General features: G+C 67.1%; 50 protein-coding genes, 1 tRNA gene and 1 pseudogene (2 of these 52 running past the window's edge). 28 read left to right on the top strand and 24 right to left on the bottom strand.

The window, feature by feature from the left end:
* Positions 1 to 755: the 5' portion of a bifunctional hydroxymethylpyrimidine kinase/phosphomethylpyrimidine kinase gene (thiD, locus tag J2W36_RS05075; protein ID WP_307688592.1), read on the bottom strand. Its footprint begins 106 nt before the window's first position; 755 of the gene's 861 nt are visible here — the first part of the coding sequence; the start codon lies at positions 753 to 755; the stop codon falls past the left edge of the window.
* A gap of 77 nt (positions 756 to 832) precedes the next feature.
* Between thiD and J2W36_RS05070 the strand changes: the two genes are divergently transcribed.
* The 6 genes from J2W36_RS05070 to J2W36_RS05045 all read left to right on the top strand — a co-directional run bounded on the left by J2W36_RS05070 (position 833) and on the right by J2W36_RS05045 (position 6,207).
* Complete coding sequence (locus J2W36_RS05070) at positions 833 to 1,912, top strand: FAD-dependent oxidoreductase (protein ID WP_307688591.1); 1,080 nt, start codon at positions 833 to 835, stop codon at positions 1,910 to 1,912.
* Positions 1,909 to 2,106, top strand: a complete 198-nt coding sequence (gene thiS / locus J2W36_RS05065; protein WP_307688590.1) for a sulfur carrier protein ThiS — start codon at positions 1,909 to 1,911, stop codon at positions 2,104 to 2,106. Before J2W36_RS05070 ends, thiS begins: the two co-directional genes overlap by 4 nt.
* Positions 2,107 to 2,116: 10 nt before the next feature.
* On the top strand, positions 2,117 to 2,944 hold the full coding sequence (locus J2W36_RS05060; RefSeq protein WP_307688589.1) for a thiazole synthase: 828 nt from the start codon (positions 2,117 to 2,119) through the stop codon (positions 2,942 to 2,944).
* Positions 2,941 to 3,897 carry a thiamine phosphate synthase gene (thiE, locus tag J2W36_RS05055; RefSeq protein ID WP_307688588.1) on the top strand — a complete coding sequence of 319 codons (957 nt, stop codon included), beginning with the start codon at positions 2,941 to 2,943 and terminating at the stop codon, positions 3,895 to 3,897. The genes J2W36_RS05060 and thiE overlap by 4 nt, the downstream gene beginning before the upstream one ends.
* Before the next feature lie 6 nt (positions 3,898 to 3,903).
* Positions 3,904 to 6,072: a TonB-dependent siderophore receptor gene (locus J2W36_RS05050; protein ID WP_307688587.1), complete on the top strand. Its 2,169-nt coding sequence runs from the start codon at positions 3,904 to 3,906 to the stop codon at positions 6,070 to 6,072.
* A 59-nt stretch (positions 6,073 to 6,131) separates the two neighbouring features.
* A tRNA-Asn gene (locus J2W36_RS05045) sits at positions 6,132 to 6,207 on the top strand.
* A 173-nt stretch (positions 6,208 to 6,380) separates the two neighbouring features.
* On the opposite strand, the gene J2W36_RS05040 is transcribed toward J2W36_RS05045, so the two are convergent.
* From J2W36_RS05040 to J2W36_RS04990, 11 genes are all read right to left on the bottom strand, one after another.
* Positions 6,381 to 7,247 carry a VOC family protein gene (locus J2W36_RS05040; RefSeq protein ID WP_307688822.1) on the bottom strand — a complete coding sequence of 289 codons (867 nt, stop codon included), beginning with the start codon at positions 7,245 to 7,247 and terminating at the stop codon, positions 6,381 to 6,383.
* Between the two features lie 56 nt (positions 7,248 to 7,303).
* Positions 7,304 to 7,591 carry a LysR family transcriptional regulator gene (locus tag J2W36_RS05035; RefSeq protein ID WP_307688586.1) on the bottom strand — a complete coding sequence of 96 codons (288 nt, stop codon included), beginning with the start codon at positions 7,589 to 7,591 and terminating at the stop codon, positions 7,304 to 7,306.
* 1 nt (position 7,592) lies between these two features.
* The gene (locus J2W36_RS05030) at positions 7,593 to 8,201 is read right to left on the bottom strand and encodes an alkylhydroperoxidase domain protein (RefSeq protein WP_307688585.1); all 609 of its coding nucleotides are present in this window, start codon (positions 8,199 to 8,201) and stop codon (positions 7,593 to 7,595) included.
* Between the two features lie 12 nt (positions 8,202 to 8,213).
* Positions 8,214 to 8,855 carry a CMD domain protein gene (locus J2W36_RS05025; protein WP_307688584.1) on the bottom strand — a complete coding sequence of 214 codons (642 nt, stop codon included), beginning with the start codon at positions 8,853 to 8,855 and terminating at the stop codon, positions 8,214 to 8,216.
* Complete coding sequence (locus J2W36_RS05020; RefSeq protein ID WP_307688583.1) at positions 8,852 to 9,637, bottom strand: LLM class oxidoreductase; 786 nt, start codon at positions 9,635 to 9,637, stop codon at positions 8,852 to 8,854. Before J2W36_RS05020 ends, J2W36_RS05025 begins: the two co-directional genes overlap by 4 nt.
* The gene (locus tag J2W36_RS05015; protein ID WP_307688582.1) at positions 9,594 to 11,306 is read right to left on the bottom strand and encodes a dipeptide ABC transporter ATP-binding protein; all 1,713 of its coding nucleotides are present in this window, start codon (positions 11,304 to 11,306) and stop codon (positions 9,594 to 9,596) included. The genes J2W36_RS05020 and J2W36_RS05015 overlap by 44 nt, the downstream gene beginning before the upstream one ends.
* Positions 11,303 to 12,205, bottom strand: coding sequence for an ABC transporter permease (locus J2W36_RS05010; RefSeq protein ID WP_307688581.1), 903 nt, complete (start codon positions 12,203 to 12,205; stop codon positions 11,303 to 11,305). Before J2W36_RS05010 ends, J2W36_RS05015 begins: the two co-directional genes overlap by 4 nt.
* A gap of 2 nt (positions 12,206 to 12,207) precedes the next feature.
* Positions 12,208 to 13,146: an ABC transporter permease gene (locus tag J2W36_RS05005; RefSeq protein ID WP_307688580.1), complete on the bottom strand. Its 939-nt coding sequence runs from the start codon at positions 13,144 to 13,146 to the stop codon at positions 12,208 to 12,210.
* A gap of 7 nt (positions 13,147 to 13,153) precedes the next feature.
* Positions 13,154 to 14,785 (bottom strand): TIGR04028 family ABC transporter substrate-binding protein, encoded by a 1,632-nt coding sequence (locus tag J2W36_RS05000; RefSeq protein WP_370869273.1) that lies wholly within the window; start codon positions 14,783 to 14,785, stop codon positions 13,154 to 13,156.
* 67 nt (positions 14,786 to 14,852) lie between these two features.
* Complete coding sequence (locus tag J2W36_RS04995; RefSeq protein WP_307688821.1) at positions 14,853 to 16,466, bottom strand: TIGR04028 family ABC transporter substrate-binding protein; 1,614 nt, start codon at positions 16,464 to 16,466, stop codon at positions 14,853 to 14,855.
* A gap of 265 nt (positions 16,467 to 16,731) precedes the next feature.
* Positions 16,732 to 17,292, bottom strand: a complete 561-nt coding sequence (locus J2W36_RS04990; protein ID WP_307688578.1) for an OsmC family protein — start codon at positions 17,290 to 17,292, stop codon at positions 16,732 to 16,734.
* Between the two features lie 288 nt (positions 17,293 to 17,580).
* Between J2W36_RS04990 and J2W36_RS04985 the strand changes: the two genes are divergently transcribed.
* The 6 genes and pseudogenes from J2W36_RS04985 to J2W36_RS04960 all read left to right on the top strand — a co-directional run bounded on the left by J2W36_RS04985 (position 17,581) and on the right by J2W36_RS04960 (position 24,041).
* Positions 17,581 to 18,408: a MetQ/NlpA family ABC transporter substrate-binding protein gene (locus J2W36_RS04985; protein WP_307688577.1), complete on the top strand. Its 828-nt coding sequence runs from the start codon at positions 17,581 to 17,583 to the stop codon at positions 18,406 to 18,408.
* 28 nt (positions 18,409 to 18,436) lie between these two features.
* On the top strand, positions 18,437 to 19,789 hold the full coding sequence (locus J2W36_RS04980) for an LLM class flavin-dependent oxidoreductase (protein WP_307688576.1): 1,353 nt from the start codon (positions 18,437 to 18,439) through the stop codon (positions 19,787 to 19,789).
* 153 nt (positions 19,790 to 19,942) lie between these two features.
* Positions 19,943 to 21,406, top strand: coding sequence for a SidA/IucD/PvdA family monooxygenase (locus J2W36_RS04975; protein WP_307688575.1), 1,464 nt, complete (start codon positions 19,943 to 19,945; stop codon positions 21,404 to 21,406).
* A gap of 180 nt (positions 21,407 to 21,586) precedes the next feature.
* Positions 21,587 to 22,235: pseudogene (locus tag J2W36_RS04970) on the top strand (Bug family tripartite tricarboxylate transporter substrate binding protein); the annotation flags it as partial.
* Positions 22,236 to 22,632: 397 nt separating this feature from the next.
* A complete protein-coding gene (locus J2W36_RS04965; protein ID WP_307688574.1) occupies positions 22,633 to 23,790 on the top strand; it encodes an acyl-CoA dehydrogenase family protein in 1,158 nt (385 codons plus the stop codon).
* Between the two features lie 44 nt (positions 23,791 to 23,834).
* Positions 23,835 to 24,041 carry a dodecin gene (locus tag J2W36_RS04960; RefSeq protein WP_307688573.1) on the top strand — a complete coding sequence of 69 codons (207 nt, stop codon included), beginning with the start codon at positions 23,835 to 23,837 and terminating at the stop codon, positions 24,039 to 24,041.
* A 175-nt stretch (positions 24,042 to 24,216) separates the two neighbouring features.
* Here J2W36_RS04960 and J2W36_RS04955 read toward each other — a convergent pair whose 3' ends face one another.
* The gene (locus J2W36_RS04955; protein ID WP_307688572.1) at positions 24,217 to 25,839 is read right to left on the bottom strand and encodes a thiamine pyrophosphate-binding protein; all 1,623 of its coding nucleotides are present in this window, start codon (positions 25,837 to 25,839) and stop codon (positions 24,217 to 24,219) included.
* A gap of 540 nt (positions 25,840 to 26,379) precedes the next feature.
* On the opposite strand from J2W36_RS04955, the gene J2W36_RS04950 reads away from it, so the two are divergent.
* From J2W36_RS04950 to J2W36_RS04895, 12 genes are all read left to right on the top strand, one after another.
* On the top strand, positions 26,380 to 28,023 hold the full coding sequence (locus J2W36_RS04950; protein WP_307688571.1) for an ABC transporter substrate-binding protein: 1,644 nt from the start codon (positions 26,380 to 26,382) through the stop codon (positions 28,021 to 28,023).
* A complete protein-coding gene (locus tag J2W36_RS04945; RefSeq protein ID WP_307688570.1) occupies positions 28,020 to 28,949 on the top strand; it encodes an ABC transporter permease in 930 nt (309 codons plus the stop codon). The genes J2W36_RS04950 and J2W36_RS04945 overlap by 4 nt, the downstream gene beginning before the upstream one ends.
* Positions 28,946 to 29,875 carry an ABC transporter permease gene (locus J2W36_RS04940; RefSeq protein WP_307688569.1) on the top strand — a complete coding sequence of 310 codons (930 nt, stop codon included), beginning with the start codon at positions 28,946 to 28,948 and terminating at the stop codon, positions 29,873 to 29,875. The genes J2W36_RS04945 and J2W36_RS04940 overlap by 4 nt, the downstream gene beginning before the upstream one ends.
* On the top strand, positions 29,872 to 31,635 hold the full coding sequence (locus tag J2W36_RS04935; RefSeq protein WP_307688568.1) for a dipeptide ABC transporter ATP-binding protein: 1,764 nt from the start codon (positions 29,872 to 29,874) through the stop codon (positions 31,633 to 31,635). The genes J2W36_RS04940 and J2W36_RS04935 overlap by 4 nt, the downstream gene beginning before the upstream one ends.
* A 280-nt stretch (positions 31,636 to 31,915) precedes the next feature.
* A complete protein-coding gene (locus J2W36_RS04930; RefSeq protein ID WP_307688567.1) occupies positions 31,916 to 33,535 on the top strand; it encodes an FAD-dependent oxidoreductase in 1,620 nt (539 codons plus the stop codon).
* Positions 33,532 to 33,861, top strand: a complete 330-nt coding sequence (locus J2W36_RS04925; protein ID WP_307688566.1) for a 4Fe-4S dicluster domain-containing protein — start codon at positions 33,532 to 33,534, stop codon at positions 33,859 to 33,861. The genes J2W36_RS04930 and J2W36_RS04925 overlap by 4 nt, the downstream gene beginning before the upstream one ends.
* 28 nt (positions 33,862 to 33,889) lie before the next feature.
* Positions 33,890 to 34,885, top strand: a complete 996-nt coding sequence (locus J2W36_RS04920; RefSeq protein ID WP_307688565.1) for an ABC transporter substrate-binding protein — start codon at positions 33,890 to 33,892, stop codon at positions 34,883 to 34,885.
* Between the two features lie 133 nt (positions 34,886 to 35,018).
* Entirely contained in the window at positions 35,019 to 36,533 is a 1,515-nt protein-coding gene (locus J2W36_RS04915; protein ID WP_307688564.1) for an amidohydrolase family protein, read from the top strand.
* 37 nt (positions 36,534 to 36,570) lie between these two features.
* Positions 36,571 to 37,683, top strand: a complete 1,113-nt coding sequence (locus J2W36_RS04910) for an ABC transporter substrate-binding protein (RefSeq protein WP_307688563.1) — start codon at positions 36,571 to 36,573, stop codon at positions 37,681 to 37,683.
* 7 nt (positions 37,684 to 37,690) lie between these two features.
* The gene (locus J2W36_RS04905) at positions 37,691 to 38,539 is read left to right on the top strand and encodes an ABC transporter permease (RefSeq protein WP_307688562.1); all 849 of its coding nucleotides are present in this window, start codon (positions 37,691 to 37,693) and stop codon (positions 38,537 to 38,539) included.
* A complete protein-coding gene (locus J2W36_RS04900; RefSeq protein ID WP_307688561.1) occupies positions 38,536 to 39,357 on the top strand; it encodes an ABC transporter permease in 822 nt (273 codons plus the stop codon). The genes J2W36_RS04905 and J2W36_RS04900 overlap by 4 nt, the downstream gene beginning before the upstream one ends.
* Positions 39,358 to 39,391: 34 nt before the next feature.
* Positions 39,392 to 40,276, top strand: a complete 885-nt coding sequence (locus tag J2W36_RS04895; protein ID WP_307688560.1) for an ABC transporter ATP-binding protein — start codon at positions 39,392 to 39,394, stop codon at positions 40,274 to 40,276.
* A 61-nt stretch (positions 40,277 to 40,337) separates the two neighbouring features.
* Here the strand turns inward: J2W36_RS04895 and J2W36_RS04890 are convergent, their stop codons facing one another.
* From J2W36_RS04890 to ssuD, 11 genes are all read right to left on the bottom strand, one after another.
* A complete protein-coding gene (locus J2W36_RS04890) occupies positions 40,338 to 41,579 on the bottom strand; it encodes an acyl-CoA dehydrogenase family protein (RefSeq protein WP_307688559.1) in 1,242 nt (413 codons plus the stop codon).
* 29 nt (positions 41,580 to 41,608) lie between these two features.
* On the bottom strand, positions 41,609 to 42,388 hold the full coding sequence (locus J2W36_RS04885) for an ABC transporter ATP-binding protein (RefSeq protein WP_307688558.1): 780 nt from the start codon (positions 42,386 to 42,388) through the stop codon (positions 41,609 to 41,611).
* Between the two features lies 1 nt (position 42,389).
* Positions 42,390 to 43,649 (bottom strand): SfnB family sulfur acquisition oxidoreductase, encoded by a 1,260-nt coding sequence (locus J2W36_RS04880; protein ID WP_307688557.1) that lies wholly within the window; start codon positions 43,647 to 43,649, stop codon positions 42,390 to 42,392.
* Positions 43,650 to 43,681: 32 nt separating this feature from the next.
* Positions 43,682 to 45,016, bottom strand: a complete 1,335-nt coding sequence (locus J2W36_RS04875; RefSeq protein ID WP_307688556.1) for an ABC transporter substrate-binding protein — start codon at positions 45,014 to 45,016, stop codon at positions 43,682 to 43,684.
* Between the two features lie 37 nt (positions 45,017 to 45,053).
* Positions 45,054 to 46,067, bottom strand: a complete 1,014-nt coding sequence (locus J2W36_RS04870; protein WP_307688555.1) for a branched-chain amino acid ABC transporter permease — start codon at positions 46,065 to 46,067, stop codon at positions 45,054 to 45,056.
* Between the two features lie 3 nt (positions 46,068 to 46,070).
* Positions 46,071 to 46,952, bottom strand: a complete 882-nt coding sequence (locus J2W36_RS04865) for a branched-chain amino acid ABC transporter permease (RefSeq protein WP_307688820.1) — start codon at positions 46,950 to 46,952, stop codon at positions 46,071 to 46,073.
* Between the two features lie 14 nt (positions 46,953 to 46,966).
* Positions 46,967 to 47,854: an ABC transporter ATP-binding protein gene (locus J2W36_RS04860; RefSeq protein WP_370869272.1), complete on the bottom strand. Its 888-nt coding sequence runs from the start codon at positions 47,852 to 47,854 to the stop codon at positions 46,967 to 46,969.
* A gap of 8 nt (positions 47,855 to 47,862) precedes the next feature.
* Positions 47,863 to 48,999, bottom strand: a complete 1,137-nt coding sequence (sfnG, locus tag J2W36_RS04855) for a dimethylsulfone monooxygenase SfnG (protein ID WP_307688553.1) — start codon at positions 48,997 to 48,999, stop codon at positions 47,863 to 47,865.
* 32 nt (positions 49,000 to 49,031) lie between these two features.
* The gene (gene msuE / locus J2W36_RS04850) at positions 49,032 to 49,634 is read right to left on the bottom strand and encodes an FMN reductase (protein ID WP_307688552.1); all 603 of its coding nucleotides are present in this window, start codon (positions 49,632 to 49,634) and stop codon (positions 49,032 to 49,034) included.
* 338 nt (positions 49,635 to 49,972) lie between these two features.
* Positions 49,973 to 51,163, bottom strand: coding sequence for an acyl-CoA dehydrogenase family protein (locus J2W36_RS04845; protein ID WP_307688551.1), 1,191 nt, complete (start codon positions 51,161 to 51,163; stop codon positions 49,973 to 49,975).
* A complete protein-coding gene (gene ssuD / locus J2W36_RS04840) occupies positions 51,160 to 52,332 on the bottom strand; it encodes an FMNH2-dependent alkanesulfonate monooxygenase (RefSeq protein ID WP_307688550.1) in 1,173 nt (390 codons plus the stop codon). The genes J2W36_RS04845 and ssuD overlap by 4 nt, the downstream gene beginning before the upstream one ends.
* A 318-nt stretch (positions 52,333 to 52,650) precedes the next feature.
* Here ssuD and J2W36_RS04835 point away from each other — a divergent pair, with 318 nt between their 5' ends.
* From J2W36_RS04835 to J2W36_RS04820, 4 genes are all read left to right on the top strand, one after another.
* Complete coding sequence (locus J2W36_RS04835; protein WP_307688549.1) at positions 52,651 to 53,778, top strand: acyl-CoA dehydrogenase family protein; 1,128 nt, start codon at positions 52,651 to 52,653, stop codon at positions 53,776 to 53,778.
* Positions 53,775 to 54,899, top strand: coding sequence for a sigma-54 interaction domain-containing protein (locus J2W36_RS04830; RefSeq protein ID WP_307688548.1), 1,125 nt, complete (start codon positions 53,775 to 53,777; stop codon positions 54,897 to 54,899). Before J2W36_RS04835 ends, J2W36_RS04830 begins: the two co-directional genes overlap by 4 nt.
* A gap of 146 nt (positions 54,900 to 55,045) precedes the next feature.
* Positions 55,046 to 56,428, top strand: coding sequence for an LLM class flavin-dependent oxidoreductase (locus J2W36_RS04825; RefSeq protein WP_307688547.1), 1,383 nt, complete (start codon positions 55,046 to 55,048; stop codon positions 56,426 to 56,428).
* Positions 56,394 to 56,669 carry the beginning of an ABC transporter substrate-binding protein gene (locus J2W36_RS04820; RefSeq protein WP_307688546.1) on the top strand. Its footprint extends 801 nt past the window's final position, so 276 of the gene's 1,077 nt are visible here — the first part of the coding sequence; its start codon is at positions 56,394 to 56,396; its stop codon lies beyond the right edge, outside the window. Before J2W36_RS04825 ends, J2W36_RS04820 begins: the two co-directional genes overlap by 35 nt.

Below are 56,669 nucleotides of genomic sequence, written 5' to 3'. Positions count from 1 at the left end.
GCGTCGAGCACGTAGGCATGTGCCAGCGCGACGGCCTCGGGCAGCGCGTGGCCGAGCGCCAGGTGAGCGGCAATGGCCGACGACAGCGTGCAGCCCGTGCCGTGCGCGTTGCGCGTGGCGATGCGCTGTGCGCCATAGCGATGCCGTCGATGTTGCGCACCGTCGCGTGTCAGCAGCACGTCTGCAACCGTGTCGCCGGGCAGGTGCCCGCCCTTGAGCAGCACACCGCGCGCGCCCAGCGCCAGCAGGGCGTCGGCTGCGGCGTCGAGCGCCTCGATGCCGTCGATGGCATGGCCGATCAGCAAGGCCGCCTCGTCCAGGTTCGGCGTGACCACCGTGGCGCGCGGGAACAGTTCGCGCACCAGCACGGCCACGGTGTCCGCTGCGATCAGGCGGTCGCCGCTGGTGGCCACCATGACCGGGTCGAGCACGACGTTCTGGAGCCGGTAGTGGTCGATGGCCCAGGCGACCACCTCGACCACTTCCGGGCCGTGCAGCATGCCCAGCTTGACGGCATCGACGCCGATGTCTTCGACCACTGCCTGGATCTGCGCCTTCAGGAAGGCCGGCGGCACCGCGTGGATGCCGGAGACGCCGCGCGTGTTCTGCGCAGTGAGCGCCGCAATCGCCGTCATGCCGTAGCAGCCCAGCGCCGCAAAGGTCTTGAGGTCGGCCTGGATGCCGGCGCCGCCACCGCTGTCGGAACCGGCGATGGAGAGCACGCGTGCGTAACGCTGGGTGGGGTTGGAGGTCATGCCGAAGTTTATCGGCGACGGTTGCGCTCGGGCCTTCGATTGCCCTTGCTTTTGGCAACCCATGGAGTCGCCAGGCCATGAGATTGCCTTTTGAATCGGTGACCGTTCTGGGCGCCGGCCTGATGGGCCGGCTGATGGCCGTGCAGCTCGCGCAGGCCGGCTGCAGCGTCGACCTGCACGAAGCCGGCAGCGCCGAGGCCGAGGGTGCGGCAGCGCGCGTCGCGGCGGCCATGCTCGCACCGCTGGCCGAATCGGCCGTGGCCCCGACCAGTGTGGTGCGCATGGGCCACCACGCGCTCTCGCGCTGGCCGGAACTGCTCGCCACGCTGGCAGCGCCTGTGTTCTTCCAGCGCCAGGGCACCCTGGTGCTCTGGCATCGTCAGGACGCGGCCGAGGCCGCACGCCTGGCGCGGGTGCTGGCCCGTACGGCCGAGGCCGTGCCGGCCCTGCCCGCGATGCAGCGCCTCGACGGCAGCGCCATTGCCGCGCTGGAGCCCGCGCTGGGCCAGCGCTTCGCGCAGGGCCTGTGGCTGCCCGAAGAGGGTCAGCTCGACAACCGCGGCCTTCTTGCGGCATTGCTGCACACCCTGGAGCAGCATCCCGAGGTCCGCATTCACTGGCACAGCGCACGCACGCCGGACGACTTCGAGCCGGGTGCCAGCGCCTGCGTGATCGACTGCCGCGGCCTGGGTGCGCGCGCGGACTGGCCGGGCCTGCGCGGCGTGCGCGGCGAGGTCGTGCGCGTGCATGCGCCCGAAGTCGCGCTCACCCGGCCGACGCGCCTGGTGCACCCGCGCTACCCGATCTACATCGCGCCCAAGCCGGACGGCATCTTCGTGATCGGCGCGACCGAGATCGAGTCCGACGACATGTCGCCGGCCAGCGTGCGCTCGACGCTCGAACTGCTGAGCGCCGCCTACGCCGTGCACAGCGGCTTCGCCGAGGCACGCATCGTGGAGATCGCCACGCAATGCCGGCCGACGCTCGCAAGCAATCTGCCTGCCATCCGCCAGCCGCGCCCGCGCGTGCTGCAGATCAACGGCCTGTACCGCCACGGTTTCATGATCGCGCCCGCGCTGCTCGACGTGGCCATGGAGCTGCTGCAAACCGGCGCATCGCCGCTCGCGCAGCGCTTCGGACTGGAGACTGGCCCATGAACGTGCTCATCAATGACACCCCCTACACGCTGGCCGAAGACGCCCTGCTGACCGACGCGTTGCAGGCCATCGACGCCACGCCACCGTTCGCGGTCGCCATCAACCGTGCCTTCGTGCCGCGCTCGGCCTATGCCACGCGGGTGCTGGCCGCCGACGACCGCATCGAAGTGATCCGCCCCGTGACGGGCGGCTGAAGGAGACCCCATGAAAACGACGCCCCTTGCCGACCACGACCCGCTGGTGCTCTATGGCCAGACCTTCCGCAGCCGCCTGTTGCTGGGCACCGCCCGCTACCCTTCGCCCGACGTGCTCGAAGCGGCCGTGACGCGCGCGCGCCCGGCCATGCTCACCGCCTCGCTGCGCCGCCAGACCGCCGCGCCGGGCGGCCCTGCCGGGCACAGCGACAACGGCTTCTGGGCGCTGCTGCGCCAGCTCGGTGTGCCCGTGCTGCCGAACACCGCCGGTTGCCACGGCGTGGAAGAAGTGATCGCGACCGCACAGATGGCGCGCGAGCTGTTCGACACACCTTGGATCAAGCTGGAGCTCATCGGCGACGACTACACGCTGCAGCCCGACACATTGAACCTGGTCGACGCCGCATCGCGGCTCATCCGCGATGGCTTCCATGTGCTGCCCTACTGCACCGAGGACCTGGTGCTGTGCCAGCGCCTGGTCGACGTCGGCTGCCAGGCCGTGATGCCCTGGGCGGCACCCATCGGCACCGGCAAGGGGCCGATGAACCCCTACGCGCTGCAACTGCTGCGCGAACGGCTCGACGTGCCCTTGCTGGTCGACGCCGGTCTCGGGCTGCCCTCGCACGCCTGCCAGGTCATGGAATGGGGCTACGACGGCGTGCTGCTGAACACGGCCGTTGCACTCGCCACCGACCCGGTTGCCATGGCCGGCGCCTTCGCCGACGCCGTGCATGCCGGCCGCACTGCCTGGCGCGCCGGCGCCATGGCCGCGCAGGACGCCGCGCAGCCGAGCACGCCCGTGCTGGGCACACCCTTCTGGCACCACGACGCACCATGACCGACCTTTCGCCTCTTTCGCTTGCCGCTGCCATCGTCGACGCACACCGGGCGCACTTCGGTGCACCGGCCCCCACGCCGACGCCGACGCCAACACCAGCCCCGACCGCCTTCACCTCCGATGCGTCGGTCTACCGCGCCGCCAAGGCGGCCTGCGCCGCGCTCGGCTTCATCGACATCGATGCCGAATGCCTGGCGCGCGCGTGGCAGGCGCAGACAGCGCGCACCGGCGCGTTCGATGCGCGGGCATGGCCCGACGCGCCCATCGATTTCGGCCTGCGCGCTTTTCCACCCGCCGAACGCGCCGACGCGTTCGCCCCCTGCCCCGAACGCCTCGGCCTCTACGCCGTGCTGCCCGATGCCGACTGGGTCGGGCGCATGGCCCGGTCCGGCGTCCCGACCGTGCAGTTGCGCTTCAAGTCCAGCGACACGCAGGCCATCGCGCGCGAAGTGCAGGCGGCGGTCGATGCGGTGCGCGGCACTCCAGCGCTGCTCTTCATCAACGACCACTGGCAGGCCGCGATCGAGGCGCAGGCTTACGGCGTGCATCTCGGCCAGGAAGACCTCGACGCGCTGGGCGCGCACGACGTGCAGCGCCTACGCGCAGCCGGTCTGCGCCTGGGCGTGAGCACGCATGGCTATGCCGAGATGGTGCGCGCCGATGCGGTCAGCCCGAGCTACATCGCCATGGGCGCCGTCTATCCGACCACGCTCAAGCGCATGGCGACAGCGCCGCAAGGCGTGGCGCGACTAGCCGCCTATGCGCGGCTGCTGCGCGGCTACCCGCAGGTGGCCATCGGCGGCATCGACGCCGCGCGCATGCCCGAGGTGCTCGCCACCGGCGTCGGCTCGGTCGCCGTGGTGCGCGCGCTGATCGCCGCAGACGACCCGCCAGCAAAAGCCGCGGCACTCATCGCAGGCATGCAATTGCACCCCATCGAATCCGCCCCCTGAACCGCCATGACAACCACTCGAAGCGCTCTCCATCGCCGCACGTCCTTCGCCCCCACAGGTCCTCTCACCCCCCTTTCGCAGGCGGTCATCGCCCTGCTGTGCCTGACGGGCATCGCGCATGCGCAGGACGCCACACTTGGCACCGTGACGGTCGATGAACGCAGCGCACCGCGCCAGGCCGACGTCACCGGCTTTGGCGACCTGCCGCTCAACCAGGTGCCCGTGTCCGCCACCGTGATCGACAGCCGCCAGATGCAGGACCGCGGCGCACGGCGCCTGGCCGACCTCACGCAGTTCGACGCCTCGGTGAGCGACGCCTACAACGCGGCCGGCTACATCGACTACCTCACGGTACGTGGCTTCGTGCTCGACAACCGCTTCAACTACCGACGCGAGGGCCTGCCGATCAATGCCGAGACCTCGATCCCGCTGGACAACAAGGAGCGCGTCGAGATCCTGCGCGGCACCAGCGGCATTCAGGCGGGCACCAGTGCCCCCGGCGGGCTGGTCAACTATGTCGTCAAACGCCCAACGGAGACCGATCTGCGCGAAGTGCGCATGGAGGTCTCCGGCCGCGGTGGTGTGCTGGGCGCGATCGATCTGGGAGGCCGCTTCGGCGAGAACCGCGCGTTCGGCTACCGGCTCAACGTGGTGAGCGAAGACTTGAAGCCGCGCGCCTTCGACCTCGATGGGCACCGCGAGCTGTTCTCGCTTGCAACCGACTGGCGCCTCACGCGCGACACCGTGATCGAGGCCGAGATCGAGTACAGCAAGAAGACCCAGCCCAGCCAGAACGGCTTCAGCCTGCTGGGCAACACCTTGCCCGCGCCGGTCGACCCCCGCATCAACCTCAACAACCAGGCCTGGTCGCAGCCTTCGGTGTTCGAGGGACTGACCGGTACGCTGCGCTTCACGCAAGCCATCGACGACAACTGGCGCTGGAGCGCACAGGTCGGCCAGCAGCGCCTGAAGACCGACGATCGCCTGGCCTACGCCTTCGGCTGCAGCGCCGAAGGCAACTACGACCGCTATTGCAGCGACGGCACCTTCGACTTCTACGACTTCCGCAGCGACAACGAGCGCCGCGTACAGACCGCCGGCAGCCTGAACCTCAAGGGCAAGGTGATGACCGGCGGCGTGCAGCACGACCTCGGCATCGGCCTCATGGAGAGCCGCGTACGCAACCGGTTCCAGGACCAGGCGTACAACTATGTGGGCACCGGCAACGTGGCGGGCACGGCCATCGTGCCAGCCGACCCGACGCTGACCACACCCACGACGAACCGGGACGAACGGTCCACCGAACTGTCGCTGCAGGACGCCATTCGGTGGAGCGAACGATTCACCACCTGGCTCGGCGTGCGCCACACCCGGCTCGACCGCGACAGCATAGGCACCGACGGCTCCCAGCCCACCAGCTATGCACAGGGAATCACCACGCCCTGGCTGGCTGCGAGCTACGCATTGCAGCCGGGCCTCATGGCGTACGCCAGCTGGGGCGAAGGCGTGGAGTCGCAGGTCGTGCCCAACAACATCGGCTACGCCAATGCGGGCCAGGGGTTGCCGGCGCTTGTGTCGAGACAGCGCGAAGTGGGTTTGAAGGGCAGCAAGGGGTCGCTGAACTGGCAGGCGGCGCTCTTCGCGATCACGCAGCCAGTGACGAACATCGACACCTGCGGCAATCCGGTCGAGCCATGCACCGCCGGCTTCGATGGCCAGGCCAAACGTCGCGGCCTCGAACTGAATGGCGACTGGACGCACGGCCCCTGGCGCCTGGCTGGTGGCATGACGTTCATCGACGCAAAGCGCGTCGGCAGCGCCGATACGGCGATCAACGGCCAGCGCGCCACCAACGTGCCCAGGGACGTGCTGCGCGCGCAAGTCGCCTACCGCGTCGCTGCGGTGCCGGGCCTGGAGATGCAGACGCAGGTCTCGTACGAAGGACGCCGCAACGTGCTGCCCGATGGATCGGTCACACTGCCCGCATGGACACGCTTTGATGCCGCGCTGCGCTACGACACCCGGCTCAACGGCGTGGCAACCCGATGGACGCTGGGCGTCGAGAACCTGTTCGACCGCCGCTACTGGAAGGAATCGCCCTACCAATACGGCCACGTCTACCTGTTCCCCGGCGCGCCGCGAACGATCCGACTGGCGGTCACCGCCACCTTGTGACACTTTCGTCACACGTGCTGGCGGAGATCGAAAAAATGACGCTATAATCTAAGGCTTGTTCCTCGATAGCTCAGTTGGTAGAGCGCCGGACTGTTAATCCGTAGGTCCCTGGTTCGAGCCCAGGTCGAGGAGCCACTACAAGCCGCAAGGCCACTGGATGCCCCGCTATTCAAAAGATAGCGGGGCATTTTCGTTTTGGGCACTTTTTTGGCAATCGCCAAATTTCCAGTGGTTCAAGCGCAGCCGGGATGCGCGTCTATCGATGCGGACTGGTGTCGCAGGCGGTGATCGCGCTTGTCGCCATTCGCTCAGGCGCTCGCCGCTGGCCCGACATCCCATTCGAGCAGCGCGCCGTGCGTAAGCGCCGGGTCGAGACCGCGCGCGCTGTGCGACACATCCTGGAACCGCAACACCAAGGCGTAGGGTCCTTCACCGCGCAGCGCCAGGCGTTGGGCCAGCGGACTGGATTGCTCGTTCGTGTCGTCGCGCGGAGACATCAGCACGATGGCACTGTCGCCCAGTTGTACGACGGCGATGCGCTCGTCGCCGGCCGGCACGGGAAACCCGATGCCGATCCGGTTTGCGTCCTCTTGCTGGCTCTCGGCCTGCGCATCAGACCGATCGGAGCGGCTCCCAAGCAGCGCACGCCAACGCGCGAGCGTGGCGTCCAGATCGCGCGTCCCAACCGCCAGGCTGGCCACGCCCAGCGCGCCGTTCGGATGCAGGCGTGCGTCACCCTCGGGCACACGCAGCGTGCGCGGCGTAAGGTCGCCGCACAGAAAAGGCAGATCCGACGAAGGCGGCCGGGCGGTCTGCCAGTGCAGCCGCGTGCCATCGGGTCGCAATCGTCCCCCATCGAGCGGCCCTTCCAGAATCAGCCCTCTCGCAGCCGCTTGGGCCACCGTGTCCGCCGTGTCTTGCGGCAGCAGGGCAAAGTCGACGATGCCCTCGCCATGCTTGTGCAACAGCTGCCACCAACGCTCGCCGGGCGCTGGCTCGCGAAACGCGATCAGCTCGAAGTAAACGCCATCGGCAAAGACGATCAGAGCGTTGTGCGTCACCCGACTTGGATGATCGCCACCACGCAGCACGTGGAAGCCGAGGGCCGTGTAATCAGCAATGCTGCGTTCGAGATCGTGAACGGCAATGACGACGTGATCGAGTTTCAAACCCATGGATGCGCTTTCAGGCCGAAGCCGATAAGAAGAAAGAAGGAGAAAAAGATCGGTTTTCAGAAGGGCTCGGCCGTGCTTGTGCTGGCCCGCCCACACAACTCCGAACGAATGCGTTCGGTCATCCGCACCAGCACCTTGCTCCGACGCAGCATCAGGTGCCCTGCATCGGTCAAGCTGACTGCGCGCGTGCTCCGGTGCAGCAGTTTGACGCCCACCTGCTGTTCGAGGTCGGTGAGGTACTTGCTCACCGTCGATTTGGACAACCGAAGCGCTTGAGCCGCCTGCGTCACGCTGCCGCGCTCGGCAACCGCCTGAAAGGCCTGCAAATGCTCGTGACTGAACATCTCAGCCGATCGAGCTCGCGCGTGGCTCGCCGAGCGACAGCATCAGCCGGTTGGCCCAGTTGAAGAAGGCTGCGCCGTGGATCACGTCGGAGACCGCCAGATCGTCCAGGCCCACCTTACGCAGGGCATGAACGTGCGACGGGCCGAAGGCGACAGGCGTCGACGACAGCGCAACCGAAGCGGCCACGATCGCGTCCCAGCGCGGATCGAGCGATGCATTGACGCCCTCATCCAGCAGCCGCTGCAGGTCATCCGACCGCGGCGAGAAATGCGAGGCGAAGCGCGCGTGGACCGACGCGCAATAGATGCAGCCGTTGAAGCGAGAGGTCGCCGCGGCCGCCAACTCGCGCTCGGCGCGCGGCAGGCCCGCAACGGGGTTGTAGAAGATGTCCTTGTCGGTACGAGTGCGCGCGCCGAGGATGTCGGGGTCGCGCGCCAGCAGCATGAAGTACGGCGACTTGGCGCGAGCCGCGTCCACGAGGCCCGCGCGGTGGCGGTCCGTCAGCTCGGCTTCAGGCAGCGGCTCCAGCCAGGGCAGCCATTCGAGCACGGCCTGCGTGAAGGCGTTCGGTGGGACGTTGTCGGGATGGGAAAGGGTCTGTGTGCTCATGGGATGGCCCGATCAGGCGGTGACCGTGGAGGTCGATGTCAGTGCGGCCAGCGTTCGCAGACCGGCGACGACACGGATCTGGAACGACAGGAATGCGACCAATTGCGACAGCGTGACGATGTCGGTGGTCGACCATCCCGCGTCGAGCAGTGCCTGCAGCGCCGAGGCCGCGGCATCGCGCGGATGCAGCACCAGCAGATGAGCATGCGCCAGCGCGGCCGACAGGCGGTCGCCCAGCAGAGCGCGGTGCGCTGCGCCCACGGCATGCACGGGGCCGCTCACGTCTTCAGCACTCAATGGTCCGGATGGATAGGCGCCATAGGGGCCGCGCGCAGCGCTTTGAGCCGCTTCGGCCGCAAGGACTTCGAGCCAGCCCGAGGTTGCGACATCGGCAGACAGCCGGGTGCCATAGAAAGCGACGAAGTCGCCCTGCCCGTGCAGGGCGGCCGTGTATGCGGCCACCGCAAAGCGCTCAGCGACAGTGAATCGCGTGACGGCCTGCAGCGACGGATCGCCCGGATGGAACAGCGCCAGGTAACTCTGCTGTGCATGCTGGCGGGCTTGCGGGCGCTGGGCGCGGATCGCGTCGAGCGCGTCGCCGGGATGGATGCCCGCGAGTTGGTCGATCACGTCTGGAATGGAGGTTGCGGTCATGCGAGGGTGAAGCGTTCGGTGAGGGAAGAAGCGCGGCTCGTCGCCGGGCCGGGCCAGCCGAGCGCCGGCGCGACTTCGGTGGCGATGAGTTCGATGGAGCGCAGGATGTGACGATGCGGCGGATCCACCGAATGCACCTGGCACACCAGGTCTGTCACCTGCGCCAGCGTGCGGTCGGCGCGCAGCGATGCGATCACGTCCGACGGCGTGCCGACATGCACGTCCTGGCGCGCGATCAGTGCATCCAGCGACAGCGCTGCACCGGACGCCGCCGCACCAGCCTGCCGCGCGAAGCTGCGACGCAGCCCCTCTTCGGCGAGCCGGCGCGCCAACGCCCGGTCGTCCGCGACGAACACCGAGCGCGAACCCACGATGCGCGGCGCGCGGCCGGCTGGCAGAGCCGCAAGGTAGGCCTCGATGATCGGCAGCTGCAGCTCGGCCAGGGTGGCGTTCGGTACCTCGGCCGTACGCGGCTGCGTGCGCGACAGCATCAGGCCGTCGCCAGCCAGGCCCGCACGCGTGCCGCCGACGACCGAGAAGCTGGCCTGCCAGATTCGGTCGAGCAACTGCGGCGAAGACGGGTAGAGCCGGTCGCCGCCCTGCACCAGCGGCGATGGGAGTCCGCCCTCCGCCGCGTGGAAGTGATGCTGGGCGACCCAGGCCGAGTCATAGCCCAAGGCCTCGGCATGGACGATCTGCGCCGTGACCAGGCGATAGCGCTCGCCGGCCGACGCATCGTCAAGAAGCCTGCTGAAGAAGCCCAGGCGTTGCAGTGAGGACAAGATCCAGATTCCTTTTGCCGGGTATGGCGTCGATGAGTTCGCGGGTGTAGGGACTGATTGGGTTGAGGAACACGTCCTCCACCCGGCCGTGCTCGACCTGGCGTCCGTGTTGCAGTACCGACACCGTGTCCGCGATCTGCCGCACCACCGCGAGGTCGTGGGAGATGAAGAGATAGGTGAGCCCGAGCTCCTGCTGCAGGCGTTCGAGCAGCCGAAGGATCTGCGCCTGCACCGTCACGTCGAGCGCGGACACCGCCTCGTCGAGCACCAGCACTTGCGGCTCGAGCACCAGCGCGCGGGCGATCGCCACCCGCTGCCGCTGGCCGCCCGACAGCGCATGCGGCCGCCGCTGCAGCACGGCGGGCGGCAGGCCCACGCGCGTCAGGATATCGGCCACGCGGCGCTGCCGCTCCGGTGCCGCCACGAGCTCGAAGTTGCGCAACGGCTCCTCGATGATCTCGAACACGGTCTGGCGAGGGTCGAGCGAGCTGAAAGGGTTCTGGTAGACCAGCTGGATGCGCCTGCGGAACTGCCGCAGTGCCTCGCCCTGCAGGCGTGCGAGGTCGACGCCCTCGACCAGGATGCGGCCCGCGGTCGGCTGACGGAAGCCGACCACGTCGCGAATCGTCGTCGTCTTGCCCGAGCCGGACTCGCCCACGATCGCATGCGTGGTGCCGCGCCGCACCTTGAACGACACCCCGTCGACCGCGCGGAACAAAGTGCCGCGCGACCCGCCGATGGCGAACTCATGCACCAGGTCCTTCACCACGATCGCGAAGGCGCCCTCTTCTTCGGCCGTCAGCGCAGGCACCAGTGCGGGCCGAAAGCCAGTCAGCGCCAGCGAGGGCGCATCCGACAGCAGCTGCCGCGTGTAGGCGCTGCGCGGCTCGCGCAGCAGCGCAGCGGTCGGGCCCTGTTCCTGGATGCGTCCGCCCTGCAGCACAACGATGCGCTGGGCGCGATCGGCCGCCACGCCGAGGTCGTGCGTGACCAGCAGCACAGCGGTGCCGTATTCGCGCCGGAGCTCGTCGATCAGGTCTAGGATGCGACGCTGCACGGTCACGTCGAGCGCACTGGTGGGCTCGTCCGCGATGATCAGCGCCGGCTGCAGCGCAATGGCGATGGCGATCAGCACCCGTTGCTTCATGCCGCCCGAAAGCTCGTGTGGATACTGCCGCGCCCGCAGTTCGGGCTGCGACAGGCCGACACGGCCCAACAGCTCGATCACCCGCGCATCGACCTGACGGCGCTCCACGCGCCGGTGGATGCGCAGGATCTCGGCCACCTGTTCGCCGATCGTGCGCACCGGATTCAGCGAGCTGGTCGGATCCTGCGGGATCAGGCTCACCGTGGCGCCGCGGATGCCGTCCAAGCGCTTCTGCGACCAGCCGGCCACGTCCGTGCCGTTGAGGCGGATCGCGCCATGCTCCAGCTGCCCGTTCTCCGGCAGCAGGCCGATCACCGCCTGTGCGGTGGTGGACTTGCCGGAGCCCGACTCGCCCACCAGCGCGACGATCTCGCCCGGATGAATCGAGAAGGACACGTCGTGCACCACGCGGTGCAGCGCATCGCGGTCGCGGTAGCCAATCGACAGGCCCTCGACCTCGAGCACCGGGGGCACCGGTGGCGCCGCCGTGTCGCCCGGCCGGAGCGCAACGAGCCTGCTCATCGACGCCCCTTCGCCAGCGCCACGCTGATGCGGTTGGCCGACAGCACGACCGCGACGACCACCAGCCCGGGCACGGTGGTGAGCCACCAGCCGGTGGCGATGTAGTTGCGCCCTTCCGCAATCAGCAGACCCCACTCGGGCGTCGGCGGCGGTGCGCCGTAGCCCAGGAAGCCGAGCGTCGAGATCGACAGGATCGCCGTGCCGAACTGGAGCGCTGCCATCGCCACCACCGAGGTCATCGAGTTGGGCAGCACATGGCGCCAGAGCACGCTGCGAAAGCGGCCGCCGCTGCCAAAAGCGGCTTCGACGTAGTCGGCGCGGCGCACCCGCACCACTTCCGAACGCACCAATCGTGCGAAGCCGGCCACCGACGCGACGCCCACCGCGAGTGCAGCGTTGAGCGTGCCGAAGCCCAGGATGATGATGATGCTCAGGGACAGCAGCAGCGAAGGCACGGCCAGCAGCACGTCCACGATGCGCATGACGATGTCCTCCACCAGGCCGCCGACCGCACCGGCGACCAGGCCGAGCAGCGTGCCCAGCAGCAGTCCCACCGTCACGGCCAGGAACGCACCGGACAGCGAATGCACGGCACCGTGCACGACGCGGGCGTAGAGGTCACGCCCCAGCCCGTCGGTGCCCAGCAGGTGCGCGGCGCCCGGCGCCAGCAAATGCTGGCCCGATGTGCCCTGCACCGGGCTGTAACCGGTGAACAGGCCGGGCGCGATCGCCCAGAGCGAGACGGCACCGATCACGAGCCAGGCCAGGATCAGGCCCGGCTGGGCGTGGCGAAGAGACCGCCACGCCCAGCCGCCGCCGACCACGGAAGCGATACGGTGGCCCAACGAGAGCCGCGTGACGCGCAAAGCATGGGATGAGGGTTCCAGAATGGTGCTCATGGTCAGTGCCCAGGTGAGGTTCTGAGGCGGGGATCGAGAATGGGATACAGGAGATCGACCGCGAGGTTGATGCAGACAAAGGCCGCTGCGGAGATCACAACGATGGCCTGCAGCACCGCCGTGTCCTGGTTGCCCACCGCCTGCTGCGTGAGGCTGCCCAGCCCGTTGAGGCCGAACACGGCTTCCGTGACCACCGCGCCGGCCAGCAGTTCACCGAACAGGATGCCGGCGATGGTCAGCGTTGGCAGCACCGCGTTGCGTGCCACGTGCTTCCAGAGCACCCAGCCGCGCGTGGCGCCCTTCGCCCGCGCCACCGACACGAAGGGCTGCGTCAGCACCTCGTCGATGTTGCGCATCAGGATCTGCGCGAGCGGTGCCGAGATCGGGATGGCGAGCGTCAGCGTGGGCAACACGAGTCCCTCCCAGCGGCCGGGGTTGATCACCGGAATCAGGCCGAGCCTGAACGAGAACACCTGGATCAGCATGATGCCCAGCCAGAACACAGGCACCGAGACAAACAGCGAGGGCAGCGACTGGATCGCCGAGCGCAGCCACGCGAAGCGCGTGAGGTTGGAAACGAAGGCGAGCGCCACCGCCAGCAGCAGGGCCACGGCGAAACCGAAGACAGCAAGTCGCAGTGTCGGCGGCAGGTTGGTCGCCAGGCCCTGGCTGACCGGCACACCCGCCTGCATCGAGTAACCGAAATTGCCGCAGAGGAAATTCCACAGCGTGTGCAGGTAGCGCTCCCACAGCGGGTTGTCGGCACCGTACGCGGCGCGGATATCGGCGATCTCCTTGGGCCCCAAGCCCATGTCCGGGTTCAGGAACTTGATAAGCACTGCATCGCCGGGCAGAGCCTGCAGCAGCACGAAGGACGCGGTAAAGGCGGCCCAAAGCACCAGCAGCGCCTGGCCCACGCGGTTGAGGAGGTATCGGTTCATGGCGGTCTCAGTGCGGTGCCAGCCAGGTGCCGTAGAAACTCGGCCGGCCGACGGCCTCGAAGGCCACGCCCCGCACCCAGGGCGCACCGGCGAAGACCTGCGGCTCCTCGAACAGCGGAATCACATAGGCCTGGTCGACCAGGTGATGCTGCACGTCCTTCGTCAGGGCCAGGCGCTTCGCCGCATCAGGCTCCTGTGCAATCGCATCGAACAGCGCGTTGAGCCGGTCGTCCTCGAAGGACTTGACCTTCTGGCTCAGGCCGCCCTTCTGCAGCAGCAGGTTGCGATTGCTCGGGTGGTAGTTGCTCTTGATCACGTCCGGATCGGCACGGCCGACCATGGCGGGGATCAGCGGCGTCTTCTGCGGGTCGAGGCTGTCGATGGTGCGGCTGCCCAGGTCGCCCGACAGCACGTTGAGCTTCACGCCCACCTGCGCCCACTGCTGCGCGACGAGCTGCAGCACTTCCTTGTTCTGCAGATAGTTGGGTGACTCGTAGGTGGCCAGCACCAGCGTCTGCCCGTCCTTGACGCGGAGGCCATCGGCGCCCGGCTTCCAGCCCGCATCGTCGAGCAGTTGCTTCGCACGGGCCGGGTCGTGGCGCAGCTTGTCCGACAGGTCGACGAAGCCGGCGGCGGTCGAGACAATCACGCCCTTGGCCTGCGGATAGTTCGACGAGAACAGCGTCTGCACCACGGCGCGCGCGTCGGTTGCATGCAGCAGCGCCTGGCGCACCCGCAGATCCGCCACCAGCGGGTTGTCGGGCCGGAAGGCCAGGCTGTCGTTGACGCCGCGCGTCGAAGACGCATAGATGGGGAACTGGCGCTCCTGCACGCGCTTCTCGTCGTAGGCCTGGATCTGCCGGATGAACCCGGCCTGGCCCGCCAGCAGCCCGCCGATGCGCACGCTGTCTTCGGGCGTGACGATGATCTTGATGGCATCCAGACGCGCCCGGCCCTGCTGCGCGAGGCGCACTGGACCCCACCGATAGTCCTTGCGCACCGTCAGGTTCACTTCCTTGCCCAGCGTTTCGGACGCGACCACGAAAGGTCCGGAACCGATGATGCGCGTCGCGTCGCCCAGGGCCTCGAAGGGCAGGTCCAGCGTGGCGGGCGACACCAGCCCCGAGCCGATCACCGAGGTGCCCTGCAGGAAGCCGGGCGACGGCTTCCTGAAATGAAAGCGAACCGTACGGGCGTCGAGCACTTCGCTGCGCTCGTAGTTGTTGATCACTTCCGACACCGACAACTTCAGCGCCTTGTTCCCTTTGCCGAAGGTGTCGTAGTTCTTCGCGACTGCCGTCGCGTCCAGCGGTGTGCCGTCGGAAAAGCTCACGCCCTCGCGCAATTTGAAGGTGTATTCGGTCGCATCGGCGTTGACCGTCCACGACTCGGCGATCCAGGGCTCGATCTCCAGCGTGGCCGGATTCTGATAGGTCAGCTTATCGGTGATCTGGTTGAGGATGCCGCCGTTCGGATAAAAGCCGCCAGCCGGCGGATAGAGGTTGTTGTGGGCCTGCTGGTCGAGGTAAACCAGCGTGCCGCCGATCACCGGCTGGCCGTCGACACCGGCTGCGCCTGCGGCGCCGGAATCGGCCGTCTTCGAGCAGGCGCCGAGGGCCAGTGCAAGCATCAGCGCCATGGCGAGCACCGCGCCACGCGGGTGGCGCTCGTTGCGAAACAGGTTCATGGCTGTCGGGCGCCGCGACTCAGTGCTTGGCCAGCCATGTCGCATAGAAGCTCGGGCGACCCACCGCCTCGTAGCTCACGCCCTTCACCCACGGTGCGCCGGCGAAGGCCTGCGGCTCTTCGAAGATCGGGATCACATAGGCCTGGTCGATCACGTAATTCTGGACCTCACCCACGAGCGCGAGTCGCTTGGGCGTATCGATCTCGGCGGCAATCCCTTCGAGCAGGCCGTTGAGCTTCCCGTCCTCGAAACTCTTTACCTTGTCGCTCACGCCGCCCTTCTGCAGCAGCACGTTGCGGTTGGTCGGGTAATACTGGCTCTTGATCACGTCGGGGTCTGCGCGTCCGACCATGGTCGGGAACACGGCGGTCTTCGCCGGATCGAGGTTGTCGACCGTCTTGCTGCCGGCGTCCCCGGTGAGCACGACGAGCTTGACGCCGACCTTCGCCCACTGCTGAGCCACGAGCTGCAGCGTTTCCTTGTTCTGGGGTTGCGGCAGCGCTTCATAGGCACGCAGCACCAGCTCTTGGCCGTCCTTGGTGCGGGTCCCGTTGGCACCGACGGTCCAGCCGGCATCGTCGAGCAGCTGCTTGGCCTTCGTCTCGTCGTAGGCCAGCTTGGCAGACAGGTTCACATAGCCGGCCGCAGTGGAGGCCAGCACCGACGTGGCCTGCGGGTAGTTCGACGAGAACAGGGTCTCGACGATCTCCTTCGTGTTCGTCGCATGCAGCAGCGCCTGCCGCACGCGCACATCGGCGACCAGCGGGTTGTCCGGGCGGAAGTTGATGCTGTTGTTGACGCCGCGGGTCGACGGCGCATAGATCGCGAAGCCTTGGTCCTTCACCCGTTTCTCGTCATAGGCCTGCACCTGGCGGATAAAGCCGGCCTGCCCCGCCACCAGCGCACCGATGCGCACGCTGTCCTCGGGCGTGACGATGAGCTTGATCTCGTCGAGCAGGGCGCGGCCCTGGTGCGGCAGCGTCGCCGGTCCCCACTGGTAGTCCTTGCGCGCGGTCAACAGCAGTTCCTTGCCCACCGTCTCGCTGGCGACGACGAAGGGGCCAGAGCCGATGATCTTGGTCGCATCGCCCAGTTCGTCAAAAGGCCGCGCCAGCGTGGCGAGCGATACCAATCCCGAACCGATGACCGAAGTGCCCTGCAGGAAGCCGGGCGACGGCTTCTTGAAATAGAACCTGACGGTGCGCGCGTCGACCACTTCGCTGCGGTCGTAGTTGTTGATTACCTCCGACACCGGCAGCTTCAGCTCCTTGTTGCCCCTGCCGAAGGTGTCGTAGTTTTTCGCGACTGCCGTTGCGTCCAGCGGCGTGCCGTCGGAGAAGCTCACGCCTTCACGCAACTTGAAGGTGTATTCGGTCGCATCGGCGTTGACCGTCCACGACTCGGCGATCCAGGGCTCAACCTTCAGCGTCTTCGGGTCCTGGTAGGTCAGCTTGTCGGTGATCTGATTGAGGATGCCGCCGTTCGGATAGAACCCACCGGCCGGCGGATACAGATTGGTGTGCGCCTGCTGCTCCAGGTAGACCAGGGTGCCGCCCGCCACAGGCGCCGACGCATCGGCCGATGCACTCGCAGCAGGTTCGGGGGCCTTGGAACACGCTGCGAGCAGCGCCATCAGAGCCACGACGGCGGTGGCTGCAGCCACCCGCTCAAACCTTCTGGAGAACACGTTCACAAGACACTTTCAATGGGAATGAAATGGGAGGCCGACGTCCGCAGCACGGTGTCGTCGGGAGCGGAATCGTAGCCAGCCGAATGCATTCACGCGCAGCTATTAAGGAGCATCGTTAGGCGATAAACAGATAAGCGATTCGCGGTCTCAAGCCCATCAGCCTCGCCGGCAGCCACCCCTTCTGACGGGCGCGCGGCGCCGCGCAGCCTCAGTGCGCGTGGACGCTCTTTGCCTGTGTCGCGGCCTTCGAGTTCACGAGTCGCACCTCGGCGCGGATCGTCTGCGGGTTGCGCAGCAAGTTCAGGATCGGGCAGTTGCGCTCGACCACCTCAAAGAGCGCGTCGATGTCCGCGCGCGGCGCGGGCGAATCGATGTGCACGGTGTAGGCGATCTGGTGCGGCCAGATCGGGGTCTGCTCGTGGCCCGGTTTGCCGCCGCGCGGATCGATGACACCGGTGACCTCCACCTCGAGGCTTTCCAGCGGCACCTGGCGCTCCGCCGCATGGATCAGGAAGATGTGCGTGACGCAGGTGCCGAGCACGCCGAGTTGCAACTCCGGCGAGCTCGGGCCCAGGTTGTAGCCGGCGAAGTCCGGCGGGCTGTCGCTGATGACCTGATGGTCGCGGATGCGCAGGCGCCGAACGCCGCTGCGGCCTTCGGCTCGCACATGCGCCTTGAGTTGTGCGGGCTGCGCGGTGCCCGACTCGATGGCGGCGCTGCGCGCCTGCACCGCGGCGCGTTTTTCGATGAGGTAGTCGTTGAGGCTCATGAGATTTCCTGGGTGGAGCGCATGCAGCACCGCCGCACGCAAAGGCCGCGACCTTAGGGCCGGCAGCAACCCTCGCCAAGAACGTATTTCGAGGATCGATATGCGTCGGCCGATCCCGTTTGGCACCGCAGGGTCCTTATCCGGCAGGCTCATAAGCAAGCACGCAAATCTTCGTTCTCCGAACCGGAGCCTTCGGCCTAGAGTGGCTGCCCGCCCGCAACGTTCGGGCTTCGGACCACCTGCCTGCCTTCATCGGCCCACCGCCCTTCCCGTCGGAGTTACTTCTTCATGCCTTCGTTCTTCAGTTCGCCCGGCGCACGCAGCCGCGCTCGCGTCGGCGCCCTGCTGCTCTCGCTCCTCGTAGCCGGTGCCGCCCAGGCGGCCGACCTGAGCGTGGGCTTCATGCCCGGCCCCTACCGCGATGCGTTCACCAAGGGCATCGAGCCACTGCTCAAGAAGCAGGGCTACACCATCAAGTACGTCGAGTTCAGCCAGGGCGTGCAGCCCAACGATGCGGTGGAGCGTGGCCAGATCGACGCCAACATCTTCCAGCACACGCTTTATCTCAACGCCACCAACAAGCAGCAGGGCTTCGACCTGGTGCCGATCGTGCACGTGCCGACCCCCCCGATGGGTCTGTACTCGCAGCGCCACAAGACGCTGGCCGCGGTGCCCGACGGCGCGACCGTGACGCTGCCAGCCGACCCGGTGAACGCGGCGCGCGCACTGAATCTGCTGGCCGCGCTGGGCTGGGTGCAGCTCAAGCCGGGCGTGAGTCCGCTGAGCGTGTCGGAGCGCGACATCGCGAGCAACCCGAAGCGCCTGAAGCTGGTGCCGCTCGACGCCGCGCAGGCGCCGCGCTCGCTGGCCGACGCCGACCTCGCCGCCGTGCAGGGCAATTTTGCCGTCGCCTCGGGCCTGAAGCTGACCGAGGCGCTGAAGCTGGAGGACATGACCCTGCCCTACGTCAACGTGGTCGCGGTCAAGCGTAGCAACGAAAACGCCCAATTCGCCAAGGATCTGGTGCTGGCCTATCAGTCGCCCGATTTCCAGCGCGTGTTCCAGTCCAACCCGGCCTGGGCCGGTTACCGGCTGCCCGACTACTTCTCGAAGTGAAGCCCTTTTCCGAACCCGGTACCCGTCCATGAGCCAGCCCCCTACGCGCGCGCCGCGCCGCCTGCACCTCAACGTCAACATCCTTCATTCAGGCTTCCTGCCTTCGGCCTGGCGCCCTGCGGGCAGCGACCCGCGCGCCTTCATCGACGTGCAGCACTACATCCGCGTCGCGCAGATCGCCGAAGCGGGCAAGCTCGATGCGGTGTTCCTGGCAGACAACGCGGCCATCGTCGACCAGATCCATTTCCGCCCGATCACCGCGCTGGAGCCGACCGTGCTGCTCGCGAGCGTGGCCGCGGCCACCCGCCACATCGGACTGATCGGAACGGCATCCACCAGCTATAACGAGCCCTACAACATCGCGCGCCGCTTCGCAACGCTCGACCACGTGAGCGGCGGGCGTGCCGGCTGGAACGTGGTGACGACGGCCGACCTGCCCTCGGCGCGCAACTTCGGTCGCGACGCCGTGCCCGACCATGCGCAACGCTATGCGCGCGCGGCCGAGTTCACCTCGGTCGTCAAGGCGCTCTGGAACAGCTGGGAGGACGATGCCTTCATCGGCGACCAGGCCGCGGGCCGCTTCGTCGATGCGGCCAAGGTGCACGCGATCGCCCATCAGGGCGAGTTTTTCTCGGTCCAGGGGCCGCTGAACCTGCCGCGCACGCCGCAAGGCCATCCGGTGCTGGTGCAAGCCGGCGGCTCCGGTGACGGCCGCGCGCTCGCCGCGCGCCATGCGGAAGCGGTGTTCTCGGCCTCGCAGTCCTTCGAGGAGGCGCTGTCCTATGCGCGCGACCTCAAGTCCCGTGCCGAGGCATTGGGGCGCGGGCCCCAGGCGTTGCGCGTGCTGCCCGGCCTGACCACCGTCATCGGCGATACCGAAGCCGCCGCCCGACGCCGCCGCGACGAACTGGTCGACCTGATTCCGTGGGACTACAGCCTCACCCGTCTGGCCGGCATCCTGGGCATCCCGCCCGATCGTCTGAAGCTCGACGAGCGCCTGCCCGAGAACCTGGCGCTGCCCGGCGGCGGCAACGGCAACCACACCTTCTTCAACGCCACGCTGGCCACTGCGCGTCGGCTCGATCTGACGGCGCGCGAACTCATTCGCGAACTCGCCGGCGGCGGCGGGCACCGCGTGATCGTGGGCACCCCGGAGCAGATCGCCGACGACATCGAGCGCTGGTTCCGCGCCGGCGCCGCCGACGGCTTCAACCTGATGCCCGACGTGCTGCCCGATGGCCTGCAGGCCTTCGTCGACGGCGTGGTGCCAATCCTGCAGCGGCGCGGCATCTTCCGTACCGCCTACGATGGCAGCACGTTGCGGGACCACTTCGGCCTCGCGCGGCCGGCGGGGCGCAGTGCGGAGCGCGCAGCCGCCTGAACCCCGTCGCCACCCACCACTCGGCCCCCCTTCATGGAACAACGCAGCGGCCCCTTGATGGCGTGGGCCTGGCCCTCGTGTCCGGCCTCACGGGCGGCATCGATCTTTCAGGCCAGTCGCTCGACGGACCGATACCGCCCTGCCGGAGACCGCATGACCCACGCTCACCACGCCATCGACCATCTTGCGCGCGAGACGCTGCGCCTGCTCGGCCCCGCGCCCGAGAACTGGGTGCCCGACACGCCAGGCATCGACCACAACGTCGCCGTGATCGGCGGCGGTCAGAACGGCAGCGCATTTGCCTTTGCGCTGCAGCGCGCGGGCATCGGGCGCACGACGGTGGTTGACGCAGCGCCCGACCCTTCGCAGGCGGGAGTCTGGCGCACGCGGGCGCGCATGCACAAGCTGCGCACGCCCAAGAACCTGGTCGGACCGGAACTCGGCCTCCCTACGCTGGGCTTCCAGGCCTGGTACGAGGCGCGCCACGGTACCGATGCCTATGCGGCGCTCGATCGCATCCCGCGCAACGACTGGGCCGACTACCTGGACTGGTACCGCGGCTTCCTAAGCGTGCAGGTGCGCTATGGCACCCGGCTGGTTCGCATCGAACCAGTCACGCACGGTGCCGCCTCACACTTCCGGCTGCACCTGCAGGTGGGTGGCCAGACGCGCATCGAGACCACGCGCAAGGTGATCCTCGCCAACGGCGTGGCAGGCAACGGGACGCCCTTCGTTCCGGCCGTGCTCGAAGAAGCGCAGGACAGCGGCTTCGTGTCGCACACCGCGGATGCGATCGACTTCGATGCCTTGCGTGGCCGGACCGTCGCGGTGCTCGGTGCCGCAGCCTCCGCCTTCGACGCGGCCGCAGTGGCGCTCGAACACGGCGCTGCAGCCGTGCACCTGTTTGCGCGTCGCGACCATCTGGCCGCGACGCCGATCGGCCGCGTGCGCGGCTATCCGGGCGTCTACGACAACTACCATGCGCTGCCCGACGCCACCCGCTGGCACCAGGCGCTGCGTTTGCGGCGGTACGGCTCGACGCCACCGGCCGACTCGGTGCAGCGCGTGCTCAGGCACCCAACCTTTCATCTGCACCTCGGTGCGACCTGGACCGGTGCGGCGGTAGCGCAAAGCCGGGTGCACACGCGCGTTCACGGCGAGGACTTTGCGTTCGACCATGTGATCGCAGGCACCGGCTACCGTGTCGATCCTGGCTCCCGCTCCGAGCTGGTCGACATCGCACCGCACATCCTGCGCTGGCGCGATCGCTTCGTGCCGCCTGACGACGAGCGCGACGACGAACTGGGTGCGGCGCCCTATCTGGGCAGTGGCCTGGAGTACCGCGAGAAGACACCCGGCAGCGCGCCGTGGCTGCAGGACATCCACCTTTACAACCCCGGTGGCTTCGTGAGCACCGGCGTGCCGCTCGGCGACGTGCCGAGCATGCGCCGCGACATCCCGGCGCTGGTGGCGCGCATCAACCGCGATCTGGTGCTGGCCGACCTCGACCAGCACGAGAAGCGCCTGCTCGGCGACGTGCCCGCCGACTTCGATGCCACGCTCTATCAAACGGCCCTTTGGTCGCCCGCACGCAAGAACGCACCCGGCGGGGCCTGAGTCATGTCCGCCGCACTCGCATCCCTTGAACAGACGCTCCCGATCGACGCCGACACGCTGCTGCACTGGCTGGAAGATGGCAAAGAGCTGGCCCTGCTTGACGTGCGTGAGCACGGCCGTTACGGCGACGGCCATCCCTTCTTCGCGGTCCACGCGGCCTACAGTCGCCTGGCGATCCCGTTCGACCGTCTGCCCTACGACGGCCAGAAGACCTTCTCGCCCGTCATCAAGGCAGTGGTGAATCCACAGATCCTCGTGGTCAACCCGAAGACCGGCATCAAGGACTTCCGCGACTACCTGGCGCGGGCCAAGGCGCAGCCGCAATCGATCAGCCTGGGCCTGCCCGGCAACGGCGGCATCGCGCATGATCGTGCAGGAAACCGGTGCCCAGGTGAACTACATCCCCTACTCCGGCGGCGGCCCGGCCACCCTCGATGTGCTGGCCGGCCATGTGGATGGCACGTTGATCACGCTGGCCGCGGTGACCGACCACGTGCGCGCCGGCAAGCTGCGCGCGCTGGCGGTGACCACAGACTACCGTTCGGCCGCGCTGCCCGACGTTCCAACGATGGCCGAGGCGGGGCTGCCCGGCTTCGCGGTCGAAAGCTGGCAAGGCTACTTCGCGCCGGCCGGCACGCCAGGTGCGGTGGTCGCCAAGATCAACCGCGACATCCAGGCCGTCATCGCCGCGCCGGAGACACGCGCCAAGCTCGAGGACATGGGCTTCAAGGTGACCGGTGGCACACCCGCCGACATGGCCCGCACGCTGACCTCGGAGCGGCTGCGCTACGCCAGGACCATCCAGACGGCAGGTATCACGTTGCGCTGAGTCTGCGACCATGCTGCGCTGGCGCCGCGGGTGCGCGACGCCGCAACGGCCGCGCTTACGCGTCGTCGGTCGACGGCTCGATCTGCTCCGGGCGGCTCGCACCGATCAATGCCGAGCTCACCCGCGCGCCGGCGTACGATTCTAGGCAGCGCGGACGGCGGATAAGGGCATCTGCCTGCGCATGTTTCTTCCATGCATGGATGGCTTTCAGATACCCATGCCATTGGGCGCCCGCGCATGAAGCGCATGTGCTTATCCCTATTCCTGCTAAGCAAAACATGGCGAGCCGCCTAAGATTTGCTGCATGTCCATTACCGCTCCCACGGCCCTGGCGGCCGAGCCTTCGCTCCGATCCCATCCAGCACTACGAGGCCGTGCTGCACCTCCGGCAGAAAACGTGTCCGTCCTTGTCGCACGCGCGGCCGCACTGCTGCCCGATATCGCCAGGGACGCCGGAGCGAGGGAACAGGCCCGCGAACTACCCTATGCCCTCGTACGCCGCATCGCAGAGGCCGGTCTCCTGACCTTTCGCATCCCGAAGCGTTACGGCGGACCGGGTGGCTCCGTGCAGGATGCGATCCGTTTCGTCATCGATCTGTCGGCTGCCGATTCGAACATCGCCCAGGCGCTTCGCCCCAATTACGGCACCATCGAGAGCCTGCTGTTCTCCGGCAGCGAGCAAGAGCGGCAACTGTGGTTCCCACGGCTGCTGGCCGGCGACATCTTCGGCAACGCCGGCATCGAGCGCGGCGGTCCGCACGGCAGCATCGGCGCGCGATTGCGCCGCGAGGGTGACGACTTCCGCGTGACGGGCACCAAGTACTACAGCACCGGCGCGCTCTATGCCGACTGGATCGCCTCCATCGCGCTGAACGACGAAGGCAAGGAAACCAGCTTCATCGTGCCGCGCGAACGCGAGGGCGTGGAACTGGTCGACGACTTCGATGCCATCGGCCAGCGGCTCACCGCCAGTGGCACCACGCGCTTCCATGACGCCCGCATCGCGTCCGAGGAGATTCGTCCGCGCTACATCCCGCGTGACCGCCGCAACCCGGTCACGCCGTTGTTCCAGCTCTATCTCGCCGCCGTGGAGGCCGGGATCGCCCGCAATGCGCTGCACGATGCCGTTCACTTTGCGCAGCACCATGCACGACCGATCCGCCACAGCAGCGCGGACCGCTCGGTCGACGACCCATATGTCCAGGAGACGGTCGGCCAGATCGCCTCGCAGGCCTATGCGGCTGAAGCGGTGGTGCTCAAGGCGGCGGGCGCGCTCGATGCTGCCTGGGAAGATCAACTCGGCGACGGCGCCCTCAATGAGGCATCGATTGCGGTGGCCCAGGCCCAGTACGTCGCGGTCGAGGCCGCACTCAGGGCCTCTGAACTTGCCTTCGACGTCGGCGGCGCGTCCGCCACCGACCGGCGGCACCACATCGACCGCCACTGGCGCAATGCGCGCACCGTCGCCAACCACAACCCTCGCCAGTGGAAGGCGGCCGCCTCGGGCGCCTGGCACCTCAAGGGCGAACCTCCACCGACCACCGGTTCATTCTGACCCCCACCCCCGACGGCAACGTCGATCAACCAAGGAAGAACGTCATGTCGAACCACGTCTACAAGACCATCGAACTCACGGGCTCATCGCCCACCAGCATCGAACAAGCCGTCGAGACCGCCATCGCCAAGGCCAGCGAGACCATTCGCAACATCCACTGGTTCACGATCCAGGAAACGCGCGGCCACGTCGAGGGCGGGAAGATCGCTCACTGGCAGGTGACGTTGAAGGTCGGCTTCACGCTGGAGTAGCCACGACGGCCGACTCGGGTGACAACCGGTGTTCCAGAGAACGCGATCGGGTGGATCCAAGGCCGCGACCTCCGGGCGACGGGTTGCCGACACCGTTGCCACGAGCGACTTCAGCGACACCTGGATCGAGCCTCGCTGAGCCTCGGCGCGGTCTCCCCTGGCGATCGCAGCGGCGCTATCGACGAATCTGCGGCGCAGGCACACCTTCGATCATCACGTTCAGGCAAGCCGGCATGCCGCTGAGCAGCGCGCGATGCACGGCCGGCAACAGCGACCCGGCCTCGGTGACGCATTCGCCGTGCGCGCCAAAAGCTTGCGCCACCAGGTCGTAGCGCGTGGGCAAAAGCTCGCAACCGATCAGCCGCTCGGCGCCATAGTCGCGCAATTGAATCTGGTGTTCTGCATTCCAGCGCGCATCGTTGCCAACCACCACGAGCAATGGCAGGCCGTAGCGGATGGCGGTGTCGAACTCTGCGATGTGGAAGCCAACGGTACCGTCGCCCATCACCGCGACAACCGGCGCATCGGGCTGCGCACAGCGCGCCGCCAGCGCATAGGGCAGGCCCGCACCGATCGATCCGGCAACCCCGTTGTTCACGCGATGCGGCGCACGCAGGCACGCCATGGCCCACTGTCCGATCTCGCCACCGTCGCAGACGAGCACGGATTCGGGATGGCTGTCGAGTACGGCCTGAAGCGGTCGCAGCACCTGCACGGGATGCAGGCGGCCCCGCATCTGCGAGGCTGCGCTGTCCCAGGCCGCAGGTCGGTAGGCCAGCTCGGCGCGCGCTTCGTCCAGCCACGCCGAGCCTGCGACAGCACGCGCCGCTTGCGTCAACGCCCGCAGCGCCGAATCCGCGTCGGCCTGTGCCGTGGCATGCAAACGATCGCCGAGCGCGCGACGGCTACGTTCGATCTCGACGACGTCCGGATCGACCTGGTGCACCTGCGTCGCAGCAGGAAAGGCCGTGCCGAACTTCAGGGTGAAGTCCAGCCGCTTTCCCACCAGTACCAGACAGTCAGCACGGGACAGCAGTTGCGCGAACACGCCCAGGCTCGCATCGCCGACGCCACGCGGGCTTTCCATCCCGATCACCGGAACGCCCGTCGCTTTTTCCAGGGCTTGGGTGAGCGCGCGCCCGGCACGCGTCATGCACGACGGCCCCACCAGAATCATCGGGCGTTCTGCTTGCGCCAGGTGCTCGATCAGTAGCGCTGCCACGCCCGGATCGAGGGGCATCGGCTCGGGTGCGAAGGCGCCCTGGGCAGGGACGCTGGCAGCGGTCATCCCTTCGAGCACGTCGGTCGGCAGGCTCAGGTGCACCGGGCCAGGCCGACCGGACCTCGCCAGGCGGATGGCGCTGGCCAGGTCGGCGGCCACGTTATCGGCATGGGCGCACGTCCAGGCCGCCTTGCAGACTGGCCCCGCCATCTCGGCTTGGCGAATCTCCTGGAAAGCACCCAGGCCGAGCTGATCGTTCGGCGCGTGTCCTGATAGCAGCACGACGGGTGCCTCGGCCATCTGCGCTGTATACAACGCAGACACCGCATTCGCATGGCCCGGCCCGCCCGTGACGAGGGCGATGCCGACCTGTCCGGTGATGCGCGACCACGCATCGGCCATGTGCACCGCACTGGCCTCGTGGCGTGTATGCACGAGTTCAATGCCGGAGCCGAAGGCGGCGTCGAACAACGACATGATGTGGTTGCCCGAGAGCGTGAAGATGCGCTTAACGCCTGCCGCTTGCAGCGACTGGATCAGCGCCTCGGCGCCTCGGCGGGGAGAGATTGGAGTCATGGATCGGCGAGCTCGGTTTTCACAGGTACCGGGCCAGTGTCGCAGGACTCGCGAGAGTGCGGCGTCTCGCCGCCGCGCAGCTCAGCGTCGTCGTTGAAGACTCTCACCTTGAGGCCCACGTCCTGCGCTTTGAGCCCGGCCCGGGCGCGGCCAGCGCCTCGAAGGGCACGCCCTGCGAGCGCGAGGCCCCGTCGAAACCCAGGCTCAGCACAACCTTGCCCGGCCGGCCCTGACGCCCCGGGTTCGTTCTTCCGGCGCGGCTGATGCAGCGCTTTACTCCATCGACGCCCTGGCCAGGATGGCCTGCCGATCTTGCGAGCTCGGCAGTCGGTCGAGAACGAAGGTCTTCGTACCAGCAATCTCGCACAGCGACGATTCGATGAAGCGCGCGCCTGCAGCCCAATGGCATCCTCGGTGACCGAATAAGCATGCGCGGAAGTCTTCGTTCTCCGCATCGGTGGGGTCATCAAGAATCGGCCGCCGCCCTCCGTGGCGCGTCACCCTGCACGACCGCTTTTTCCTCTCTTCCCGGACCTCCCGATGCCCCTGCTTCTCGACCTGCGTCGTACATCGCGCCCTCGCTTCGCGCTCTCACTTTCACTGGCTTGCCTGGCGCTGAGCGCAGGTGCCAGCCTGGCCGCTGAAACCCCGCGCCAGGGCGGCGACATCACCTTCGGCGTGACCACCGACCCCATCTGTTTCAACCCGCATCGCTCGACGCAGCAGAACTCCTACATCCTGATCCGCAACTTCATCGACTCGCTCGTGGCCAAGGCGTCGGGCGGTCGCTTCCTGCCGTGGCTCGCGCAGTCTTACGCCATCTCGGCAGACGGGAAGACCTACAGCTTCAAGCTCAAGCCAGGCCTGCGCTTCCACGACGGCACCCCACTTGACGCCGAGGCGGTGAAGTTCAATTTCGACTTCGTGCGCGACACGAAGAACACCAACGCGGCCGGCGAGCTGCTGCAGGCCGTCGACGCGGTGCAGGTGGTGTCGCCCACCGAGGTGAAGCTCACGCTGCGTCGGCCCGATTCGGGCCTGCTCGAATCGATCGCCAGCGTGCGCCTCGGGCTGGTCTCGCCCAAATCGCTGCGCTCGGGCGACAGCCTTTGCGCAGGCGGCCCGACGCTGGCCGGCAGCGGCCCCTTCGTGTTCGACAACTACACGCGCGGGCAGTCGGCCACCTTCCTGAAGAACAAGGATTACCAGTGGGCGCCGGGCTATGCCGCGCACACCGGCCCGGCCTACCTGGACAAGCTCACCGTTCGCTTCCTGCCCGAATACGCGGTGCGCGCAGGCGCGCTGTCGTCGGGTCAGGTCGACGTGATCGAGGGCGTGCAGCCGACCGATGTGGGGCTGTTCAAGGGACGGCCGGGCTTCCAGTTCCTGGTGGGACCCGCGGGTGCGCAGACCTCCTTCACGCTGAACATCAACTACACCATTCCGCCTGCGAACGACGTGCGGGTGCGTCGCGCGCTGCGCGACGGTGCCAACATCGGCGCGCTGGTCAACAGCGTCTATCAGGGCACCTACCGGCGCGCGTGGTCGAACATCGGGCCTGACAACTACTTCTACAACAAGAGCCTGGAAAACGCGTGGGGCAACGATGTGACCGGCGCCAACCGCCTGCTCGACGAAGCCGGCTGGACCGGTCGCGACACCGAAGGTTTTCGCACCAAGGACGGACAGCGCCTGACGATCGAGGTGGGCTACCCGCAACCCTTCGTCCGCGACAACCGGGAGGTGCTCATTCAGGGCCTGCAGGCACTGTTGCGCAAGAACCTCGGCTTCGACCTGCGGCTTCGCTTCACCACCGGCGGCGAATGGGCCCAGCAGCTGCAAAAGGGCACGTGGACAATCTATCCGAACACCTATCTGCCGGCCGATGCGGCGCAGGAACTGCAGGGCAACATCGGCGAGAGCGGCTTCATTCGTGCCGTCGCCGACAAGGGCGACAAGGAGCTGTTCCGGCTCATCAACGAAGCGCTGGCCTCCACCAACGCCGACGCCAAGAAGAAGCTGGTCGAAGACGCGCAACGCCGCGCGGTCGACCAGGCATTCATCGTGCCGCTGTTCTCGGCCAACTACCAGCTTGCGGCCAAGAGCGGCGTGCGCGGGCTCTCTTTCGAGACCCAGCTCGACTCGCCGTCCAACTTCCACGACGTGTGGCTGCAGGGCAAATGAACCCGGCCCTCTGGCGCCGCGTCGCGGGCCGGCTCGGTGCCAGCCTGGTGGTGGCCTGGGGCAGCACCACCGCGGCCTTCGTCGGGCTGCACGCGCTGCCCGGCAACATCGCAGACATCCTTGCCGGTGACCTGGACTATCCGGGCCTGCGCGAGGCCATCGCTGCGGAATGGGGACTCGACCGCAGCCTGGCCGTGCAGTACCTCGAATTCCTGGGGCGCATCGCGCGGGGCGACTTCGGCACGTCCTACGAACTGCGCAGCCCGGTGGCCGACGTGGTGGCGGCGCAGTTGTGGCCCACGCTCCAGTTGGCGGTGAGCGCAGGCGTGCTGGCACTGCTCATCGCCGTGGGCGTGGCGGTGCTCACCTCGGGTCGTGGGCGCATCTCGCGCGCAGTGGCGTCTTTGGTGGAGCTGGTGTTCGCATCGACGCCCGTGTTCTGGCTCGGCATCCTGCTGCTGATGGCGTTTTCGTTCACGCTGCCATGGTTCCCTGTGTCGGGCGATGCAGGCGCAGCAGCGCTTGTGCTGCCTGCCATCACGCTGGCGCTGCCCACGGCGGGGCTGCTCACGCAGGTGCTGCGCGAAGCGATGGAGAAGACGCTCGAACAGCCGTTCGTGGTCACCGTTCGCGCCCGTGGGCTCGGCGAATGGCGCGTGCGCACACGCCATGTGCTGCGCCACGCGGCGCTACCCGTCATGACGCTGGGCGGCTGGATCATCGGCGGCCTGCTGGGCGGCGCCGTGATCACCGAAAAGGTGTTCGGGCGACCGGGCCTGGGCACCGTCACGCTCAATGCCGTGCTCAGCCACGATGTGCCGATCGTGCTGGCCGTGGTTTTGCTGGCGGCCTTCGTGCATGTGGCGGCCTCTACGCTGCTCGACCTTCTTTATGTGCTGATCGATCCGAGGCTGAAAGCGCCATGACATCCATCGACCAGGCGGTGCTCGAACTGCCCGCTGCAACACCGGCATCCAGGCCGGCCGCCTCACCCGCGCCGATCAAGACCGAGCCCTCGGTACACGGCAATCTTCGCCGTGCGAGGCGATTGCCGGCCATCGCCGTGCTGCTCGCCGGTCTCTTCATCCTGGCCTTGGTCGTCGCCGCGGCTGCGCCGCAATGGCTCACGCCGCACGACCCGCTGGAAGGCGACTTCCTCGCCGTGCTGCAGCCGCCGGGCGGCGAACATCTCTTCGGCACCGATCGACTCGGCCGCGACGTGTTCGCGCGCACCGTCCACGGCGCGCGCTATTCGCTGTGCATCGGCCTGGGCAGCACCGCGGTGTCGGTGTTCTTCGGCGTGCTGCTCGGCGTGGTGGCGGGGCAGAGGAACCGGCTCCTGGACGAGAGCATTTCGCGCCTGCTCGATGTGATCTCGTCGTTCCCGGGCGTCCTGCTGGCGATGCTGGTGGTGATCTTCCTGGGCCAGGGCATGGCCAATATCGCCATCGCGGTCGGCATCGCCGGGATTCCGAAATTCGGCCGCGTGGTGCGTGCGCAGACCCAGGTCGTACGCAACGCAGACTACGTGACACACGCCTTCATCTACGGGCGCAGCCGTCTGCAAGTGTTCCTGCGCCACGTGCTTCCCAACGTGCTGGTGGCCGTTCCGGTGACCGCCACCATCTACGTCGGATCGACCATCCTCGCCACGTCGGGCCTGAGCTTCCTCGGGCTCGGCCCGCAACCGCCCACGCCCGAGTGGGGCGTGATGTTGGCCGAGAGCCGCGACGTGCTGCGCGTGGCCTGGTGGCCGGGCGTGTTCCCGGGCGCGGCCATCACGCTCACCGTGATCGCCTTCACCGTGCTGGGCAACGACCTGCAACGCCGCTTCGAAGGGCGCTCCGCATGAGCTTTACCTCCACCCTGGAGGCCACCATTGCGGCGCCCTCCGCCACACTGGCGTCCGTGCCCCTGATCGACATCGAGGGGCTCGGGATCCATTTCGACGGGCCACATGGGCGCACTACGGTGGTGGAAGGCGTCGACCTGCGCATTCGACCCGGCGAGTGCGTGGCCCTGGTCGGCGAGTCCGGTTCGGGCAAGAGCGTGACGGCGCGCTGCCTGCTTGACCTGGTCGGCCCCGGCGCCCGGGTGAGCGCCACGCGCTTTCTCGTCGACGACGCTGATGCGCTGCGCTTCGACGCAGCCACCTGGCGGCGCCTGCGCGGCACTTTTGCCGGCTTGGTGATGCAGGACGCGCTGGTGTCGCTCGACCCACTGCGCACGATCGGCCAGGAGGTCGGCGAGGTGATCAGCCACCACCACCTGCTGCGTGGGCGCGACGCCATCGCCCGGCGCACGCGGGAGACGCTCGCGCGCGTGGGCATCTCCGACCCCGACGAACGCATGGCGCAGTATGCGCACCAGCTCTCGGGTGGCTTGCGCCAGCGCGCCCTGATTGCGGCGGCCATCGCAGGCGAACCGCGCCTGATCATTGCGGACGAGCCGACGACAGCGCTGGACGCCAGCATCCAGAAGCAGGTCATCGAGGTGCTCGGGCGGCGTGTGCGCGACGACGGGGTGGGCCTTCTGCTGATCAGCCACGACCTGTCGGTGGTGGCGGAAATCGCCGACCGCGTGCTGGTGATGCGCGCGGGGCGCGTGGTCGAGGCCGGCCCGGCGCGAGAGGTGCTCTCGCAGCCGCGGCATGCCTACACGCGCCAGCTCATCGCCGCAGTGCCGTCGGCATCGTCCAAAGGCAGCAGGCTCGCCTCGGCACGTTTCGAATCGGCACCTGCGGACCCTGATCGCAACGCAACGCGCGTCGTGCGTGAACCGCTGCCGCCGCGCAGGCATGCACGCGGCACAGGCACGTCGGGGGAGCGGGTGCTGGAAGTCGACGGCATCGGCAAGCGCTTTCGCCGCGGCGGCGGCATCGGACCGGCGCGCGACGGCGATTTCGTGGCGCTGCACGACGTGTCGTTCTCCATCGCGGCGGGTGAGGTGCTGGGACTGGTCGGCGAATCGGGCTCTGGCAAGTCGACCTGCGCGAAGATCGTGCTGGGCCTGCTGGAGCCAGACGCCGGCAACGTGCGCCTGCGCGGGCAAGCGTGGTCCCACCGGCCTGAGAAGGCGCGTCGAAGCCTGCGCGCGAGCCTGCAGTACATCCCGCAGGACCCGCTGAGCAGCTTCGATCCTCGCTACACGGTGCGCGAGGTGATCGCGGAGAACCTCGGCGCCCTGTCGACGGCGCAGGCCACGCATCGCATCCATGCCCTCCTCGAACAGGTGGGTCTGGACGGTGGGCTGGGCGAACGGCGACCCCGCACGCTGTCGGGCGGGCAGCGCCAGCGCGTGGCCATCGCACGCGCATTGGCGGCCGAGCCGACGCTGATCGTGTGCGACGAGCCGGTGTCCGCGCTGGACATCTCGATCCAGGCCCAGGTCGTCGACCTCATCGGCGAGTTGCAGTCGCGCCTGGGCACTGCGCTGCTGTTCATCTCCCACGACATCAATCTGGTCCACCACATCGCCGACCGCGTGCTGGTGCTCAACGAGGGGCGCGTGGTGGAACAGGGCTCGGTGGACGACGTGTTCCTGCGGCCTGCGCATGCGTACACCCGCGCATTGCTGGCTGCGGTGCCGCCACCGCTGACCGCAGCCATTTGACGCGACCGCGTTCGGCCGCCTCGGACGCTCAGGCTGCCGCGCTGTGCCGCGGCAGCCGAGACATCTGCAGGGTCGAAAGGCCGATATGGCGCTCACGATACGCAGCGTCGGAGACCGGAACAACGAAGCTTTTCATCTACCCATATCCGGTTTGCTTCGTTGGGGCAGCGGCTCGCCATGGCGTGCGCATGAAACGCATAAGGTTTCATGGATTCCTTCTTTGCCCGATCAAGCGCCTCTGCGTACCGTGCGCAGTTACCCGAACCACAGGTGAATTCGAATGCGCGCAAGAGATCATGATGGCCGGACGCTGTCCGGCGCCGACGGCAGCCAACGCCACGACGTGGACGTGCTCGTCATCGGCGGCGGGCCGGCCGGCACCTGGGCGGCCATCAGTGCCGCAGCACAGGGCGCGCGCGTCCTGCTGGCCGACAAGGGCTTCTGCGGCACGTCGGGCGCGACGGCGCCTTCAGGCACCGGCCTGTGGCATGTTTCGCCCGACGGCGATGCGCGTGCACAGGCCAAGGCGAGCCGGCTCGCGATGGGCGGCCACCTCGCCGAGCACGCCTGGATGGACCGCGTGCTCGCGCAGACCTGGGACAACGTCGAGCGCCTCAAGGACTGGGGCTATCCCTTCCCCAGCGATGACGAAGGACGCCTGCGCTGCACCTCGCTGCAGGGCCCGGAATACATGCGGCTGATGCGCAAGCGGGTCAAGGAAGCCGGAGTCCGCATCCTCGATCACAGCCCTGCGCTGGAGCTCCTCGTCGATGCGCAAGGCACCGTGGCCGGCGCCGCTGGCGTCCATCGCCAGACCGGCGACACCTGGGTGGCGCGGGCCGGTGCGGTGGTCATCGCCACTGGTGGCTGTGCCTTCCTGAGCAAGGCACTGGGCTGCAACGTGCTGACAGGCGACGGCCAGCTGATGGCCGCCGAGGTGGGCGCCGCGCTCTCCGGCATGGAGTTCTCCAACGCCTATGGGCTCGGACCGGCCTTCTCTTCGGTCACCAAGTCGCTGTTCTACAACTGGGCCACGTTCTACGACCGGCATGGCCAGGCCATCGAAGGCGCCGGCTCCTCGCGCGGGCGCAGCGTGATCGCCGAACACCTGCAGACCCAGCCCGTCTTTGCCTGCATCGACCGGGCCGACGCGCAGATCCGCGCCTGGATGCGCACGGCCCAGCCCAACTTCTTCGTGTCCTTCGACCGCCAGGGCATCGATCCTTTCGTCCAGCATTTCCCGGTAACACTGCGGCTCGAAGGCACGGTGCGCGGCACCGGCGGCCTGAATCTCGTCGACGCCAGTTGCGCTACGTCGGTCGCCGGCCTCTACGCAGCGGGGGATGCCGCAACGCGCGAGCTGATCTGCGGCGGCTTCACCGGTGGCGGCAGCCACAACGCCGCCTGGGCGCTGTCCTCCGGCTTCTGGGCCGGAGCGGGTGCGGCCGCCTTCGGCAAGGACGCCCGAGCGCGCGCCGCGCGGCCCTTGCAGCGCACCGGCGGGGTGGCACTGATCGACGCCAATGCACCGGCCTTCGACAGCCAGGCCGTGATCACGGCAGTGCAGGCCGAAGTCTTTCCCTACGAACGCAACTGGTTCCGCCAGGGCGATGCGCTGCATGCATCGCTCGGTCGGCTTGACAACCTGTGGACGCGGCTGCGCCGCAGCGGGCCTGCGGCCACTGCCACCGAAGCGGTGCGGGCGCGGGAGGCCGCGGCCATGCTCGCGACCGCACGCTGGATGTATCGCAGTGCACTGCAGCGCACCGAGACGCGCGGCATGCATCGCCGCCGCGAACACGGCAACCTGGATCCGACGCAACGCCATCGCCTGCTGAGCGGCGGGCTCGACGAGGTCTGGGTTCGCGCCCAGCCGCTGACCGAGGCCCTCGCCGCATGATCGAACTCATCAGCCCCGACCGCTGCACGGCCTGCAACATCTGCGTCAACGCCTGCCCGACCAACGTGTTCGAAGCCGTCCCCGGCGGCCCGCCTCGCATCGCCCGGCAGGACGACTGCCAGACCTGCTTCATGTGTGAGCTGTATTGCCCAGAGGACGCCCTCTACGTCGCCCCCATCGCCGACCGCCGAGCCACAGAAGCCGAACGCGAGCCCGCCACGCAGGCGCTGATGGGCAGCTACCGCAGCGCGATCGGGTGGGGCCGCGGACGCCAGTCCACCGCATCGGCCGACGCGAGCTTCGAGCTGCTGCGACGCGCGCACTGATTCACCAGCCCGATCGCCCACCGACACCATGACCGACTCCCCGCCTACCCCCCACGCCACCACCCTTTCACGCCGGCGCCTGCTGGGCACCGCACTCGGTGCCGCCGCTGCCGTTTCGCTGCCGGGCCTCGCTACCGCGCAGGCCGGCGATACCGTGCTGCGCCTCGGCTACATCGGCCCGGGCAAGCGACCGGCCGCGGCCACCGGATGGGCGTTGCGGCAGGGGCAACTCCTGCGCGAACTCGCCCCGCTGGGCTTCAAGGAGATCGTGACGCGCAACTTCCCCAACGGGCCCGATCTCAACGAAGCCTTTCTGTCGGGTGCACTCGACGTGGGCATCTACGGCGACACGCCGGCCATCGTTGCCCGCTCGCGCGGGCTCGAGGGCCAGCTGATTGGCTTCGATGCCGTAGGCATGAATGTCTGGCTGCTGACCCCGCGCGGCGGCGTGCGCCGCGTCAAGGAGCTCGAAGGCCAGTCGATCGGCGTGGCGCGTGGCTCCTACATGCACCGCTACGTACTGGGACTGCTCAAGGAACAGGGCCTGCAGCAGTCGGTCAAGGTCATCCACATGTTCCCGCGCGACGGCGAGGCCGCGCTCGACCGCAGCGCCATCGCCGCGTTTGCCGCACAGATCGACGTCGGCCCCCTGCTCGCATCACGCGGCTATCCGGTGATCGACGAGGCAGAGCAGCATCCGACACTGCGCGGCACCTCGGTCATCGTGGCGTCGCGCAAGTTGCTGGCCAGCAGGCCCGGGCTGGCCGCGGCATGGACACGAGCGCGACGCGACGCGCTCGCCGACATCCGCCGCGACAGCCAGGCCTATTACGCCTTCCATTCGGAGGTCAGCGGCTTCCCTGTCGAGGTCGTCAAGGTCTCGCACCCGCTCTCGCATTTCCCCGATGCCGCTTATCCGCCGGAGGGTCTCGCATTGCTCGGCGAGGTCAAGCAGTTTCTGCTCGCCGAGAAGCTGATCGACCGCGACTTCGCGCTCGACGACTGGCGCGTCAACGACGCCTGAGGCACAGCGTGCAGCCGCTTATTCAGTGGCTGGCTAAGGATGCGCGAAAGCCTTCTTTGCGCATGTCGGATGGCGCACATAACCTGCGACATACCTTGCAGCACAAGGCTCATTCCAATCCCAGGAGATACGCATGAACGACCGTCTGAATCCCCTTCGCGCTTCGCGCTCTGCCGCCGTCAAGGCAGGACTTCAGCACCCGGTGATCGACACCGACGTGCATGTCAACGACTATGCGCCCGCACTGGAGGACTACATCCAGCACTACGGTGGCAATGCGCTGGTCGACGCGCTGCGCAAGGCGCTCGGCGGACGATTCGTCACGCGCAACGGTGGCGGCAAGGACTGGTACCAGCAGACGCCCGAGGAGCGCCAGTACCACCGTACGCTGCGGGCGCCCTGGTGGGCACGGGTCACGCGCAATACCTATGACCTCGCGACCTACACCCTGCCCGCGCTGCTCTACGAGCGTTTGGCCGAACAAGGCTCCGACTACTCGGTGCTGTTCCCAAACGACGTGCTTTCGCCAGCGGCCGCCGGCAGCGAGTTCCGCCAGCCGCTGCATCGCGCCATCAACCACTTCCATGCCGACCAGTACCGCAAGTACGCCGACCGTCTCACGCCGGTCGCGGGCATTCCGCTGCACACGCCGCAGGAGGGCATCGAGGAGTTGGAGTTCGCGGTGAAGACGCTCGGCCTGAAGGTCATCAACATCGCGGGCGGCGTGCGGCGCCCGATCCGTGCCATCGCCGACAAATACCCGCAGCACGAGCATCCGGAGATCACCAGGCAGACCGGCTACATCGACTTCTACGGCATCGACAGCGAGCACGACTACGACCCGTTCTGGGCCAAGGTGGTAGAGCTCGGCGTGCCGGTCACCACGCACTACGGCAGCCAGGGCTGGACCGGTCGCCAGTCGATCAGTAACTACATGAACAACCATATCGGCCATTTCGCCGATGGGTCGCAGGCCTTTGCGAAGGCGCTGTTCTTCGGCGGCGTCACGCGCCGCTTCCCGGGCCTGCGCGTGGGCCTGCTCGAAGGCGGCGCCGACTGGGGCGCGCATGTCTACGCGCACCTGGTCGATCGCTTCGAGAAACGCAACCGGACCGCAGTGCGCAACTACGATCCAGCCGAAGCCGACGTCGAGCTACTCGCCTCGCTGTTCGAACGCTACGGCGCCGATCTGACCCAGGGCCGCCCCATCGACAAGTCGACGCTGTTGCGCGATAGCCTCGGCCTCTCGGCGCTGCCGCACAGTCGCGAACCGAACGAATCGGAGATCGACGACTTCGCGCTCGCCGGCATCGAGAAGGTGGAAGACATCCGCAGCCGCTGGGTCGACAACTTCTACTTCGGCTCCGAGGCCGACGACCGCACGGTGGCCGCGGCCTTCAACACGCGCGTGAATCCGCTCGGCGCGAAGATCAACGCGATCTGGTCATCCGACGTGGGCCATTGGGACGTGCCTGAATTCACCGAGCCCCTCGCCGAAAGCTGGGACCTGGTCGAACAGGGCGTGATCACGCCTGCCGACTTCAAGGCCCTGGTGTTCGACAACCCGCACCGCTTCTACACCGAGGCCAATCCGCGCTTCTTCGAAGGGACGGAGGTCGGCCGCAAGCTCGGCCAGGCCGCCGCCTGAGCACGCCCGTACCCTTACACCGAAGAGGAGAAGAACCATGATCCACACCGCCTTGACCCGGCTGCACCGCCGCGCATGGACCCTGGGCGCCATCGCCCTTGCCACCCTCGGCGCCATGCCGGCCCTGGCGGCGCCTCCCGAGGCGATCCGCATCGGCGTGGCCTCCGCGGGCGGCGGCGAGCCGGTCACCTGGGGCGGCTCGCCGGGCGGTGTGATCCGCGTCAATCAGTGGCTCGAGGAGGAGTTCAAGGGCTCGGGCACCAAGATCGAATGGCTCTTCTTCAAGGGCGCAGGCCCGGCGGTCAACGAGGCACTGTCGAACAAGCAGATCGACTTCGCCTACCAGGGAGATCTGCCTCAGATCGTCGGCCGCTCCAACGGGCTGCAGACCAAGCTGCTGGTCGCCAGCGGCGTGCGCAACAACCTCTACGTGGTGGTGCCGCCCGCTTCCGATGTGAAGTCGGTCAAGGAGCTCAAGGACCGCAAGGTCTCGATCTTCCGCGGCACCAACGGCCACTTGGTCGCGATCAACGTGCTGGCCGCCCACGGCATGACCGAGCGGGACATCAAGGGCGTGAACCTCGACGCAGGCAGCGCGCAGGCCGCGCTGGTGTCCAACGGCGTCGACGCTGCATTCGGCGGCTACGAATGGTTCAAGGTGCGTGACCAAGGGCTCGCGAAGATCATCTACTCGACGCAGGGTCAGGACCCGGCGCTGACGCGCCAGGCCTCGCTGTTGGTGCGCACAGAGTTCGAGAAGGCGCATTCCGCCGAAGTGCAGCGCGTGGTCGACGTGTTCGTGCGCGGTGCGCGTTGGTCGTCCGACGAGAAGAACCGCGAGGCGTTGTTCGACATCTGGGCACGCAGCGGCACACCGGTCACGTCATGGGCCGCAGAGTTCGACAAGCAGTCGCTGGCCGAGCGCAATTCACCGCTGATCGACGACTTCGTGATCAGCCGCTACAAGGCGGTGGTCAGCGATGCCCTCAAGCTCAAGCTGATCCGCAACGAGGTCGCGATCGACGGCTGGTTCGACACCAGCTATCTGCAGAAGGCGCTGAAGAAGCAAGGTTTGGAGACCTACTGGACCGCCTACGACGCCAAGGGGCGCCCGAAGGACCCACAGACCGTCGCAGCCAATGGCCGCTGAGCGAGCGATGAACATCGACGACAGCGCCACGCTGGGCCTGGGCAGGCTGGTAGCGTCAGGTACACGGCCTGACGCGGCCACGCCCGCGCCGTGGTCCCGCATCGGCGACGCCGCGCTGCCCTGGTTGCTGCCTGCATCGCTGCTGCTGCTGTGGACCGTCGGCGCAACCCAGGGCTGGATTTCGCCCCAGGTGCTGCCTTCGCCTCAGTTCGTCTGGGAGACGCTGCGCGATCTGGCCGCCAGCGGCGACCTCTGGCTGCATGCAAGCGCCAGCCTCGCGCGCGTGCTGATCGGCTTTGCGGCCGGTGCTGCATTGGGCCTGGCGCTCGGCGCAGCCATGGGCCTGTCGCGCCGTGTCGAGGCCTACCTGCTTCCCACTTTCAACGCGCTGGTGCAGATTCCAGTGCTCGCATGGCTGCCGTTCGTGCTGCTGCTGGTGGGCATCGGCGAACCGCTCAAGTACATCCTGATCGCCAAGGCCGCGATGGTGCCGGTCGCGCTCAACACCCTGCAGGGTTTTCGCCAGACACCGCAGGCGCTGCGCGAAGTGGCAAAGGTCTACGGCTACACCCGACGCCAGCAGGTGCTGGAGGTCGTGCTGCCTCACGCCACACCAACACTCTTCACCGGCCTGCGCCTGGGCTTCACCAAGGCCTGGCTCTCGCTGGTGGTGGTGGAGCTGGTGGCATCGAGCGAAGGCCTGGGCTACCTGATCGTGTACGGACGCCAACTGTTCCAGCTCGATCTCGTGATGGCTGCGGTGATCGTGGTCGGTGCGATCGGCTACGCGATCGACCGCGCGCTCGATGCGCTCGAAAAGGCAGCGCACCGTCGCCGGCCCGGAGCCGCGGGATGAACGGCCCGCCGCGCACCTCCTTCGATGGGGCCGAGCTCGCCGCGGTTGCGCCGCTGGCGCCAAGCGAGCGCAGTCGCTGGCGCGGCCTGGTGCTGCCCGTCGCGGCGATCGCGCTGTGGTGGCTGCTGTCCTCGCTGAACCTGGTGAACTCCGCGCTGCTCGTCTCACCACAGAAGGTGCTGACAACCGCAGCCGAACAGATCACCAGCGGCCGGCTCTGGCGCGCGCTCAGCGCCAGTCTGGCACGCGAGGCGACGGGTTTTCTGATCGGCACATCGGCCGGCCTGCTCCTGGGCGCCCTGCTCGGCCTTTCACCGCGCTTCAACCGCATCGTCGGTCCCAGTTTCAATACTTTCAAGCAGATCTCGCTGTTCGCATGGATCCCGCTGATCTCGGTGTGGTTCGGCCTGGGCGACGTGGCGAAGGTCGTGTTCCTGTCGCTCGCGGCGCTGGTGCCGGTGGTGGTCAACACCTGCGACGGCATCCGCACCACGCCGCCCGGCCTGCTGGAGGTGGCGAAGGTCTATGGCTACACGCGCTGGCAGACGGTCTCACAGGTGGTGCTGCCCGCGGCGCTGCCGGCGATCTTCACGGGCTTCTACCTCGCGCTCATCTACTCCTGGCTCGCCACAATCGGCGCGGAATATCTGCTTGTCGCCGGGCGCGGCATCGGCAACACGCTCATCGAAGGCAGCGAACACTTCCAGATGGACCTGGTCATTTTCGGCATGTTCGTGATCGGCCTGGTCGGCTGGCTCATGAACGCCTCCGCCCGCGCGGTGGAGCGCATGCTGGCCCGCCGGACCGGACGGGTCTGAACAGGCCGGCACGTTCCCACCACGAAAGAACAACATGACATCTCACGCGACGGCTCATTCCAACGAGCTGGACATTCAGCAACTGGGCAAGCGCTATGCGAGCACGCAGGCGGCCGGCGGCGAACTGCAGGTGCTCGAAAACATCGATCTGCACATTCCCGCCGGGCGCTTCGTCAGCATCGTGGGCACCAGCGGCTGCGGCAAGTCGACGCTGCTGCGCCTGATACTCGGACTCGACGCCCAGTACGAAGGCCGCATCCTGCTCGACGGCCAGCAGATCTCCGGCACCGGCCGAGAGCGAGGCATCGTCTTCCAGGACCACCGGCTCTTTCCATGGCTCACGGTGGAACAGAACATCGCGGTCGGGCTGCGCAACGCGCCGTTCAGTGCCGCGCAGAAGCGCGAACTGGTGACTGAGCACGTTGCGCTGGTGGGGCTCGGCGGCTTCGAGAAATCGTGGCCGCACCAGATCTCCGGCGGCATGGCGCAGCGGGTGGCGATAGCGCGTGGTCTTGTCAATCGCCCGCGGGTGCTGCTGCTCGATGAGCCCTTCGGCGCGCTGGATGCGCTCACACGCTCGCGCCTGCAGAACGAGCTGCAGCGCATCTGGCAGAAGGAGCGCATCACCATGCTGCTGGTCACCCACGACGTGGAGGAAGCCGTGTTCCTGGGCGACCAGGTGGTGGTGATGCAGCCATCGCCGGGGCGTATCCGACGCACGCTCGACATCGACCTGCCGCATCCGCGTAACCGCAGCGATCCCGCCTTCATCCGGCTGCGCGACGATGTGCTGAGCGATTTCATCGATGTCGAAGTAGACCCGATCAAGGCACGGCCCAATCTCAGCGAAGAGAGCACTGCCGATGCTTCTCTTCTTCACTTGCAAGGGCTTCCGTCCGGACTGCGTCTGGCATGGTGAGACGCTGAATCCAGGTCGTCGAGGGGATGGCGCGCATCCCAGGGCAGGCGCCCGAAGGCGCTCAGGTGTACCAGGTTGGCTCGGGAATCTGGCCGCGCAACGCATAGGCGCCCACCTCGCGACGCTTGTAGGCAATAGGGTCATGCAGCGAATGCGTTCGGATATTGCGCCAGAAGATGTCGAGCCCGACCGTGTTGGCCGTGGCACGAGCGCCGGTGACCTCGAACACGCGGGTACCGATCTCCAGCCCTACGTCCACCGCCGCTTGCTTGGCAGCTGCAATGCGCACAGCCACGCGGCCGCGCGCCTCGGGCGTGAGCGCATCTCGCTCTGCGTGCAGCAGCGCGGAGATTTCGGCGCCTGCCGAATTGGCAAGCTCTTCGGCTGCCCAGAGCCGCGACTGAAGTGTGCCGTACGCCTCCAAGATATACCACTCATCGCCAGCCGAATCCTTGTTGTCGCCACCGTACGGCCAGGCACGTGTCTTTTCGCGCGTATACCCGGCCGCCGTCTTCAGCGCGCCTTCGGCGATGCCGAGGTAGAAGTTCGTGAACACCAGTTGAATGGCAGGCAGGTTGAGTGTCTCGTAGGTGCGGCTCTGGTATATCTTGTCGACATAGCCTGCGGCGCTGGCCCAGTCGACGCGAACGTCCTGGATGGACACGCCGCCCGACCCGGTCAGACGCTGACCCAGATGGTCCCAATCGTCGTGGTAAACGATGCCGTCCTGCTTGGACGGCACGATGGCAAAGATGTGCTTGTCGGTCCCCTGCAGTACGCCCTCCAGCACGGTGAGATCCGACACCTTCGAGCCGGTCGAGAACGATTTGCGGCCGTTGTAGACCAATTGCCCGTCGACTTCGGTGATCGTCAGGTCGCCGTCACGGGGGTTCACTGCGCCACCGAAGAACAGGTCATTGGCCGTATAGAGCGCTTCGACCGCATCGATCTGCTCAGGCGTGCCCACCAGACGCACTGCCCAGGCCCAAAGATAGTGGTAGCCCAACAATTGGCCCACCGAGCCGTCGCCCGACGCCACGATGCGGATGACCTTGTAGGCCGTGTCCCAGTGCTGGCCTGCTCCGCCGTGCTGCACGGGGCCCAGCAGTGTGGTGAGCCCTGCGTTCTTGAGCAGTTGCACTTCGGCGGCCGGAACCGCCTGCCGACGATCGCGCTTGACCTGGTCGATCGCGAGAATGGCAGCCACCTCACCCGCGCGAGTGAGCCATTGCAATGCGTCTGCGGGACGCGGCTTGCCCTGCCAGGGCGATTTCTTGAGCGCTTGCTCGAGTGTGAGACTCATGATGCGGACTCTTGTTGACGAAAATGGGTTCAAGCCAGGGCTTGGGCCACGGGATCGTTGCCCGCCACGCCTTCGCCGAAATAGAACGACTGAATGTCGGCGCGCTGGCGCAGTGCCTGCGCGTTGCCACCGAGAACCGCGATGCCAGCGTCGAGCACGGTGGCCCGGTCGGCGTATTGCAGCGCCACGGTCGAGTTCTGTTCCGCGACGAGGATCGATAGCCCCTGCTCGCGGTTGAGCCGTCGCAGCTGTTCGAAGATATCGCGCACCACCAGAGGGGCCAGGCCCATCGACGGTTCGTCGAGCACCAGCAACCGGGGCCGCGACATGAGCGCGCGGCCGATGGCCGTCATCTGCTGTTCGCCGCCGGAACTCAGACCGGCGAGCACGCGTCGCTTGGCCTTCAGGCGCGGAAAGATCTCGTACACGCGCGCCAGGTCTTCGGCGGCTTCCCCGCGTCGGGCGCTGCGCCCGAGTGCACCGGTCAGCAGATTCTCTTCAAGCGTGAGCGAGCGAAAGCAATGACGGCCTTCGAGCACCTGCACCAGCCCAAGCCGCACGAGATCGGCCGTGGACATCCGTCCCACGTCGTGGCCATCGAAGTCGATACGACCGGCCGTGACCTGCCCCCTTTGGGCGGGCAGCAGGTTCGACACGGCCTTCAGCGTGGTCGACTTGCCGGCGCCGTTCGCACCGAGCAGCGCGTGAATCTCGCCGGCGCCCACGTCCAGGCTCACGCGGTGCAGCGCGACGATGGAGCGCTGGTAGGCCACTTCAATCGCCTCGATGCGCAACAGGGCGGGCGCCATCTCAGCTCCAGGCATGGAACGGCGGCTTGACGCCATTGAGGAAGTAGTTCCCAACGATGGCGTACTTCCAGCGCACAGGGTCGTGCAGCGTGTGCGTGCGCGCATTGCGCCAGTGCCGGTCGAGGTTGTATTGCCCCAGCGTGGATCGGGTACCCGCGAGCTCGAACAGTTTGTTGGTCGCCAGGATCGCGACCTCGGTCGACAGCACCTTCGCTTCTGCCGTTGCCACCTGCGCTGCAGCCACGCTTTCTGCGTCGGGTTCAGTCACTGCGCGGTCGATCGCGCGGCCAGCGCGTTCCAGCAGCGCCTCGCTCGCATGCAGGCGAATCTGCAGGTCGCCCACCGCCTGGATCGAATAGGGATCTTCCCATGCGTGATCGCGCTGGCTGTCGATCCACGGGCGCGTCTTGGTGCGGATGAAGTCGACGGTCTCCGCGATGGTCCCGCGCGCGATGCCCACATCGACCGCCGCCTGAATGATCTGGAAGATCGCGCCGTCGGCCGACGGGACGCTGTAGCCCTTGTACGCAGGAATCAGGTGCGTCTTGGGCACCTTCACGTGGTCGATGATCACGGTGCCGCTGAGCGTGGTGCGTTGACCGAAGGCCGACCAATCGTCGATCACCGTCAGGCCCGGCGCATTGCGCTCGGCCACCACGTACCAGGTGTTGCCGTGCTCGTCGTTGGCCACGATAGGCACGTAGTGCGCGAGCAGCGCGCCGGTCGAATAGAACTTCTTGCCCGTGACCACCACATGGTCACCCGCATCGGTGAAGCGCGTCTCGAAGTCGGCGGCACGCTTCGAACCCGATTCGGAGAACGCGTTGCCCCAACGCACGCCGCGCAGGAAGTCCGCAAAGAAACGCTTCTGCTGCGCCGCATCGGACACGGTGCGCACCGCTGCGACGATACCCAGGTGGTTCTGCGTGATCTGTGCGAGCGAAGGGTCGGCCGCCGAGATGATCGCGATCACCTCGGCCAGCGTGGCATACGACACCTCGGCACCACCGAAGGCCCTGGGCACGTTGATCGCCCACAGGCCGCTTTGCGAGTAGGCGTCGATCTCCTCGACTGGCCACCGGCGCAGACGATCCCGCTCGGAGGCGCCAACGATCAGTTTCGCAGCGAGCGCGTGCGCCACGGTGATGGCCTCGGCGTCGTTGCGGATCACACGCGCGGGTTGGTCGGAGAGCGGCAGGCCGGGCACGGCGTCGTTGGCGGCAGCCGGTGCCGATGCGGAGGGTTGAAGAACAGCGGACATGGGGTTGCCTTTCAAGAATGTGGACGTGCGGCTCAATCGTCGATGCTCTTGCGCACCTTGACGTTCTTCTCTTTCGCATAGGCGAGCGAGGACTTCTCGATGATGGGACGCAGGAGCTTCCAGTCCGGTGCGATCCAGTCGGACACCACATTCCACTTGCTGCCGTCCCACTGCTGGAAAGCCACCCGACCGTCACCCTCGTGGTTGTCCCAGGTCACGTTGATGGAATGAAACAGCCCCTTCGCGCCGAGCTCGGCGGCACGCGTCTCGTCAATCTTCAGGTTCTCCAGGCCCCAGCGAATCTCGTCGCCGGTGAGCGTGCGCTTGCCGAACTTAGCCTGCGCGATGCGGATGGCTTCGACGTTGAGGATGCCGTTGAGAACCCCCAAGTTGTGATAAACGCTGCCGATTCGCTTGGGGTCCTGCAGGTTGCCCTTGCCGGCGCCGTACACCGTCCTGGTGATCTCCTGCAGCACCGGGTACTGCGCACCCGCGGCCACTGTGGTGATCGCGACGTAGCCCTTGGCGGCGTCGCCTGCAGGGATGACGTCCTCCTCGGAGTTCGACCAGACGTTGCCCACGATGTGGTCGACAGGGAAGCCCGTCTTCTGTGCCGTCTTGAGCGCCACCGGATTCATCACGCCCCAGCCGCGCAGCACCACGTAGTCAGGCTTCACGCGGCGGATCGTGAGCCACTGCGACTGCTGCTCGTTGCCTGGGTGCGGCACCTCGATCTGCTGCAGCGTGAAGCCGTACTTCTTGGCGAGCAGTTCGTAGATCGGAATGGTTTCTTTGCCATAAGGCGAGCCGTGATACAGCACGACGACCTTCTTGCCCTTGAGCTTGTCGGTACCGCCCTCCTTTCCCGCGATGTAGTTCACGATGCCGGAGGTCTCGCTGTAGGGGTTCAGCAGCAGCGGGAAGACGTACTTGAACACACGCCCGTCGGTGGTGTCCGTTCGCCCGTGGTTGATGGTCAGCAGCGGCACCTTGTCGGCCGTCACGCGGTCGATCAGCGCGTACGCAATGCCGACCGACAGCGGGTTCCAGGTCGCGATGCCGGGGCGCTGCTTGAGGCGCTCGTACACCTCGACGCCTCGCTCCACTTCGTACTGCGTCTCGCCCTCCTCCCAGGTGAGCTTGACGCCGCCGACGCCGCCGTCGCGCGTGTTGACGAGATTCAGGTAATCGATGAACCCGCCGAAGAAGCCGGTGCCGCCTGCCGCGTAGGGGCCAACGCGGTAGCTCTGAAGCGGAAAGAATTGTTCGTTGGCGTCCGCGTGCGCCGCCTGCAGCCCGATCGCGCTCAGGCCAGTGGCCAGGGTGGCCGCGATGGCGACGGTTTTCAGTTGCTTGATGAAGGACATGGTGTGAACTGGATTTGTTGAAACGAAGGGAAAGGCGTCAGGAAGAAAGTCGGGTCCTCGCACGGTCCCAAAGGGCAACCAACCCCTTCGGCTCCATCGCAAGAAAGAAAATAATCAGCGCGCCCAGCACGATCCGCTGGCTCATGTCGAGCACTCCGGAATCGAAGCGGCCACCGAACAGGAAGCTGCCGATACGCGAGAGCAACAGCGGAAACACCACGATCAGCGCGGCACCGAAGAAGGCACCGCGGATGGTTGCGAGGCCGCCGATGATCACGATGAACAAGATCTGGAACGAGCGGTCGAGGTTGAAGCCCGCCGGCTCCACAGTGCGCAGGTACACGAAGCCCCACAGCACGCCCGCCACGCCGACGATGAATGACGACACCGCGAAAGCGAGCAGCTTGGTGCGCAGCACCGGTACGCCGATGACGCGCGCGGCCAGTTCGTTGTCGCGCACGGCAATGAAGTGGTGGCCGGTCTGCGTGCGCACCAGACGCCAGGCGAGCGCGGTCAGAACGGTCACGACGATGAGCGAGAACAGGTAGCGACCCACCGGCGTGTCGAACACGATGCCCGCGACTTCGAGTGCCGGCGCATCGATCACGCCGGAGGCGTTGTCGTTGCTGAACCAGCTGAACTTGGTGAGCGCCCATTGCACGAAGAACTGGGCGGCCAGCGTCGACACGGCCAGGTAGAAGCCACGCAACCTCAGGCTCGGCAGTCCGAACACCAGGCCGACGGCCGTTGCGCTCAGCCCTGCGAGCGCAATGCTCACGAGCAGCGGCAAGCCCTCCACGCGCAGGTTGAAGTTGTAGGCCGAGAAGGCGCCGACCGCCATGAAGGCAGCAGTGCCCAGCGACAGCTGGCCCGCATAGCCGGTCAGCAGATTGAGCCCGACCGCCGCCAAAGACAGCGCGAGAAACGGGATGAGCAACGCATCGAACACATAGCCCGACGCGACAAAGGGCACCACACCGAACGCGATGACCAGAACGGCCAGCGGCCAGGTGAATGCCGGCCAGCGATCGGGCAGGGATGTTGATCGCATGGTTCAGGCCCTTTCCACGAGCTTCTGCCCGAACAGCCCGCTGGGCCGGATCAGCAGGAAAGCCAGCGCCGCCACGTAAGCGAACCAGCCCTCGATGCCACCGCCGACCCACGGCCCGATGTACACCTCGGCCAGCTTTTCGAGCGCGCCGATGACCAGACCGCCGACGATCGCGCCGAGGATCGAATCGAAGCCGCCGAGCACAAGCACGGGCAGCGCCTTGAGCACCACCAGCGAGAGCGAGAACTGCACACCGAGCCTGGCGCCCCACAGCAGGCCAGCCACCAGCGCGATGACGCCGGCAGTTGCCCACACTGTCGCCCAGATGCGCGGCAGGCGAAGGCCGACCGCGATGGCGGCGTAGGTATCATCGGCGACTGCGCGAAACGCCAGGCCCACGCGGGTGTAGCGGAAAAAGGCCGACAGCAGTGCGACCATCACGCCCGCCGTGGCCGCAGCGAACAGGTCGAAGGTCGAGACCATGATGCCCAGGAACTGCAGCGGCTCGTCGGTGATGCCGAGCTCGAGCGCATGCACCTGCGTGCCCCACAGCAGCTGTGCGACGCCTTCGATCACGTACGACAGGCCGAGCGTCGCCATGAACAGTGTGATCGGCGGCTGGTTCACCAGCGGGCGCAACACCACGCGTTCGATGGTCAGCCCCAGCAGCACCATCAGCGCGAAGGTCAGCCCCAGTGCCAGCGCGAAGGGCACGCCCCGCTCGACCAGGCTCACGAACGTGAGCGCCGCAAACAGAAGCTGCGCACCCTGGGCGAAATTGAGCACGCCCGAGGTCTTGTAGATCAGGACGAAGCCGATCGCCACGAGCGAATACATGACGCCTGACAGCAGGCCGCCGAGGAGCACCTCGGCGAAGAAGCCGATGTCGCCGATGTCCATCAGTCGCTCCCCGACTGCGCGACATGCGCCGCACCCAGATACGCATCGATGACGGCGGGGTCGCCGCGCACCTCGGCCGGCGTGCCATCGGCGATCTTGCGGCCGTAGTCCAGCACCGCCACACGGTCGGAGAGGCCCAGCACAACGCCGATGTCGTGCTCGATCAAGAGGATGGTGGTGCCGAACTCGTCGCGCGCGGCGCGCACGAAATTCGCCATCTCGCGCTTCTCCGTCACCGTCATGCCGGCCATGGGTTCGTCCAGCAACAACAGTTGCGGCGCAGCGACCAGTGCACGCGCGAGCTCGACCCGTTTCTGCAGACCGTAGGCCAGCTCGCCGACCAGCCTTTCGCTCACCGCACCGAGGCCCAGGAAGCCGATGATCGCGTCGGCACGCGCTCGCGCGTCCTCGCGTTCGCGTCGCGCACGCCCCAGCCCGACGAGCTGCTCGATGAAGGTGGAGCGCGCCGCGTCGACGCGGCCCAGCACAATGTTGTCGCGCACGCTCAAGCCCTTGAAGAGAGCCAGATTCTGGAAAGTGCGCGCCACACCCAGGCTTGCGAGGCGCGCCGTCGGCACCTGCGCGAAGCTGCGTGCGCCCAGCCACACACGCCCGCTGTCGGGTCGGTACAGGCCGCTGATCACATTGACCAGCGAACTCTTGCCGGCGCCGTTGGGGCCGATCACCGCACGAATCTCACCCTTCGCGATCGACAGATCCAGGCCGGCCAGCGCGCTGACGCCACCGAAGGACAGCTCGATGCCCTCCAGTCTCAACGCAGCCACCGCTGTGCCCGTAGAAGACGCCGTATTTTCTGTCGGCACGAAGGCCGCTGCGCCGTCGACGCCGAGCGGGCCTCGTCCCCCTTCGAAGAGAAAGTCGTGCATCGCCAGACTCACGCCACGGATTCCAGTACCGGCGTCACCGTCCGGCTGGTCGTGCCGGCCTGCGCTTGCTCCAACTGGCGCACGAGCGGCAGCACCTTCTCGCCGAAATACTCCACTTCTTCGATGAAGTGCAGGAAGCCCGCCAGCACCAGGTCGACGCCGATGGCCTTCAGCGCCACGATGCGCTCGGCGATCTGCTGCGGCGTGCCGATGAGATTGGTACGGAAGCCGTCGTTGTATTGCACCAGGTCCTCGAAGGTCGACTTGGCCCAGTTGCCCTCCCCTTCAGGTGAGGCCTTGCCCGCCTGCTTCGCCGCGTCGCCAAAGGCATGCACCGCCTCGACGTGTGCATGCAGGATGATGTCGGCCAGCACTGCCCGGGCTTCTTCCTCGGTATCTCGCGCAATCACGAAGGCATTCACGCCGATGCGCACCGTGTGCCCGTTTTGCGCGGCCTTGGCCTGGATGTCGTCGATCTGCGTCTTCAGTCCCTCGGGCGTGTTGCCGTTGGTGAAGTACCAGTCCGATACGCTCGCCGCGTTGTCTCGGGCCGCGCGCGAACTACCGCCCTGGAAGATCTCCGGATGCGGCTTCTGCACCGGCTTCGGGCTCAGGGTGTAGTCGGTAAAGCGGTAGAAGTCACCCTTGAAGGTGAAGTTGTCCTGCGTCCAGATGCCCTTGAGCGCGCGGATGAATTCGTTGGAACGGCGGTAGCGCTCGTCGTGCTCCAGCCACGGTTCGCCAATGGCCTGGAACTCGCCCTTGAACCAGCCGCTCACCACGTTGATGGCGATGCGGCCATTGGAGATGTGGTCGATGGTGGCGATCTGCTTGGCGACCACCGCCGGACTCCACGGACCGGGAAGGATCGCGGCCAACACCTTCAGCTTGGTGGTCGCATGCAGCAGCGCCTGGCTGAACGACACCGACTCGTGCTGGTATTCCGCACCATAGCCGGCCGTGAAGCGGATCTGGCTCAGGGCGTACTCGAAACCGGCCTTCTCGGCCGCCAGCGCGAGTCGCTGGTTGTATTCGAGGCTCCAGTCGGTGCGCTGCGCGATCTTGCTGACGACGAGCCCGCCGCTGACGTTGGGCACCCAGTAGGCAAACTTGACGGGGGCGGGTGAGGAAGATGCGTGACTCATGGGAGGCTCCTTGGTGATCAATCGAATGGGCTTCATGCCGCCAACACGACGGGCGCAGACGTGCGGGACGCGGCAAGGATGGGAACCGAGCCAACCACGGCGTCGCGCAACTGCGGGACGGCGCGCGTCACGGCCAGCGCGATGCGTTCGCGCAGCGCGGGGTTGGCGATCTCATAGCCCTCGAAATCCTGCTCGACCGCGTACACGCCGATAGACAGCGTACGAGCCTGGAAGAAGCTGAAGAGCGGACGCAATTGGTGGTCGATGACGAGGGCATGCCGATCGCTCCCGCCGGTGGCCGCGAGCAGCACGGGCTTGTCGGTCAGCGCCTCGTGGTGCACGAAATCGAACAGATGCTTGAACAGACCCGTGTACGAGCCGCGGTAGACCGGGCTCGCCACCAGCAGCAGATCGGCTGATTCGATGGCCGCGATGCTCTCCTCGGCCACGGCGGGCAACTGGTTGCGGTACAGCACGCCAGCGAACTGCGGGCCGATCTCGCCGAGCGAGATCACGCGGGCATCGATGGCCACTTCACGGCCGAGCGCCGCCAGCAGTTGGTCGACCAGCACCAGGGTGCGCGAGGGACGTTGCAGGCTGCCGGAAACGGCAACGACTTTCAGTTTTCGACTCATGTTGATATGACCTCTGTTCAGTAGCCGTAATCAATTCACGGCATGTTCGATATATGCGAATGCCGTGCCACCTTGATTTTCTTTATGAATCAATGGGTTAGCGAAACTCCAGAATCTCTGACCGTGCTGAAATGGCAGCAGGCTGCGGATCGATTGCTGTTGCAACAGCAGCTTTTCTGGCTTAGTCGTTCGGAGTACATCGGTATGCGCCCACCGCATGAACGCCACGCAGCAAGCCGCTTACGAAACTGCTTCGCAGACAGCAGTCGCGCCGTCGCCATCGCCATGAAAAAAGGCCTGCGACACCAAGTCGCAGGCCCTTGTCGACGAAGACGATGTCAGGAATAGAAGCTCGGCTTCGGCCACCGGTCGTTGAGCGCCCATTCGCCCAGTTCCCGCACCTTGTAGTCGAGCGGGTCGTGCAGCGTGTGCACGCGCAGGTTGCGCCAGTAGCGGTCCAGGCGCAACGCCGCAGTGGTGGCGCGCGCCCCGGTCACTTCGAACATGCGATGCGCCACCTCCAGGCTGGCGCGCGTGCTGGCCACCTTGGCAGCAGCCACGGCGATGGCCACCCGACCACGTTCTCGCTCGTCGAGCGACGCGCCGCGCAGCCATGCCTGGTCGAAGGCAGTCGCAGCGCTGTCGAGCAGGCTGCGCGCGCCCTCCAGCGCGAGCCAGAAATCGCCGTAGTTCGTGAGCACATAAGGATCCTCGTTCGCGGCCGACGCAGGCGAGAACAACCACGGCCGGCCCTGTTGCAGCGTGAAAGCCTTGGCCTCGGCCAGCGCGCCCTCCCCGAGCCCGAGGTAGATGTTCGCGAGGATGAGCTGCGCCAACAGCGGCCTCAGGCACGCAAAGGGCGTGGAAAGTGGCCCGGGGTCGAGCAGCAGTTCGCTCACCTTGACGCGCACATCGTCGAACAGCACGCTGCCGCTGCCGGTCTGTCGCTGGCCCATGTTGTCCCAGTCGCCCAGCACAGTGATGCCGGCGCGCTGCGTGGGTACGACGGCGATCAGCAAGCGGTCTTGGGCATCGAGTGCCGAAGCGAGCAGCACGTCGGAATCGCTCGCGCCGGAGCAGAAGCTCTTGCGGCCGGAGAACACGAAGCCATCGCCCGAGGCCCGCGCACGTGTCGACTTGTCGAGCGGGTTCAGTGCATTGCCCCAGAACCAGCGCTGCGCACGAGTCTGCTCGATCCATGGCTGCCACTGCGCCGGCTGTGCAAACAGTTGGGTGGTGGCCAGCAGCAGATGGTGAAAACCGAACAGATGAGCCACGGAACTGTCGACGCGCGCGAAGCCTCGTACCACGTCCAGCGTCTGGCACCAGCTCGCGCCCAGGCCGCCGAGCTCCAACGGCACGCTCAGCATCAGCAGGCCACTGTCGCGCAACCGATCGCGTTCGACTTTCGGCGTGCCGCCGCGCTCGTCGCGCTCGACGGCGGTAGCCCTCAAGGCCTGCGTCACGTGCTGCACTTGCTCATTCCAAGGCAGGGTATCGCCGCCTGCCTCGGCCAGGAAGTGCTTCATGCGCCGACCTCGTTGCGCGTCAATACCGGCGCTGAAGATGAATAAGGCGGCACGATGTCGTTGGCGATGATTTCGCCGAACGGGCCGGTGATGTTCGCCTGCGCTGTAGGTCGCGCAGAACCCATTGGCAGCAACGGAAAGAGCAGTTCGGCCACGCGGTACGCCTCTTCCAGATGGGGGTAGCCCGAAAAGATGAAGGTCTCCACGCCCAGCGCTGCGTACTCCTGGATGCGCGCCGCAATCTCCTCCGGGCTGCCCACCAGCGCGGTGCCTGCACCGCCGCGCACCAGGCCCACGCCGGCCCACAGGTTGGGCGACACCTCGAGCCTGTCGCGCCGTCCGCCATGCAAGGCGGCCATGCGCTGTTGACCGACCGAGTCGAAACGCGCGAAGGCTTTTTGCGCCGCCGCGACAGTCTCGTCGGTCACGTACGAAATGAGCTCGTCGGCCGCACGCCAGGCCGCCTCGCTGGTCTCGCGCACGATCACGTGCAGCCGGATTCCGAAGCGCAGCGTGCGCCCGTGCCGCGCCGCCGCGGCGCGCGCCTTCGCGATCTTGTCGGCCACGTCGGCCGGTGGCTCTCCCCACGTGAGGTAGACGTCGACCTGCTCGCCGGCCAGCGCGATGGCTGCGTCCGACGAACCACCGAACCACAGCGGCGGATAGGGCTTCTGCACCGGCGGATACAAGGTCTTCGCGTTCTCCACGCGCAGGTGCTTGCCTGAGAAATTGACCGTCTCGCCCGCCGCCACGCCGCGCCAGATGCGCAGGAACTCATCGGTCACTTCGTAGCGCTCAGCGTGCGTCAGGAAGCTGCCGTCGCCGTGCTGCTCGTCCGGGTCTCCGCCGGTCACCACATTGATGAGCAGCCGCCCGTCGGAGAAGCGATCGAGCGTGGCGGCCTGGCGCGCAGAGACCGTCGGCGAAATGATGCCCGGGCGTATCGCGACCAGGAATTTGAGTCGCTCGGTCTGCGCTGCGAGCGCGGACGCGACCACCCAAGCGTCTTCGCAGGAGCGGCCGGTGGGAATCAGCACGCCTTCGTAGCCAAGCTCGTCAGCGGCCTGTGCCACCTGCCGCAGATAACGGTGGCTCACGGTGCGCGCGCCGCGTGAAGTGCCAAGGTAGCGGCTGTCGCCGTGGGTGGGTAGAAACCAAAAAATTTGCATTGGATCGTTCAGCAGTTAGCGTGCCAGTCGCCGTGCCTGCTGCCACATGGCAAGACGCGGGATTTCTGCTGCTGGAGCAGCAGCTGACCACCACATCTGCTGCACGCTGCGCACCGCGACCCAGGCATTGCTGCCATAGAAGCAAAACAACAATGGATATATGGATCGCGTCGTTGGCCGATGGGACTGCTGCTGCAAAGATGCTTGCGACGCAGCAACCGTGCTGTCAGTCCATCACTGAGGCTTTGTGTGAGTTCTGTTCTTTCCGCTTCTTTCGGGCCGGCTTCCCAATCGCCTCGCGACCTGGCTCGCGATCTCATGGAACGCTTTGCCGCCACGGCCGTGGAGCGAGATGAGCGTGGCGGCACGCCCAAGGCAGAGCGCGATGCGCTGCGTGCCAGCGGACTCCTGGCATTGAGCATTCCCAGGGAGTTCGGCGGTGGCGGTGCCGACTGGCGCGAAACACTGGACGTGGTGCGGCTGCTCGCGGGCGCCGACAGCTCGATTGCCCACGTCTTCGGCTTCCATCATCTGATGCTTGCCACGGTCCGCCTGTTTGCGCGGCCAGCCCAGTGGCAGCCGTGGTTCGAACAGACAGCACGCCGGCGCTGGTTCTGGGGCAATGCGCTCAATCCGCTGGACGACCGCACGGTGTGCAGCGCACAGACGGGCTGGCGCGAATTCAGCGGGCAGAAGAGCTTCTGCTCGGGCGCACTCGACTCCGAGATGCTGGTCGCCTCAGCCCATGAAGAAGGCAGCGGCGCCTTCATCGTTGCGGCATTGCCCACCGGCCGCACGGGTATCTCTGTGGCGCCCGACTGGAACAACATCGGCCAGCGCCAGACTGACAGCGGCAGCGTCACCTTCGAGAAGGTACGCGTGGAGCAGCACGAGGTGCTCGCCGACCCGGGTCCGCTGTCCACACCATTTGCTTGCCTGCGCCCGTTGGTGTCGCAGTTGGTGTTGACCAACGTGTACCTGGGCATTGCCGAAGCGGCGTTCAACGATGCCCGGCACTACACGTTGAACGAGTCGCGCCCCTGGCATGCCGCCAAGGTGGCGCATATGCACGACGATCCGTACGTGCTGAGCCGCTACGGCGAATTCTGGGTCGGCCTGGAGGGCGTGCGCGTGCTGGCCGACCGCGCAGCCGACCGGCTCGATGCCGCTTGGCATCGAGGTTCCGCGCTGAAGGAAGAAGAACGCGGCGAAGTGGCCGTGGCCGTCGCTACCGCCAAGGTGGCAGCCACCGACACCGGTCTTGACATCTGTACGCGCATGTTCGACGTGGCCGGCGCCCGCGCCACGCATGGTGGCCTGCGGCTCGACCGCCACTGGCGCAACCTGCGCACCCAGACCCTGCACGACCCCGTGGCCTACAAGGTGCGCGAGCTCGGCGAATGGGCCCTCAAGCAGCAGTATCCCGTACCGACCTTCTATTCATGAACACCTTCGCCCGCCCCCTCGACGTATTGCCCCATGCCGATGTATTCGAGCCCGAGTGGGACACTCCAACGGTGCTCACGCTGCCCAATCCGCGCAAACTGACCACATCGATACGCGCCACGGCACAGGTGTTCCAGGATCCACGATCAGCCGCGTTGCTCGAGCGCGTCCGCATGGTGGCGCCCAGCGATGCCAACGTGCTCATCATCGGCGAGACCGGCACAGGCAAGGAGCTGATCGCGCGCCATGTGCATGACCTGAGCCGGCGCAGCAGCAAGCCGTTCGTGGCGGTGAACTGCGGCGCTTTTTCCGAGAACCTGGTCGAGAGCGAGCTTTTCGGCCACGAGAAAGGCGCCTTCACCGGTGCCTTCTCGGCCAAGACGGGATGGTTCGAGGCGGCCAACGGGGGCACGTTGTTCCTTGACGAGATCGGCGACCTGCCGCTCTCCATCCAGGTCAAGCTGCTGCGCGTTCTGCAGGAGCGCGAGGTGGTGCGACTGGGATCGCGCAGGAGCGTGCCCATCGACGTGCGCGTGGTCGCCGCCACCAATGTGCGGCTGCAGGACGCCGTGGCCGCGGGTCACTTCCGTGAAGACCTTTTCTATCGGCTGCATGTGGTGCATCTGGCGCTGCCCACGCTTCGTGAACGGCCTGGCGACATCCTGCCGCTGGCACGCCACTTCATCGAGGAGTATCGGCAGCGCCTGGGCTACGGCGCGGTCCGCCTCGACGCCAGCGCCGAGCGCAAACTGAGCGAGCACGGCTGGCCGGGCAACATCCGCGAGCTGGAAAACGTGATCCATCATGCCTTGTTGATCTGCCAGAACGATGTGCTCGGCGAGGCGCACCTGCACCTGTCGTCGCTGAGCATCCAGCGCCGCGCGCCCGACGGCACTGCGCCACCGGAGGCCACGCCGCAGCAGGGGCTCGAGGCCGTCCTGCGCGAGCTTTTCAACGAGCCCGCCGAGCAGCTCTTCGACAAGATCGAAGAGACCGTGATGCGCACGGCCTTCGAGTTCTGCCACCGCAATCAGGTGCAGGCGGCCAAGCTGTTGGGTATCAGTCGAAACGTCTTGCGCTCGCGCCTGATCAGGAGCCGAGAGATCTCTGCGCTGAAGTAGCACTTCGGACGAAGTGTCGGTTGGGCTGCATTTCGGTTGACGGCCGGGCCGTCTATGCGATCGGCGTCTAAGCAAGAACGAAAGGATTCTTTCAACGCGAGAGCACCGGGCCTACGCTTAAGCCCTCCGCTCTCCAGACCAGTCCCATGCCCTCTTCGACACGCCAGCTGCGGCTGGGCGCCTTCCTCATGCAAACAGGCCATCACATCGCGGCCTGGCGTCACCCGGACGCGCAGGCCGATGCCGGCAGCAACTTCCGCCACTACGTCGCGCTCGCGCAGAAGGCGGAGGCCGCCAAGTTCGATGCGATCTTCCTGGCCGACTCGGTCGGCGTACGCAGCAGCAACCTGCCCTCGCTGTCGCGCACCGCGCGCAGCGATCACTTCGAGCCGCTCACGCTGCTGTCGGCCATTGCTGCACTGACCGAGCGCATCGGCCTGATCGCCACCGTCTCGACCAGCTTCAACGAGCCGTTCAACGTGGCGCGCAAGTTCGCGTCGCTCGACCAGATCAGTGGCGGCCGCTCCGGCTGGAACCTGGTGACCTCCAGCGGCACCGGCGAGGCGCAGAACTTCAACCGCGACGAGCATTTCGAGCATGCGCTGCGCTACGAACGTGCCGCCGAGTTCCACGACGTGGTGACCGGCCTGTGGGACAGCTGGGAGGACGACAGCTTCGTGCGCGACAAGGAAAGCGGCCAGTACTTCGCCGAAGACAAGCTGCACGTGCTCGGCCACAGGGGCAAGCACTTCTCGGTGCGTGGCCCTCTCAACGTCTCGCGCTCGCCTCAGGGACGGCCGGTGGTGGTGCAGGCGGGCGCATCGGAAGCCGGCCGCGACCTGGCCGCGCGCACGGCCGAGGTGATCTTCGTGGCCCACCAGACCTTCGACGAAGCCAAGGCCTTCTATAGCGACATCAAGGGTCGCCTGCCCGCCCATGGCCGCCACCCGGACGAGGTGAAGATCATGCCGGGCATCTTTCCCGTGGTCGGGCGTACGCAGGAAGAAGCTGAAGCGAAGTTCGAGCAGCTGCAGTCGCTGGTCCACCCGGTGGTCGGCGTTTCGCTGCTGTCGAGCGTGATCGGTGGCTTCGACTTCTCCGAATTTCCGGTCGACGGCCCGGTACCCGAACTGCCCGAGACCAATGGCCCGAAGAGCCGCCAGCGGCTGCTGCTCGACCTGGCGCGTCGCGAGAACCTGAGCATCCGCGACCTGTACCTGCGTATCGCCGGCGCGCGCGGCCACCAGCAGGTGGTGGGCACGCCGGCGCGCATCGCCGACCAGCTGCAGCAATGGTTCGAGGAAGGCGGTGCCGACGGCTTCAACATCATGGCGCCCTGGTTCCCCGGCGGCCTCGACGATTTCATCGCGCTGGTACTGCCCGAGTTGCGCCGCCGCGGCCTCTTCCGTAGCGAGTACGAGGGACGCACGCTGCGCGAGCACCTCGGCCTGGCGCGGCCCCTCCACCGAAACCTCGACACCCACAGGAGCGACCATGCGCATCCACACGCCACCGCAGTCCCCCACTGAACCGCAGGAGCGCCGTCGCGCGCTGAAGACCCTCGCCTCGCTGATCGCGGTCGGCGCGGGCGGCATCGGCCTGGCCGCCTGCTCGCGCGAGGAGCGCGTCGGCACCGGCGCGGCGCCAGGAGCGCCCGCGGTGATTTCCAAGGCGGGCGACAAGGTGGCGTTCAAATACCCCGACAACCCGTCCTTCGACCTGATCTACCTTGCCGACCAGCTCGGCTACTTCGAGGGCACTGGCACGCGC

The organism is Variovorax ginsengisoli, from assembly GCF_030811835.1.
GTDB lineage: Bacteria > Pseudomonadota > Gammaproteobacteria > Burkholderiales > Burkholderiaceae_C > Variovorax > Variovorax ginsengisoli_C.
The sequence above is the reverse complement of the archived record's forward strand: the minus strand, read 5'-3'. Positions and strand labels throughout refer to the sequence as shown.

Excerpts from the sequence above, each read along its gene's own strand:
- J2W36_RS05070 (WP_307688591.1), top strand. The coding sequence starts at position 833 with ATGAGATTGCCTTTTGAATCGGTGACCGTTCTGGGCGCCGGCCTGATG.
- thiS (WP_307688590.1), top strand. The coding sequence starts at position 1,909 with ATGAACGTGCTCATCAATGACACCCCCTACACGCTGGCCGAAGACGCC.
- J2W36_RS05060 (WP_307688589.1), top strand. The coding sequence starts at position 2,117 with ATGAAAACGACGCCCCTTGCCGACCACGACCCGCTGGTGCTCTATGGC.
- thiE (WP_307688588.1), top strand. The coding sequence starts at position 2,941 with ATGACCGACCTTTCGCCTCTTTCGCTTGCCGCTGCCATCGTCGACGCA.
- J2W36_RS05050 (WP_307688587.1), top strand. The coding sequence starts at position 3,904 with ATGACAACCACTCGAAGCGCTCTCCATCGCCGCACGTCCTTCGCCCCC.
- J2W36_RS05040 (WP_307688822.1), bottom strand. The coding sequence starts at position 7,247 with ATGGGTTTGAAACTCGATCACGTCGTCATTGCCGTTCACGATCTCGAA.
- J2W36_RS05035 (WP_307688586.1), bottom strand. The coding sequence starts at position 7,591 with ATGTTCAGTCACGAGCATTTGCAGGCCTTTCAGGCGGTTGCCGAGCGC.
- J2W36_RS05030 (WP_307688585.1), bottom strand. The coding sequence starts at position 8,201 with ATGAGCACACAGACCCTTTCCCATCCCGACAACGTCCCACCGAACGCC.
- J2W36_RS05025 (WP_307688584.1), bottom strand. The coding sequence starts at position 8,855 with ATGACCGCAACCTCCATTCCAGACGTGATCGACCAACTCGCGGGCATC.
- J2W36_RS05015 (WP_307688582.1), bottom strand. The coding sequence starts at position 11,306 with ATGAGCAGGCTCGTTGCGCTCCGGCCGGGCGACACGGCGGCGCCACCG.
- J2W36_RS05010 (WP_307688581.1), bottom strand. The coding sequence starts at position 12,205 with ATGAGCACCATTCTGGAACCCTCATCCCATGCTTTGCGCGTCACGCGG.
- J2W36_RS05005 (WP_307688580.1), bottom strand. The coding sequence starts at position 13,146 with ATGAACCGATACCTCCTCAACCGCGTGGGCCAGGCGCTGCTGGTGCTT.
- J2W36_RS05000 (WP_370869273.1), bottom strand. The coding sequence starts at position 14,785 with ATGGCGCTGATGCTTGCACTGGCCCTCGGCGCCTGCTCGAAGACGGCC.
- J2W36_RS04995 (WP_307688821.1), bottom strand. The coding sequence starts at position 16,466 with ATGGCGCTGCTCGCAGCGTGTTCCAAGGCCCCCGAACCTGCTGCGAGT.
- J2W36_RS04990 (WP_307688578.1), bottom strand. The coding sequence starts at position 17,292 with ATGAGCCTCAACGACTACCTCATCGAAAAACGCGCCGCGGTGCAGGCG.
- J2W36_RS04985 (WP_307688577.1), top strand. The coding sequence starts at position 17,581 with ATGCCTTCGTTCTTCAGTTCGCCCGGCGCACGCAGCCGCGCTCGCGTC.
- J2W36_RS04980 (WP_307688576.1), top strand. The coding sequence starts at position 18,437 with ATGAGCCAGCCCCCTACGCGCGCGCCGCGCCGCCTGCACCTCAACGTC.
- J2W36_RS04975 (WP_307688575.1), top strand. The coding sequence starts at position 19,943 with ATGACCCACGCTCACCACGCCATCGACCATCTTGCGCGCGAGACGCTG.
- J2W36_RS04960 (WP_307688573.1), top strand. The coding sequence starts at position 23,835 with ATGTCGAACCACGTCTACAAGACCATCGAACTCACGGGCTCATCGCCC.
- J2W36_RS04955 (WP_307688572.1), bottom strand. The coding sequence starts at position 25,839 with ATGACTCCAATCTCTCCCCGCCGAGGCGCCGAGGCGCTGATCCAGTCG.
- J2W36_RS04950 (WP_307688571.1), top strand. The coding sequence starts at position 26,380 with ATGCCCCTGCTTCTCGACCTGCGTCGTACATCGCGCCCTCGCTTCGCG.
- J2W36_RS04945 (WP_307688570.1), top strand. The coding sequence starts at position 28,020 with ATGAACCCGGCCCTCTGGCGCCGCGTCGCGGGCCGGCTCGGTGCCAGC.
- J2W36_RS04940 (WP_307688569.1), top strand. The coding sequence starts at position 28,946 with ATGACATCCATCGACCAGGCGGTGCTCGAACTGCCCGCTGCAACACCG.
- J2W36_RS04935 (WP_307688568.1), top strand. The coding sequence starts at position 29,872 with ATGAGCTTTACCTCCACCCTGGAGGCCACCATTGCGGCGCCCTCCGCC.
- J2W36_RS04930 (WP_307688567.1), top strand. The coding sequence starts at position 31,916 with ATGCGCGCAAGAGATCATGATGGCCGGACGCTGTCCGGCGCCGACGGC.
- J2W36_RS04925 (WP_307688566.1), top strand. The coding sequence starts at position 33,532 with ATGATCGAACTCATCAGCCCCGACCGCTGCACGGCCTGCAACATCTGC.
- J2W36_RS04920 (WP_307688565.1), top strand. The coding sequence starts at position 33,890 with ATGACCGACTCCCCGCCTACCCCCCACGCCACCACCCTTTCACGCCGG.
- J2W36_RS04915 (WP_307688564.1), top strand. The coding sequence starts at position 35,019 with ATGAACGACCGTCTGAATCCCCTTCGCGCTTCGCGCTCTGCCGCCGTC.
- J2W36_RS04910 (WP_307688563.1), top strand. The coding sequence starts at position 36,571 with ATGATCCACACCGCCTTGACCCGGCTGCACCGCCGCGCATGGACCCTG.
- J2W36_RS04905 (WP_307688562.1), top strand. The coding sequence starts at position 37,691 with ATGAACATCGACGACAGCGCCACGCTGGGCCTGGGCAGGCTGGTAGCG.
- J2W36_RS04900 (WP_307688561.1), top strand. The coding sequence starts at position 38,536 with ATGAACGGCCCGCCGCGCACCTCCTTCGATGGGGCCGAGCTCGCCGCG.
- J2W36_RS04895 (WP_307688560.1), top strand. The coding sequence starts at position 39,392 with ATGACATCTCACGCGACGGCTCATTCCAACGAGCTGGACATTCAGCAA.
- J2W36_RS04890 (WP_307688559.1), bottom strand. The coding sequence starts at position 41,579 with ATGAGTCTCACACTCGAGCAAGCGCTCAAGAAATCGCCCTGGCAGGGC.
- J2W36_RS04885 (WP_307688558.1), bottom strand. The coding sequence starts at position 42,388 with ATGGCGCCCGCCCTGTTGCGCATCGAGGCGATTGAAGTGGCCTACCAG.
- J2W36_RS04880 (WP_307688557.1), bottom strand. The coding sequence starts at position 43,649 with ATGTCCGCTGTTCTTCAACCCTCCGCATCGGCACCGGCTGCCGCCAAC.
- J2W36_RS04875 (WP_307688556.1), bottom strand. The coding sequence starts at position 45,016 with ATGTCCTTCATCAAGCAACTGAAAACCGTCGCCATCGCGGCCACCCTG.
- J2W36_RS04870 (WP_307688555.1), bottom strand. The coding sequence starts at position 46,067 with ATGCGATCAACATCCCTGCCCGATCGCTGGCCGGCATTCACCTGGCCG.
- J2W36_RS04860 (WP_370869272.1), bottom strand. The coding sequence starts at position 47,854 with ATGCACGACTTTCTCTTCGAAGGGGGACGAGGCCCGCTCGGCGTCGAC.
- sfnG (WP_307688553.1), bottom strand. The coding sequence starts at position 48,999 with ATGAGTCACGCATCTTCCTCACCCGCCCCCGTCAAGTTTGCCTACTGG.
- msuE (WP_307688552.1), bottom strand. The coding sequence starts at position 49,634 with ATGAGTCGAAAACTGAAAGTCGTTGCCGTTTCCGGCAGCCTGCAACGT.
- J2W36_RS04845 (WP_307688551.1), bottom strand. The coding sequence starts at position 51,163 with ATGAAGCACTTCCTGGCCGAGGCAGGCGGCGATACCCTGCCTTGGAAT.
- ssuD (WP_307688550.1), bottom strand. The coding sequence starts at position 52,332 with ATGCAAATTTTTTGGTTTCTACCCACCCACGGCGACAGCCGCTACCTT.
- J2W36_RS04835 (WP_307688549.1), top strand. The coding sequence starts at position 52,651 with ATGGAACGCTTTGCCGCCACGGCCGTGGAGCGAGATGAGCGTGGCGGC.
- J2W36_RS04830 (WP_307688548.1), top strand. The coding sequence starts at position 53,775 with ATGAACACCTTCGCCCGCCCCCTCGACGTATTGCCCCATGCCGATGTA.
- J2W36_RS04825 (WP_307688547.1), top strand. The coding sequence starts at position 55,046 with ATGCCCTCTTCGACACGCCAGCTGCGGCTGGGCGCCTTCCTCATGCAA.